The sequence below is a fragment of the Blautia sp. HA3515 genome (genome assembly GCF_059933065.1).
The window spans coordinates 1-46,881 of record NZ_JAYFUY010000073.1; the positions used below are offsets into that span (position 1 = coordinate 1).

Below are 46,881 nucleotides of genomic sequence, written 5' to 3' on the forward strand. Positions count from 1 at the left end.
TAGCATCCTCTACGTTATCGCACAGCTTATTCATGCTGGCTAAGACGATCACATGCTCCGGACCATGGGCAATACATGCTACACGGTTGCTTGCACCATCAATATTAACCAGTTCTCCGGCTTTGGTGAATGCGTTGGTACTTGTGAGGAAATAATCTGCACATACGATCTTTCCGTACAGTGCACGAGCTTCCTCAGGAGTAGCAGCGTTTTTTCTGTCGATAAAATCATAGTTTCCGTCTTCAACAGCCTGACAGACACCAGCTTCATTCATGGATTCAGTGCCGCCCCAGGTAACAGATGCACCTTCAGGGATCATGGACAGGATCTGCGCCTTTGCCTCTTCGGCGGTTCCGCAGTAATATGCATCCATTCCACGTTTGGAAAAGTTCTTCTTTAGTGTTTCTGCCACAAGTTTGTGGTGTTCGCTTACATAAGACATTGTCAGCCCTCCTGATTGTTGGATTTGTCATGAAAAATGAACAGATGTAACTATTCAGTAAAAAGTATCCTGCCAGGTGTTTTGTGGTGCTGAACAGCTACAAACAGATTATAACATGAACCGGTTTTAAGTAAAATACCTGACAATAAAACAGCACAAATAAAAATTAAAGCAAAAATAAAAGTCCAAACAAAAATTTAAAATTATGGACAATTATGGAATAATGGAAAAATAATATAAGTGAAAATAAAACAATTGCCACAGGCAGGAATGCAGGGTATAATAAAGAGTAAACTAATCAAGGTATTTTTTAATACCGATTGTGAATTGAAACAAAAAGATTTATTTTAGCAAGGAGAGGAATGTACAATGAGAAAATGGAAAATGGCACTTGCCGGTGTATTAAGTCTGTTTATGGTTGAGGCCCCAGCGGTTTGCAGTATGCCTGTTTATTCTGTTGCAGCGGCAGAGACCTCGGTACAGGATACTGATGTTTTAAAAGGTCTTGTGAAGAGAGAACGGCAAATATTACTATTATGTAGATGGGAAAGATGCAGAAGGGCTGGCAGAATGTTACCACCACTAATAGTAATGGTCAGTCTGTGACTTATCGTTATTATTTCGGAGCTAACGGAGCTGCTTATGCTGCAACTCCTCAGCAGAAAACACTGGTTAAGAAGATTCGCGGAAAATACTATGGATTTAACAGTCTCTGGCAGGGCAAGAACCAACACTTTCTGTAATGTAAAGCTGAAAAAAGGCAAAAAGACTTATACATACCGTTATTATTTCGGAGCGAATGGTGCTGCTTATGCAGGCAAGAAGTCTTATGGCACTGCTGAGATCGCCGTTAAGAAGATCAAAGGCAAGTACTATGGATTTAATTTAAATGGAAATATGGTAAAAGGTACATGGGTAAAAGGCGGCAAATTCTATGTCTTTGGTAAAAATGGCGTTTATAATGCAAGTCTTTCCAAAAAGCTTCGGGCAGCAGCAGGATATGAGAAGGAAGCATCCACATTACTTTCACTGATCGGTAATCCGAAGACGACCAGGTACTGGAAAATACCTGTTATGGTGATGGTACAGAGATGTATTATTATTATGACAATTATTTTGCAGATATTTTTTAAATTCAGCGGCACAGGAAAGACCATTGTACTTGGTGTGTCTGCAAAGTAATTTTATTGATGAATGATAGAGGAGCAAGATGAGCATGAAGAAAAGAGAACTTTGCAAAAGGCCTGATTCTGGCATTCTGTCTGCTTTTCGGCATTTTGCTTGCCGGTACCCAGACTGCACAGCCGGTTAAAGCTGCTGCAAAGAAAACTACAACAGTTGCCAAGGCAAAGAAGCCGGTAAATGGCTGGTATACATTTCCAAGCGGAAGAAAAAGATACTATAAAAATGGGAAATACCTTACCGGACTGAAAAAAATCCGCAACAAAACCTATCTTTTCAGTAAACGGGGAGTTATGCTGACAGGAACTCAGAAGATCAAGAATAAGGTGTATTATCTGAATGACAAAGGAGTTCTTCAAGTCAAGAAGCTGGGAAGCAGGTATTATTACGCCAATGGAAAGAAGATGTCAGATGTAGAAGCACAGGATTTTGCCACTCTTCAGACTGCGAAGGAGATTGTCGCACAGATCACGAATTCATCTATGACGTCTGCACAGAAACTGAAGGTTTGCTTTGACTGGGTGATCAAGAAGCCATACTGGACCTGGCGTACATTCAGCAATTTCAGTGGATGGCCGGCAGTTTATGCTATGGATCATTTCCAGAGAGGCCTGTGGCAATTGTATGTCAGATGCAGCAGCTTTTGCATACCTGGCAAAAGCTATTGGATATAATAATGTTTACGTATGTGTAGACAGTACAGGAAGAAACGGAAGCGGACATGCATGGACAGAGATCGGAGGCCTTGCATACGATCCTTTGTTCGCTGAAGCAAAAAATTACAGTGCCAATTATGGTGTGCCTTATGGCGTTTACAAGCTTTCACCGATTCTTCATATAGCGTTATAAGGAGTTAGAAAATGAAAAAAATTATGGAATTAATGGCGGAAGAGCTTTCCGCAGCATTTGAAAAAGCAGGCTATGATCCGGCATATGGAAGGGTAACAGTATCCAGCCGTCCGGATCTGTGCGAATATCAGTGTAACGGTGCAATGGCTGGTGCTAAGGCATACAAAAAAGCACCATTTATCATTGCAGATCAGGTAGCTGCCCAGTTAAAAGACAGCAGGATTTTTTCTATGGTGGAAGTAGTAAAGCCAGGATTTATTAACCTGAAGCTTGATGAAAGCTATTTGGCTTCCTGGCTGAATGAAATGGCTGCCCATGAAAAACTTTCTGTAAATACAGCTGAGCAGCCAAAGACCATCATTATTGATTATGGCGGACCAAATGTGGCAAAGCCTCTTCATGTAGGTCATCTTCGTTCTGCGATCATTGGTGAGAGCATTCAGAGGATTGCCGTTTTGTAGGGCATAAGATGATCGGAGATGTGCATCTGGGAGACTGGGGACTTCAGATGGGACTGATCATCACTGAACTGAAGCACAGACAGCCGGAGCTTGTTTATTTTGATGAGACTTATACAGGAGAATATCCATCTGAGGCACCGTTTACCATTGGCGAACTGGAGGAGATCTATCCTTGTGCAAGCGCCAAATCAAAAGAAGATGAAGAGTATCGTAAGGAGGCTCTGGAGAAGCTACCCATCTTCTTCAGCAAGGCAATCCCGGGTATGCTGCATTATGGAATCATATCCTGAATGTTTCTGTAACAGACCTGAAGAGAAATTACGCTAATCTGGATGTTTCTTTTGACCTGTGGAAAAAAGAATCAGATGCACAGCCTTACATTCCGGAGATGGTTCAGCACATGAAGGATGAAGGATATGCTTATGAGGATCAGGGTGCTCTTGTTGTGGATGTAAAAGAAGAATCCGATACTAAGGAGATTCCACCATGTATTCTTCTGAAGTCAGACGGTGCGTCCCTTTATACAACTACTGACCTGGCAACGATTGTAGAGCGTATGAAGCTGTTTAATCCGGATGAGATCCTTTATGTAGTTGACAAACGTCAGGAACTTCACTTTATACAGGTATTCCGGTGTGCCAGAAAGACCGGACTGGTAAAGGAAGATACAAAGCTTTCTTTCCTTGGATTTGGTACTATGAACGGCAAAGACGGCAAGCCTTTCAAGACAAGAGAAGGCGGAGTTATGCGTCTGGAGAACCTGATTTCTGAGATTGATGAAGAAATGTTCCACAAGATCGTGGAGAACCGCAGTGTAAAGGATAAAGATGCCCAGGAAACTGCAAAGATTGTTGGACTTTCTGCTATCAAATATGGAGATTTGTCCAATCAGGCTACCAAGGATTATATTTTTGATATTGACCGGTTTACTTCTTTTGAGGGAAATACAGGTCCATATATTTTGTATACGATTGTACGTATCAAATCCATTCTCAGCCGTTTTAAAGAAAACGGAGGAGATCTTGAGGCAGGTACCTTACTTCCGGCAGTGGGCATCAGTGAGAAGAATTTGATGCTTCAGCTTGCTGGATTTGGGGCGACTATTGAAAATGCGTTTGAAGAGAAGGCACCTCATAAGATCTGTGCTTATATTTATGAGGTATCCAATGCTTTTAACAGCTTTTACCATGAGACAAAGATCTTAAGCGAAGAAGATCCGATGCGGAAGCAGTCATATATCCGTTTGATCACACTGGCCAAAAGAGTTCTGGAGACAAGCATTGACCTTCTTGGATTTACAGCGCCGGATAAGATGTAAAGCCGTATTGGTTTTATGTTGGGGATCTGGAATTTAAAAAATCCGTAAAGAAATCTAAAGTACAGTAATGACATCTGAAATACAGTAAAAATATCTTGCTGCTCGACTTGAATCCTGCATGCGAAGGATATTTTTACTGTATTTTTTTCTATTTTTATTAGGAATTTTATACTTCTGTATTTTTCTTAAATATCTGTAAAGCTGCTTTTTCAGGCGGCAGATTTATGCTATATTTATCTCAGTGGAGAAGACTCCCGCTTCTATATATCATATCTGACAAGACTGTACATCGAAAACAATGTACTAATACATCATATCCGGTATTTCACCGCAATTTCCTTATGGGATGCTGCATACTGAATAGTTTCTTTTTATCATTGTAAAGGAAGTGACTGATATAAGACTTACAGGACTTATTTTGAAGGGAAGATATTGTATTCTTGAGCAGATCCGTGCCGGAGGGGAAGGAACCCTCTATCTGGCACGGGATCTGGAACTTGGCTGCTTGTGGGCAGTTAAGGAAATACCTGTTTCACATAAGAAAGAGGCAAAGCTTTTGCGGCTGTTGGAACATCCATATATGCCAAGGATGATCGATTATATTGAAAAAGAAGACTATTGCTATCTTGTGATGGAATTTATACAGGGAAAATCGCTGGAAGATTGGATAAAAGACGGACGTCATTTTTCAGAGGAAGAGCTTTTGTCATTTGGCATCATGATCGCACAGGTGTTGGGATATCTGCATAGTCGGAAGCCACCTGTATATTACGGGGATCTGAAGCCTGGGAACCTGATGCTGACAGAGAACGGGAAGCTGTATCTGGTGGATTTTGGAAGTGCTGTCCAGGGCTACAGCAGGCAGCAGAAAGAGTGCTGGGGAACCATGGGTTATGCTTCGCCAGAGCAGATGAAGGGACAGATCTGTGAAAAAAGCGATATTTTTACCCTGGGGAAAACATTACAGGCATTGCTTACTGCGAATCTGGCGAAATATATCATGTATGATCCGTTGTTTCTATGGTTCCTTTTTCGCTGCTGCAGAAAAAAAAGAAATCTACAGATATAAAAATATGCAGGAAGTGGAAAAAGTATTGAAGAGAATCCAAAAGAAAAAAGGAAAAGGCAGATATGCTATGGCAGTAGCTGGTATTACAGTCCTTGGACTTGCTGCTTTTGGAATTTTGCTGACTGGGGAATCGGAAATCCCAGAGTTCAGAGAACGATTAACACAGGTAACAGATGTATATTATCAGATGGATTTTCGAAAATGAAACCAGGAACAAAAGGGCGGAAACAGTGAATAAAGTTATAGATCAGCTGCAGGAAATGCTTACATTATATACAAAGAAAGATGAGCAGGAGCATGTACTGCAAATGCTCCGGGCAAATGAGGAACTGCTGGAACTTTTGGAATCAGAAAAGAGACAGGAGAGTGGAAGTAAATGAAAAGCTACAGGATATGGTTAAGCGCAGCTGCAATAATATTTCTGGTGAAAATGTTTGGTACAGCCTGGATAAAGGCAGAAGATCTGGGAGGCTTTGATGTAAGTGTTTCGGAAGGGGAAAACTGGTCATTACCAGACAACTGGCAGGAAAGCACTTCTGGATGGGAGAAAGAGACGGATGCCAGGAAGCACTGCAGAACCGGAAAATGAATCATTTTCCCAAAGCAATAAGATAGAAAATTCTGTTGGAGAAAGTGAGGATATATTTTCATCCACAGCAGAAAGTATACAGCAAAAGAATCCGCAGCAAAAGAATCTGCAGCAAGAGAATCTGCAGCAAAAGAATCCGCAACAAAGCAATCAGCAAAATAGTAATGATCAGGACAGTAACAATCAGGGTAATAACAATCAGGGCAGTAATAATCAGAGTAATAACGATCAGGGCAATAACAATCGGGACAGTAACAATCAAAACAGTATTAACCAGAGAAGTGATCATCAGGAAAATGATGGACAGGACAGTGCACAGCCAGCTCACAAGCAGCAATTATCGATACAGAGACTACCAGAAGAAAAATCAGAAGAACGAAAAATACCAGAATCAAAAGCATCAAAAGAATCAAAAGAAACTGAAAAAATCGTTGAAGAGGGAGCGGAACCAAAAGCTTATATCAGTCAGGAAGAAAGACAAAAAGCAAAAGAGCAGGATCGGGCTGTGAATTTCCAAAGAACAAAAGATATGACATTTTTTCATAAGAAACAGGCAGGCAAAAAGGACATTCTATATCTTACTGTAACCAGGCTGAACATCTATCAGATCTTGTCTGTACGGTTAAACGGAAAGGAATGCAAATGGAACAGGGAAGGGAGCCGTATAGTGCTGGAAGACAGACCGGAACAGGGAAAAAACAAAGTAGAAGTACGATTCTTTCTTGAAGATGGACAGGTCAGAGGCATGGAACCCTGGATTTTTACATGCGACTAAAGAATTAAATATCTGGGGAACATGTCTAAGCAGCTTATCTGTATCAGCTGCCTTAACTTATCTGTTGGAAATGTAGAGAAAGAATGGTATAATCATGTCTGTTAATAAATGTATGAAATACTAACGGAGGAACATATGTACAAAGCCATTTTATTTGATCTGGATGGAACATTAACAGATTCTGGGGAAGGAATCATGAAAAAGTGTGCAGTATGCACTGGAAAAGCTGGGAAAGCCGGAAGATGATCTGGAAAAATTACGGGTGTTTGTAGGCCCTCCATTGATGGAAGAATTTATGGAATATGCAGGCGTTGATGAAGAAGCTGCACGGCAGGGAGTGACTTATTACAGAGAAAGATATGCACCAATAGGTGTTTTTGAAAATAAAGTATATCCGGGGATCAAGGATATGCTGGTGCAGCTGAAAAAGAAAGGATATCTTCTGGGAGTTGCCTCTTCTAAGCCTGAATATTTCGTAAAGCAGGTACTGGAGCATTTTGAACTGGATGTATATTTTGATCAGATGGTGGGAAGCGAACTGAATGGCGGAAGGTCCAAAAAGTCTCAGGTTGTGGAAGAAGTGCTGCGGCGCTTTCATCTGGAGAATCACAGAGATCAGGTGATCCTTGTTGGAGACAGGGAATACGATGTGTTAGGAGCAAGAGAGACAGGGATTGACTGTCTTGCAGTATCTTATGGCTATGGTTCCGTGGAAGAACTGACAAAAGCAGAACCTTTGAAAATTGCAGGCTCTGCAGAAGAGATTCTGGATTTTTTCGGCTAAGCCCCCGCAGGAAACAAAAAATGCCTGCACAAATCTGGAGAGTAATTTATCCTATGGGGATTCATTTCGGGATATCACAGATCGTGGCTTATGCAGGCTTGTATTTCCTTGTATTACGAAACGGGGGAAATAAAGATGCTTATTATGGGCAGGTAATGATGCTTACCGGCCTTACTGGTCTTCTGGCTTTGATTCCTACTTTGTTTTTCTATAAAAAAGACCTGGCAGCGAGAAAGTATGGAGGAATCCTTAAGGAAAAAAGAACAAGAAAGCTTGGATTTTGGGAAGGTATTTTACTGTTCTTCATGGGAGGCGCCCTTGCTCAGTACATTAACATGATTGTAAATATTCTCCTTATGGGGTCTGATGCCAGCATGAAATATCAGAATACCGTGGAAAGGATGACTGGAGGGAAGACTTTGCTCTCAATGATCCTGTGGATCGGTATTGTGGCTCCTCTGGCAGAGGAAGCCATCTTCCGGTGGCTGATATTCCTAAGATTTCGTGATAATCTGCGTCTGATCACAGCTGCTATAATATCAGGCGTTATGTTCGGGATTTATCATGGCAATCTGGTACAGGGTATTTATGCCAGCATTCTTGGTACCGTGTTTGCACTCCTTCTGGAGTGGAGCGGCAGCTTATGGGGAAGTGTATTTCTTCATATGGGAGCCAATATCTGGAGTCTTATAAGTGGATCTGCAGCAGCCTATATTATGGAAAATGAGGAAAGAATCATGGCATGGGGCATGCTGGCTCTAGGATTGTTGCTTCTGACTGTTTTTGGAATGCGATATTTTTATAAGAAATATACAGGACGAAATAGGATAAGAGAGATATAGAGAATATCCGAACGCTGCAGGAATGTAAAACAAAAGAGAAAACAGACTTGTAAAAGAGAAGTAGATTCCCGGATCGACAGGTGATAGAATTGCTGTCAGGTATGTTTTAGAGTACATATCTGGCAGCTATTTTTACTTTGAAGATTTCTTTACAGTAAAGATCCTTTTACAGTAAATATTTGGTGACAGTGGTGTTCCTTTTGGAAATGTTTTTTTAGATTTTTTTTATGAAATTTTAATAAGGCGAAGCCTTGTATTGGGCATGACAGAATGGTATCATAAGTGTATTAAGACGATTAACACACCTGCAACAGAATCGGTATCAGTAGTGAGAGTTAATATGTAATAGAAAGGAGTTGCCTATGATCGTACTTGATTATCATGACCGGCGGCCAATCTATGAACAGGTCACAGAAAGATTCAGACAGCTCATTTTAAGCGGGGCGCTAAAGGCAGGAAGCCGTCTTCCATCTGTGCGGCAGCTTGCTATGGAACTGTCCATTAATCCTAATACGATCCAGAGGGCTTATATGCAGCTGGAGCAGGAAGGACTGGTCTATCCTGTAAAAGGAAAGGGGAATTTTATTGCAGACAGTACCAGTATCAGGCGGATCAGCAGGAAGGCTTATACCCAAGAGATGCGGGAACTGATTTATAAAGGACAGACGCTAGGCTATGACGAAGAAGAATTGACAGAATTGGTTCGGGTCTGTTACAAGGAGGGAATAAAATGATAGAAGTGAATCAATGCAGCAAGAAATTTGGCATGCTTCAGGCTGTCAATAAGGTATCCCTTCAGATCGGAAACAGAGAAGTCTTTGGTCTGGTGGGAAGCAATGGAGCCGGGAAAAGTACCTTGCTGCGTATGATGGCAGGGATCATACGTGGGGATGAAGGGAACATTCTGGTAGATGGTACAGATGTTTATGAAAATGAGAAAGCAAAAAGCAGTATTTTTTATATTGCAGATGACAGTTATTTTCCGGCTAATTTTACACCAAGAGAGATGGCTGTTTATTACAAAAATGTCTATCCTTCATTTCGGATGCAGAAGTATGAGAAGCTGATGAAGCAGTTTCATCTGGATGAAAGAGGAAAGATCAACAGGTTTTCAAAAGGAATGAAGAAACAATTGCTTGTGATCCTGGGGATTGCTGCAGGTACTAAGTACATGTTGTGTGATGAGACCTTCGACGGACTGGATCCGGTGATGCGGCAGGCGGTCAAAAGCCTATTTGCAGCAGAGATCATGAACCGGGATTTTTCACCGGTGATCGCTTCCCATAATTTGCGGGAATTAGAAGATATCTGTGATCATGTAGGGCTTCTGCACCAGGGCGGGATTCTTTTGTCACAGGATCTTGAAGAACTGAAATTCCATATACATAAAGTTCAATGTGTCCTTTCCGATTCGCAGAAAGAAAAAGAACTGGCGAAAGAACTGGACGTATTGAGTATCCAGCATCAGGGATCGCTTCTTCTGATCACAGCAAGGGGAACACGCACAGAAATTATGGAAAGGATCCAGGCAAAAAAACCGCTTTTCTGTGAGATTTTGCCTTTAACCCTGGAAGAAATTTTCATCAGTGAAACGGAGGTTGCAGGCTATGAAATTAAAAATATATTCTGGTAAACAGATTAAAATGAATATAAAAGAGCAAGTATGGATCCCTGTGATCCTGCTGATCGGTTTTTTTCTGGCTTTTCCTGTAGCCGAACTTCTGATGATGGGTAATTGGTTTGGCATGAATTACACCTACGATCAGATCCAGATCCTTTATGAAAACCTGTGGAAAGACGGGTTCCTCAGAACGGGATTTGCAATTACAGTGATTGCCGCATTGCTGAACAGCATCAGTGAATTCTGGTATCTTTATTCATCAAAGAAAGTGGATTTTTACCATTCCAGTTCCTGTGAGAAGATCCAGAATGTTCTTTTCCAGAATGTTTACAGGGATCATATTCTTTGCAGGACCATATTTGCTGATGGAATTTCTTACAGTATGTATTGGCGCAATGCGAGGGTGTTTCAGCTTGCATCTAATGAAGCTGGCATTTTATATGTTTCTGATTCATTTGATCTGTTATCTGCTGGTATATTTTGCTATTGTACTGGTAATCTGTATTACTGGTAATTTTCTTATGGGCGGACTTTGCTTTGTTGGAGTTTTTCTGTATGGATCTGTGCTTTCAAGTCTGATCACAGGATATGAAGAAACTTATTTCAGAACCTATGCCCGAATGCTATACGGAGTGTGTAAAGTTTTAAAAAGAGATGTATCTCCGCTTTTTCTGGGAAATGAACTGGTAGATAAATACAGCCAGGGTGAACTGAAAGGATTTCTGCTTCCGGTTTTGTGTGTGGTGCTGGTTTTGACAGCTGCGTCCTTTTTTGCTTACATAAAAAGACCATCTGAACGAACTGGTGAAGCTTTGATCTATCCTTTTACCCAAGTGGTGATCCGCATTCTGGTGGTGATCCCCACTGGCCTTGGAACCGGACTGTTCTTTTCACTGTTTCCGGAAAACACCTCATCCAGGGAGGCCTGGGAGATCTTTGGGTTGCTGGTAGGAGTCATATTGTCCTATAGTCTTCTTGAGATCGTTTATCAGATGGATTTTCGGAAAATATATACCCATTGGATACAATTGATCCTTTGTGGGGTTTTGGCAATGCTGATGGCAGCAGGATTTAAAACAGATATAATCAGGTATGACAGGTATTTTCCGAAAAGCGGACAAGTGGAAATGATCAGTTGGAATGGCGTTAATATGGAGTCCAGCGATTATGCTGAAGAAAAAGCGGATGGCCGTTATGTGATAGGCACTAATAACGTGGAGGCCATGATCGATCTGGGGAATTCTGAGGATCTGCTGCAGGCAGTGAAAAAAGCAGCAGATCGTACTTATAAAAATATAAAGAATAATGTTGGTAAAGCAGACTTGGAAAGAAGCCAGGAGAACTGGTAAACCTTCGGGTTTACCATGAAGTCCGGTACAACCATTTACCGGAATTATATTATAGACAGTCAGATCCTCAAGGATATTTTACAGGCAGCATACCGGGAAGGCGACTATAAAAAAGACAGGTATTCCATTCTGAACATTGATTCTAAGTATCTGTTCAGTATTACCGGTATATTCGGAGATGGTGTTTATACTACACTATGGGAAAGGGACAAAGAAAAAAGAACAGAGTTTCTGGAGGCATTGCGCCAGGACATCCTGGAGGCGGATGCAGAAGTTCTGACAGGACAGCCTTGCGGAAAACTTTATCTGAGCTTTGGACAGATTCCCCAGGAGAGAACCCCTGATAATATGGTGCCGGATGGAAGAGAATTTTTAAGCGGTGCAGGAGGCATGGTCTATATGTTCCCCCAGTTCAGCCGTAGTCTGGCGCTTCTTGAAGAAGAGGAGGATCTTTCAATATCCCTTCAGGATGTTGATGTTGAAAGTGCTGATGTGGTATTTGACCTTTCAGAAGATGCCACCGTTTTATCTGATCCGGTACAGTATACAGGAAAAGAAGAATTGACAGAATTAAAGAATATACTGATTCCACCGGAACTGGTTCCGGAATGGGAAACATTTAATTCTCCATGGGCAGACCTTACATTAAACATCCGCGGTAAAGAGGCTGTAGAGGGATGGGCTATCCGTCCGGGAGAGAAAATACCGGAATTTATCTTATTAGATCAGGAGCGTGCCCAGGAGGGTATCCTGGGGGAGAATGAAAGCGAGGACAGTACTGATCTGACAACAAATCTGGAAGATACAACAGATACTGAGGTAATGGATATTTATGAGTAAAAATAAAAAGTCTGAAAAACACAAGTACGTTTGGATCGTTTCCTTGCAGATGCAGGGGCAGGAACCCGCAGTGAAGTCAAAAAAATGATACAAAAAGGCAGGGTGCTGGTGAATGATCAGCCAGCATCCGGTCCGGAACAGAAGATCAGCCCGGATCTGGACAGAGTTTTGCTGGATGGAAAGGAGCAGACGGAAGCACCGGATTTCTTATATTACATTCTGAATAAACCGGCTGGTTATATCAGCGCTACAGAAGATTCAAAAGATAAAACCGTTATGGATCTGCTTCCGAAGATCGCAAGGAGAAATCTTTTTCCGGTAGGACGACTGGACAAGGATACAGAAGGCCTGCTTCTGATCACAGATGACGGAGCACTGGCACATGAGCTGCTTTCTCCGGCAAAACACGTGGATAAAACCTATTATGCAAAAGTGAAAGGAGTGGTCACAAAAGAGGACCAGGAGGCTGTAAAAAATGGTGTGGACATTGGGGAAGCGAAGCTTACCATGCCGGCAAAACTGGAAATCCTGAATACAGACGGGGAATACTCAGAGATTCTTCTGACTATCCGTGAAGGGAAGTTTCATCAGGTAAAGCGGATGATGGAAGCAGTAGGCAAAACAGTGGTATACCTGAAACGTCTTTCCATGGGTGGACTGGTTCTTCCAGAAGATCTTCCCATCGGCCAGTGGCGTATGCTTACTACAGAAGAACGCAAAATCATCAAAAGACTGTGAAAACAGGGTAAAAGCAGGGGGAAAATATCATAAATTCTTGAAAAAACCTCTTTACACCGGCGTTTTTCTTATGTTATAATACAACGGTTGTTAAAATAAAACACGCACGGTGATTCTCATGGATGGTGCCCTACGGTGTGTGGTTGGGTCCGGACGGAAGGCGACCTGTGCGGAAGAAAAAACCAAAAAAGGAGATTACAACAATGAGCGTTATTTCAATGAAACAGCTTTTGGAAGCAGGTGTTCATTTCGGACATCAGACAAGAAGATGGAACCCTAAAATGGCTCCGTACATCTACACAGAGAGAAACGGTATCTATATCATTGACTTACAGCAGTCTGTAGGCATGGTTGATGATGCATACAATGCAGTTGCTGATATCGTAGCTAATGGCGGAAACATTCTGTTCGTTGGTACAAAGAAACAGGCTCAGGATGCGATCAAGACTGAGGCTGAGCGTTGCGGACAGTTCTATGTAAACGAGAGATGGTTAGGTGGTATGCTTACCAACTTCAAGACTATCCAGAGCCGTATTGCAAGACTGAAAGAGATCGAGACAATGGAGTCTGATGGAACATTTGATGTTCTTCCAAAGAAAGAAGTTATCGCTTTAAGAAAAGAACTTGATAAATTACAGAAGAACCTTGGCGGTATCAAAGAGATGAAAAGAATCCCGGATGCAATCTTCGTAGTTGACCCGAAGAAAGAAAGAATCTGCATTCAGGAAGCACATACATTAGGAATCCCGCTGATCGGTATCTGCGATACAAACTGTGATCCGGAAGAACTTGACTATGTAATTCCAGGTAATGATGATGCTATCCGTGCTGTCAAATTAATCGTTTCCAAGATGGCAGACGCTGTTATCGAGGCTAATCAGGGACAGGCAGATGTTGACGGAGAGATCCAGGCAGAGTCTGAGGAGTTTGCAGCTGAGGAAGCAGCAACAGAGGAATAATTGTCAGGCCGGGGAACGGCAGAGACAGATGATCGAATAACAGGAGGAAAATACAATGGCTATTACAGCAGCACAGGTAAAAGAGTTAAGAGAAATGACCGGCGCCGGCATGATGGATTGTAAGAAGGCACTTACAGCTACAGAAGGCGATATGGATAAAGCAGTAGAGTTCCTTCGCGAGAAAGGTCTTGCTACCGCTCAGAAAAAGGCAAGCCGTGTTGCAGCAGAGGGTCTTTGCAAGGCTCTTGTTGCAGAGGATGGTAAGAAAGCAGTTGTTGTTGAGGTTAATGCCGAGACAGACTTTGTTGCAAAGAATGAGAAATTCCAGGGCTACGTTGCTGATGTTGCAGCACAGGCACTGAATACAGAAGCTGCTGATATCGATGCTTTCCTGGCAGAGCCATGGACACTTGATACCACAAAATCTGTAAAAGAAGCTCTTGCAGCTCAGATCGCTGTTATCGGTGAGAACATGAACATCCGTAGATTCGCTCAGGTAAAAGAGGACAATGGTTTCGTTGCTTCCTACATTCACATGGGTGGCAAGATCGGCGTTCTTGTTGATGTTGAGACAGATGTTGTTAACGATGCCATCAAAGAAATGGCTAAGAATGTTGCAATGCAGGTTGCAGCTCTTAAACCGCTTTACACAAGCGACAGCGAAGTAAGCGCTGACTATATCGAGCATGAGAAAGAGATTCTTCTGGCTCAGATCCAGAACGACCCGAAGGAATCCCAGAAGCCTGAGAAGGTTATCCAGGGAATGATCCAGGGACGTATCAAGAAAGAGCTGAAAGAGATCTGCCTTCTTGACCAGGTATACGTAAAAGCAGAGGATGGAAAGCAGACCGTTGGTAACTATGTAGCACAGGTTGCTAAAGAGAACGGCGCTAAGATCACAATCAAGAGCTTTGTTCGTTACGAGACCGGTGAAGGTATTGAGAAGAAAGAAGAGAACTTTGCAGAGGAAGTTGCAAAACAGATGAACGCTTAAGCGAAGTTTCGATTGTAAACTGAATCAGAATTTATAGAGGCTCTGAAACCCTCATAAACACTTTATTTTCTAGTGATTATGAGGTTTTCGGAGCCTTTTTTATGGAGTGTATCCGGAAAAAGCTATTACAGCACAAATTCAGAAGTATAGAAATACTTATATCTCTATAATAAGGGGAAAAAGGAGAGAGGTAAGTATGGATATTAAACAAATCAAAGAAAACAAAATAAGAATGATACTCCAGTTTTCCATTCCGAGTATCATTGCAATGTTATTACAGACAGTGATAACAATAACGGATGGATATTTTACTGGGAACTATGTAGGTCAAAATGCGTTGGCTGCAATCAATTTGGGATTGCCAATACTGTATTTTTACCTTGGAACAGGACTTTGCATTGGTGTAGGTGGTTCTGTTATCAGTGGTAGAATGCTTGGGGCAAATGAACAAAAAAAATCATCAGAAGTATTTTCGCAGACAGTAGTAGCTGCCCTGATCACATGTGTGGCAATCTCTGTTATGGTATTTTTGCTTTTCACACCAATCTTGAAGATTTTAAGAGCAGACGGTGATCTGTCAGTTTACTTTACTGAGTATTATAGAATCATGCTGTTTACGTATCCACTTATGGTAATTGGAACAATCCTTGGAATGTTTATCCGTGTTGATGGCAAACCGCAGATTTGTATGCTTGTCAGTATTGCAGGATGTATTTTGAATGGAGTTCTCGATTTCTTTTTTGTGGATATTATGAGATTTGGAATTCAGGGAAGTGCTGTAGCATCATTAATTGTACAGCTATTGACTGTATTGGTTCAGATGTTCTACTTTATTAGTCGAAAAACAGGAATCGGGTTTCGGAAGTTTTCATTTGACAGAGGAATAAACAAGGAAATGATTCTCAACGGATCTTCTGAATTTATTGGGGAGATGGCCAGTGCCATATCCATGTTTATGTTCAATTATGTGCTTATGAAATATGTAGGAGCAGAAGGCGTTGCAGCTTTTACAATTTTGGGATTTGTAGTTTATGGTTACAGTATGATTTGTATTGGATTTGGGCAGGGAATCAGTCCCCTTGTCAGTAGATGTTGGGGTGCGAAAGAGAAAGAGACGGCTTTTGCTTTAAGAAAAACTGCGAATAAGATGTTGTTTATGATAGGATTGATTATAGCTATAGCATTTTTTGTGGCAGGAAAGCAGTATGCAGGTTTGTTTGGATGTAATAATGAAGTGGCTGATATGGTTGCAACAGGTTTTAAAATTTATGCTGTAACATTTCTTGCTATGGGATATAATGTAGTGAATTCTATGTATTTCACAAGCTGTGGGGACGCAGAATCATCTGCAATCATTTCAACATTAAGAGGAATTGTTTTTCTTTTGGGATTTACGCTGGTTCTTCCTGCAATTTTAGGAATGACAGGTGTATGGCTTAGTGCTCCATGCTCTGAAACGCTTACAGCGATCATAGCAGTATTTTTAGTAAGGAAGCAAACAGGTAAACGAAAGTGCGGTGAACTGAATGGATAATACTGAAAATCATGCAATATGCAGTGCAGTGATAAATAAAGCAATTAACTATATATTTGACCATATTGACGAAGAAATTACAGTAGATGATGTAGCTCACTATTGTTCTTATTCCAGGTATCACCTGACACGTATGTTCAAAGAAGAAACGGATGAAGCTCTTTATCAGTTTATTAAGCGGATTCGTCTGGAGAGAAGTGCATGGTGTCTTAAAGTTGAGAAAGAAAAAAGCATTACAGAAATTGGTGAAAAATATGGATACTCCTCGTCAAATTTTGCAACAGCATTTAAAAAGCATCTGAATTTATCTCCTGGTGATTTTCGGAAAACAAGCGAACAGATTGTGGAAAAAAGTTCATTTTCTCATGGGGTAACATTAGATGCTCTTGATGATGCAGGTAAACTAATCACTGTTGAAAATCTTGACAGCTTTACAGTTATATATGAAAGAAAGAAGGGAAATTACCATCAGCTTCCCAAGGAGTGGTGCCGATTTATAGAAAAATATGAGCATTTCGCCACAGAAGAAACGTTATATATGGAATGTACAATTGATGATCCAACGATCACAGACGAAGATCATTGCATGTATGAGCTGTGTCAGACTGTTTCTCCAGAGCAACTGGTATTGAAGAAAAATGAACATATACTGCTTCAGAATTTCCAAGGGGGAAAATATGCGGCGTATCATTTTAAGGGTTTTCCTCAGTTTCTTTTTATGGTATATCAGGAGATATTTTGCAGATGGCTTTCAAAGACGGGGAATCAATTAGATGAAAGACGGCCGATTTTTGATATATATCGCCTGGTGAGAGAAGATGGATATATGGAAATAGATATCTGCTTTCCATTGAAATAAAATACAAGAAACTCTACGTTGCCACCAATATTTTTATGGAAATTTGCACTTAAAATTCAGTACGGAAAAAGCTATTGCAGCACGAATTCAGAAGTATAGAAATACTTACATCTCTATTAGATAGAGTATGGCAACAGCAAGTTGCTTTTCAGAACATAAATTTAGTCTATATGATATGGTTATGGAGGTAACGACTATGGAAATCAAAAAATATTATTTTGAAACTCCGCACGGAAAGAGGAATGTCACAGGATGAGCTGGCAGATAAAGTCATGGTAACAAGGCAGGCAGTATCACGCTGGGAAAACGGAGATACCGTTCCCAATACTGATACACTTAAAGCTCTTATCTAAAGAATTTGATGTTTCAATCAATACGCTTTTGGGAGAACCAAGAAAGTTGATCTGTCAGTGCTGTGGAATGCCAATTGATGATGATTCCATATTGGGACGTGATAAAGATGGCACATTAAATGAGGAGTATTGTAAATGGTGCTATGCAGATGGAACATACACATATAATGATATGGATGAATTGATTGATGTGTGTGTAAAGAATATGGTAAATGAAAACTTTACCGAAGAACAGGCACAATCTTATTTGAAAGAAATGCTTCCAAAATTAGATTACTGGAAAAGATATGATGAACTTAGTGACAATGGGCAGTTTGAAGAGTTTAAAAAGCAATTGATAAACGAAATAAATGATCTGCATATAGACGGACTTCCAAGGGTAGACAAGCTAAATGCACTTGTGGGGAAATATGTGAATCTGGAATATACTCTGCCTAATGGACGAAAAGTGAAATTTCTTGATGATCAGAAAACCTATCTGGGGAATCAACTGGAGTCTGAATTTGGAGGAGACAGGTGCTTCGGTATTCTGGCAGGCATGGATTTTATTCTAGTATGTACATATGAGAAAGCTGGTGAAAACCCAGAGCTGTTGATTTATAAAAAGAGATAATATAAGCAAAAAGAAAAGTCTTGACAAATAAACGACCGTTTACTATCATTAAGATGTAAACGGTTGTTTATTTATTTGCACGAGCAACGAGCCAAAGTCTGTGCTTGCACAAGACCTTGGCGACTGCCGCGATAACTTGAGAAACTCGCGGAGCGTGTTTCTCATAGTTTGGAGGAAATGTGCATGGGTAATAGGAAAGAGGAAATATTAATTGTGGCACTGCATCTGTTCGCCAGAGATGGTTATGAGGCTGTCTCCGTTAGCCAGATAGCAGGAGAACTTGATATGACAAAAGGGGCATTGTACCGTCACTACAAAAGCAAAAGAGATATTTTTGACTGTATTGTGCAGCGTATGGAGCAGCAGGATGGCGAACAGGCAGTAGAATATGATATGCCACAAGAGGATAAAGAGAAAATGCCTGAAAAGTATGAGACAGTATCACTGGATGATTTTGTGGAATACAGCAAGTCTATGTTTGAATACTGGACAGAGGATGATTTTGCATCATCGTTTCGGAAGATGCTGACAATAGAGCAGTTTCGCAGTGAAGAGATGCAGAATTTATATCAGCAATATCTGGCATCTGGACCGGCAGAATATGTGAAGGATCTGTTCAAAAATATGAAAATAAAAAATCCAGAGGAGAATGCAGTTAAATTTTATGCGAATATGTTTTTCTATTATAGTGTATATGATGGAGCAACAGATAAGACGAAAGCAAAATGTCAGTTTGAACAGATGATGGGCAAAATTGTAGAAGAAATGAAGTAGGAATTGTATTTTGAGTAAAGGAATATGAAATGGGATTAGAACAATGGGGAGCAAGTGAGCAATATTATAAAATTGCTTCGGGGTATCCGGAATATGAACTTGGAAGAGTGATATCACAGGAAAAGGATTTATTTCGTGTGGTCATGGATAAGGAAGAGTGTCATGGCAAAAGTTTCGGGAAAATTCAGATATAATGTTTCTGCAATTTCAGAATTTCCATCTGTAGGAGATTTTGTTCTTGTAGAATATTCTTTTAAAGATGATGTGGCGGTTATTCACAAAGTACTGCCGAGAAAAAGTGTTTTTGTTCGGAAAGCTGCTGGAAAAAATTGTATGGAGCAGGTAGTAGCTGCTAATGTAGATATCGTATTTTTGTGCATGGCATTAAACAGAGATTTTAATATAAGAAGATTAGAGCGTTACCTGTCCGTAGCATGGAACAGTGGAGCTGTTCCGGTCATAGTTCTGACAAAAGTAGATTTGTGTGGTGATTTGGAGGAAAAGAGATTTGAAATTGAAAACGTAGCAGTTGGTGTTCCAGTGATGGAAACTTCCGGATTAACAGGAGATGGCTTACAGCAAATAAAGGCATATCTGCAGGAAACAAAAACAGTTGCGTTCATTGGTTCTTCAGGTGTAGGAAAATCAACATTAATCAATAGATTGATGGGGGAAGAATGTTTGAAGACTAATACACTTAGAAAGGATGACAAAGGAAGACACACAACTACTCATAGAGAATTGTTCTTGCTTCCAGATAGGGGAATGGTCATTGATACACCGGGAATGCGTGAACTCGGAATGTGGAATGCAGGAGAAGGAATCGAACATACTTTTTCTGATATTGAAAAACTGGCAGAAAAATGTCGTTTTCATAATTGCACACATACATCTGAACCAGGATGTGCAGTACGAACTGCAATGGAAGCTGGAATAATTGATGAGGAACGGCTGAAATCTTATAAAAAGTTAAAGGCAGAGAATTCATATATGGAAGACGCTGGAAACTATATACTCACTAAGAAAAAGAAGTTTAAAGAAATTGCAAAGTATAACAAAAATAATTTAAAGAAGTAATACAAGAGCCAGACGCTTAAGACGCAGAGCCGTTAATTCTGATACTGAAAAATCAGGATTATCGGTTTTTATTTTTAAGAGAGGATATAAAAGAAATGGAAAAAAGTAATATTATGATTCGTTTAGAGAAAAAGGAAGAACAACAGAAAGTAGAAAATCTGGTAAGAGAAAGTTTTTGGAATGTGTATCGTCCAGGATGCCTTGAGCATTATGTATTGCATCAGCTACGAAATGATCCGGCATTTGTTCCAGAACTGGATTTTGTGATGTTTCTTGATGAAAAAAATAATGAAGAGAGTAAGTTGATCGGTCAGAATATGTTTATGAGAACAAGTATTAAAGCGGATGATGGAAGAAATATTCCAATTATGACTATGGGACCGATTTGTATTACTCCAGAATTAAAACGACAAGGGTATGGAAAAGCCTTACTGGATTATTCATTGGATAAGGCAGCGAAACTTGGCTGTGGTGCAGTCTGCTTTGAGGGAAACATTGATTTTTATGGAAAAAGTGGATTCAGACAGGCAAGTGAATTTAACATCCGTTATCATGGACTGGAAGAAGGACAGGATGCGTCTTTCTTTTTATGCAAAGAGCTGATTCCTGGTTATCTGAATGGTATTACAGGAGAGTATGCGACACCAGAGGGATATTTTGTAGACGAAAAGGAAACGGAAGAATTTGATAAGTTGTTTCCTTATAAAGAAAAGAAAAAACTACCGGGGCAATTATTTTAGTGAAGTGGATTACAAATATCCACTTCACATGCAGAGGACAGGAGGTAAAGACAAAAATGAAGTCAATGAAAAAGGATTGGTATAAGAAAGTCTGGACAATGGATATTCAAAATATGTCATGGGTAGAAGATACAAAAAAAGAGGTTGATTTTTTGATCGATCAATTAAAACTTCAAGGTAACGAAAGAATTCTTGATCTTGCGTGTGGATATGGAAGGCACTCTCTGGAATTAGCCAGACGTGGATATGATGTGACTGGTATTGACATTACATCAGAATATATTAAATATGCAACTAAACAGGCAAAGAAAGAATGTCTGAAAGCAAAATTCTTATGTATGGATATTCGTGAAGTGAATGTTAAAGAAAAATTTGATGTAGTGATCAATATGGCGGATGGAGCAATCGGATATTTGGAAAATGATATGGAAAACATGAAAATATTTGAGATTGTGTCTAATACTTTGAAAAAAGGCGGGAAACATTTTATGGACATTATGAATGGGAGTTATGCCGAAAAATATTTCCCATGTAAGTTATGGGACGAAGGTGAAAAGTGTCTTACATTATCTGCATTTGAGTGGGACAAAAAGAGTAAGATCTTGTTATATGGACAAGTAGATTATCCTTATGGAGAACCATTGAGGAAGCCAGAAATGAAAGAAGGAAATCCCATCAGACTCTACACAATATCTGAAATATCAAAGATTTTTTCAAAGTTAGACATGAGCGTTTGTAAAAGTTATGCAGATTTTACTGGAAAGCTGTCATCGGATAATGATATTCAGTTAATGGTTTATTCTGTACGAGGTTAAATGAAAGCTGTACTTGAATTATGCAGAACAGTGTGATATATTAAAACTACCGAATGGTAGTTAAAACAAAACTGATAGGTAATATATAGGAGATGGTTAAAACAAACAATGAGTGATACAAGAAAAAAAGAGATTATCATGGCTACATTGGAGCTGGCGGCGAATAAAGGACTTGGTAACGTATCCATGAATATGATTGCAGACAAAGTTGGGATAAAAAAACCGTCATTATACAATCATTTTGCATCCAAAGAGGAGCTTGTTGAAGTAATGTATCAATTCCTCCGAGAAGAGGCTAAGAAAAACGCCAATATAGGCGCAATTGATTATACGATCATTTTTGCCGGCAAAAGTGCTTTGGAAATATTGAAGATGATGGTCGGAGGATATTTTAACATGAACCAGCAGGAACATATGTTAAATTTCTACAAGGTTATTTATTCCGAAAGAAGCCTGAATCCCATGGCAGCCAAAATTGTCGCAGAAGAGACGGATAAGATGATTATAGCAACGAAGCAGCTGTTCTATGCGATGGAAGTACATAAATTACTTCATTTCACAAATCCGGATATGAGTGCGGTAAGCTTTGCTATGACGATACATGGACTGATGGATTACGAACTAGATCAGAGCAATGGTAAGTGCAGCTATGAAACAGATAAGAATCTTTTGGACGACTATCTGAAATGGTTTTGTGAGGAGAATGCTGTATGATAAAGAAAAAGAGTTTATTGAATTATTGTGGATTACTTGGAGTAGCAGCTTTTTTTGTCATATACAGCAGCGGTTGTATTTTCACCGCTTGCATATCCGGGCTATGACTGGATGGCACAGGCGGTAAGTGACCTTAGTGCATCGAATGCACCATCGCTTCGGTTATGGAACCAGCTAAGCAGTTTGTACAATGTATGTACTCTGGTGTGTGCAATGATGGTATGTATAGGCATTCAGGGTAAGAAAAACAGACTCCTGCGGGTAGGCATCTATTTGTTCACGATTATGGAGCGGGTGTCAGCAGTGGGATTTGGCATGTTTCCTTTAAGTGACAGTGGCTATGCAGGTACATTTCAGGATAAGATGCATATTTTTTCGACAGTGATTGTCGTTTTATTGTCCATAGTCTCTCTGGCTTTGATTATTATTGCCGGAGCAAAGGATAAAAGCTGTCGTTCTTATGGTATTTGTGCAGCAATTGCTCTTGGTATGATGATGGTAGGTGCAATAGGGATGAATATTGTACCGAAGGATTATTTCGGGATTGTTGAAAGATTCAGTGTGTTTGCTGCGACAGGATATAATGCAGTGCTTGGAATAGAACTGTATCGGATGAAGTTTTAGTGAGTGAAAAATAGATGCTTGTCATTGACATGGATGTAGTAAAGTGATATACTATAAACAAGTTTACAATAAACTAATTTATAGTATTGGAGATATTATATGCCAAGTAGTCCAAAAATAAAAAAAGAAGATATGCTGCAGGCTGCACTGGAGCTTGTTTCAAAAAATGGATATGCCGCTCTTAACATAAAAGCTGTAGCCGGGGAACTGGGATGCTCTACAGCACCGATTTCATGGCAGTTTGGTGGAATGGATGGATTGCGTGAGGAACTGATTCCTTTTGCGGAGCAGTATGTAGAGGATAAGTATTACAGTCGGAATGAAAACGAACTTGCAACATTCGAACAGAAAGGAAAAGGAACCATTGATTTAGCATTAGAAAATCCTAATTTGTTTCGTTTCCTTTACATGGGAGAGCGAAGCCAACTGCTAAGTACAGGCTTCGAGTTACAGACGAATAATCAGGATGCCGCTAATGGGTATCAGGAGATGGCAGAACTGCTTGGGATTACGCCAAAACAGGTAATGGATTTTGCGATGACAATGATGGTGTATACACAGGGGATAGGAACCCTTATTGCATCAGGAATTGTCAAGGATACGAAAGAAAATATGTATCATATGCTTCATAATACAGGCATGACATATTTAAAAGGCTTAGGTGTGAAGGATAGCACTTTATGTGATTTATCAGGAGGTGACAGGTCAGATGAAAGCAGTAGTAACGGATAAATGGATACTATGTCCGGTATGCAAAGCAAAGACACGGACACAGATACTGGATGATACGGAGTTAAAACATTTTCCGCTGTTTTGTCCAAAATGTAAAGAAAGTTTTATTATCAATGTAAAGGATCATATAGTGGATTATCAATCTATTGCCAGACGCTAAGACGCAGAGCAGAAACGAAATGTTTTTTGCCTGCGTCTTTTTGTTGGTTAGGAGTGTATTATGAATAAGTATTTGAATTACTGGGGATTGATTTTTGTTATTGTGATTTTGATCCCTAATATTGTGTTTGCAATAACATGTAAAGATGGATTCGAAAATCGGTATCAGAATAAATTAGTTGAATTTCTTGAGCAGATTGGGAGGTTTGGCTGTTTTTTCAGCATGTTTCTTATAATTCCTTTTACGAACAGTGGGTATTGGTTTAAACAGGGAGAAACAGTATATCTGGTTTTTGGAGTGATTCTCGTAGCATTGTATTGCCTGGGCTGGATAGTATTCTGGAAAGAGGATTCTATACGAAAGTCCTTATATTTATCAATTCTCCCATCTTTGCTATTTATTGAAAGCGGTATTATAAGCGGCAATATCTTACTATTGATTTTTGCACTTATCTTTGCTCCGTGTCATATCCTAATAAGCTATATGAATGCAGTTTTAATATGCTCATCCGATAAAAGTGATAGAAGATTAGAAAAAGATTGACAAGTTACCGTTTGGTTACTATAATATAAGTAACCGAGTGGTAACTAATGACGGATATGGGGGTAAAAATAGATGAAGTGTTCAAAATGTGGTAAAGAAATGAGAAAAGGATATTTATTCAGCAGTAAGGACGGAGCTTTCAGTTTTGCAAATGAAGTACCGGGAGTTTTTGAGAATGCAAAAAATGCAGAGGGTTTTGTAGAAATAACAAAACTCAAACCAAGTCACAGGACAAGAGTGGAAGCGAACTGCTGTGAAGAATGCAGAATGATAGTGATTAATTACTAAGAGTGACAGACGCCAGACGCTAAGACGCAGAGCAGCAATTTTATTGCCTGCGTCTTTTGTGATTATATTAGGAAAGAGAGGAACAACAGGCAGTGAGTAATATTATTGTTTTATCAGGAAGCGTACGAAAAGGTGGAAATACTGAGTTACTTGTGCAGGCATTTGTTGATGGCGCTAAGAAAAATAATAACGTTGAAGTAATTTCGGTAGCAGATTATAAAGTGAATCCTTGCATAGGGTGCAATACATGTTTTGACAGAGAAGGACATGAGTGCTTTCAAAAAGATGATATGACGAAAGTATATGAAAAACTGAAAATGGCAGATGTGCTTGTTATAGTTTCTCCTGTATATTTCTATGGTGTCAGTGCACAGTTAAAAGCACTTATTGACAGACTACATACACCTATGCGTAATGAGTTTAAGATTAAAAAGCTTGCACTGATATTAGTTGGTGCAGCAGCATTACCGGAGTTGTTTGATGCAATTAAGATGCAGTATCGGCTTGTATTAAATTATTTCAAACTTGAAGATGCAGGAACAGTATTTGTGAGAGGTGCAAAAGATAAGGGCGATGTGAAAAATACAGATGGCTTGGAAAAAGCATATCAATTAGGAACTGCTATTTAATGATGGAATATTTGTGGAGGATTGGCTTATGGCTAACAATTATAAGATTATAGATGAAAAGACATGGGAAAGAGCCATGCATTGTATGGTTTTTAGAAACAGTATAGAACCACAATTTTGTGTTACGTTTGAGGCGGATATAACAAATTTCAAAGAGAAGGTAAAAAAACAGGGATTATCATTTACTATGGCAATGGTATATGCAGTCTGCAAATGTGCCAATGAGATAGAGGAATTCCGTTATCGCTTTTTAGATGGGAAAATTGTTCTTTATGACAGAATAGATACTGCCTTTACATATCCGAATAAGTCCACAAATTTATTTAAAGTGGTTAATGTGCCATTTGTTGATGATATCAGTGAGTACTGTAAATTGGCATATACAACTGCAAATGAACAAAGGGAATACTTTACTGGTCCGTTAGGAAATGATGTATTTCAATGTTCACCTATGCCATGGGTTACATTTACGCATATTTCGCATACAAATTCGGGGAAAAAGGATAATGCAACTCCATTATTTGATTGGGGAAAATATTATGAGAAAAATGGAAGAATTATGATACCAATATCGGTACAGGCGCATCATTCGTTTGTGGATGGAATACATGTCGGACAATTTGTGAATGGATTACAGAAGTATTTTGATATAACGGATTAACATAAGTGAGGAAATGATGATGAGTAAAAGAACAAGGCAATATATAGGCATTCTATTTGCAATAGTAGCTTATTACATAGTGCATGAAGGTGCACACTTGATCGTGGCGCTTGCATTACATGCATTTAAGAAAATTAACTTTATGGGTATTGGAATACAGATCGATATATATCGTGATAGATTAACAGATACGCAGCTGGGATTATTTTGTATTGCCGGAGTGACAGCAACATTAATTACAGCTTATGCATTGGTATATTTTAAGGATAAAATTTGTGAAATAAAGAATAAGCTTGTGAAGGCTACTTTTTATTATGTAACAGTAATTATACTGGTATTGGATCCAATATATTTGTGTTTACTCAGTGGAGCATTTGGTGGTGGAGATGTAAACGGAATCCTTTATTTAATGCCACAGGCATGGATATGGACGATTTTCGCCTTCATATTACTTTTTAACATATGGATTCTATTAAAAAAGGTAAATCCAACGTATACTGCGTCATTTAAGGAAAGATGAAACAAAAGGAGAAGATATGGAATCAGATATCATTAAAATCAGTCATCTGAATAAGCTTTAGCGAAGTAAAAGCGGTAAATGATTTGAGCTTTCGTGTAAAAAAAGGAGAATTGTTTGCATTTCTTGGAGTAAACGGTGCGGGGAAAAGCACAACCATTTCTATTCTCTGCGGACTGCTGAAAAAAGACAGTGGAACGGTTCAGGTAAACGGAATAGAAACTGACAAAGCCGGCGCACAGACAAAAAGGATGCTTGGTGTTGTATTTCAGGATAGCGTACTTGATAAACCGCTTACGGTGAAAGAAAACCTAATGAACAGAGCAGCTTTGTATGGCATTACAGGAAATGCCTTTGATAAGAGATTACAGGAGCTAGTCGAGATCCTGGATTTTGACGAGTTTTTAAACAGACCTGTAGGTAAGCTGTCGGGAGGTCAGAGAAGAAGGATTGATATTGCCCGTGCATTATTGCACAGACCGGAGATTTTGATTCTTGACGAGCCTACAACCGGACTTGATCCGCAGACAAGGCAGTTAATCTGGAATGTTATCGAGAAGCTTCAGAAAACTGAAAATATGACAGTATTTCTGACTACACATTATATGGAAGAAGCTGCTAATGTCGGGTATGTTGTGATTCTTGACAAAGGAAGTATTGCAGCGGAAGGTACACCGTTTGAACTTAAAAATGATTATGTACAGGATATCGTGTCAGTTTATGGTGTTTCCGAAGATGAAATAAAAACATTGAACAGAGAATATAAAAAAATTCGTGACGAATATCAGATAAAAGTAAGAAATACGAAGGAAGCTACGAAGCTTATTGTAGAGCATCAGGATCTATTCATGGATTATGAAGTAGTAAAAGGCGGAATGGATGATGTATTTCTTGCAGTCACAGGGAAAAGGCTTGGAGGTGAACGCTGATGAGAACAGTATTGGCATTAATGAACAGGAACAGGAAACTGTTTTTTAAAGACAAAGGTATGTTGTTTACGTCAATGATTACACCTGTTATTCTGATTGTTTTGTATGCTACGTTTCTTGCAAAGGTTTTCAGAGATTCTTTTACAGCTGCAATTCCGGATATGATCACGATTTCGGATAAACTCATTAATGGAACCGTGGCAGCACAACTGACAGCATCACTTATGGCAGTGAGCTGTATCACGGTAACATTTTGTGTGAATCTGACTATGGTGCAGGACAAGGCAAATGGAACAAGGAAGGATTTTAATGTTTCACCGGTCAGCAGTGGGAAAATCTATTTGGGATATTTTCTCTCGACAGTTGTTAATTCTTTGATGGTCAATGGACTTACGTTTGTATTATGCCTGGGATATTTACTTAAAATGGGCTGGTATATGAATACAGCAGATGTATTATGGGTTTTATTTGACATGATATTGCTCGTCCTGTTTGGAAGTACGCTTTCAAGTATCATTAGCTTTCCATTGACAACACAGGGACAGCTTTCGGCTGTGGGTACAATTGTCAGTGCAGGATATGGTTTTATATGTGGTGCTTATATGCCGATTTCAAATTTTGGATCAGGTCTTCAGAAAGCGATGTCTTATCTTCCGAGTACATATGCCACTTCATTGATCAAGAATCATATGCTTCACGGAGTTTTCAGGGAGATGGAGAGAAAAAATTATCCGGCTGAAATGGTTGAAGCGATAAGAGACACTCTTGATTGCAATCCGGTATTTCATGGAAATGTGGTAAGTGTAAATCAGATGATCGGCATTATGATGGGAAGTATAGCTGTATTTGGAATTATTTACTATGTGGTTACATTGCTGCCGGAGGGTGAAGGCGGACGATAGGAAATATTCTTTTTAGCGGGTGAAAGCCTAGAGTTTTAGCTGATGACACGATAGGTGTCGCTCATGTGACAGAGCGATTCTTACCATTATTCGTAGTGTATGTTACCTTCCAATCAGCCAACAGGCAAAAAATAAAAGGAAGGTAAAACAAAATGAAGAAAAACGGAAAGAAGCTATTAATTTTAGGAACTGCGTTACTTGTAATGTTTGCAATCTGGACATGTTTAATACAATGTGTGGATGTGCAGTCGGCAGGGCAGAAGGGCACGGAGATTGGATTCGCAACATTTAACTGCTGGTTTCACAGAGTTACCGGAGTACACATGGCAATCTATAAGATTACCGACTGGTTAGGTCTTGTGCCGATATTTGTATGTATGACATTTGGTGCAGTTGGTTTCGTACAACTGATAAAAAGGAAAAGTCTTTTTAAGGTTGACAGAGATCTGATTTTACTTGGAATTTATTATGTAATAGTGATTTTGGCATATCTGATTTTTGAGATGATTCCGATTAATTACAGACCAATTCTGATTGATGGGATGCTTGAGGCATCTTATCCATCATCTACAACGCTGCTTGTACTAAGTGTCATGCCTACTTTGGTATATCAGATGAATCGCAGAAGCACAAATCTGTTGCTTAGAAGATTTGTGTGTGTAATGTCAATCATTTTTTCTGCATTTATGGTGATTGGAAGACTGGTTGCAGGAGTACATTGGGTTACGGACATCGTTGGTGCTGTGATTCTGAGTACAGGGTTGTATTGCTTGTACAAAGCAATGGTTCTGTTATTTTGTAGGGATAAGTAATTACGAGTGAGAATGAATGGAGGTTCTGCCATGGAATTTAATGAAAAACTGAAAGAGTTAAGAAGCAGCAGAGGCTTAACACAGGAAGAACTGGCAGAAGCTCTGTTTGTTTCGAGGACAGCTATTTCGAAGTGGGAATCGGGCAGAGGATATCCGAGTATAGATTCGCTAAAAGAAATTTCGTCGTTTTTCTCTGTGACAATTGATGAACTGTTGTCTCGGGGAAAAATTACTTTCCATTGCGGAGAAAGAAAATAAATCCAATATGCAGAATCTGTGCAACATTCTGATGGGGGCTATTGACTTATTTCATTTTCTGCTGATTGTGCTGCCTCTGTATCCAAAATCAATGAAAGAATATATTGCATCCGTGAACCTGTTCGGCTATACAGAAACATCAGCCTTTAACAGGATGGTTTATTGGGGATTGTTCTTTTTATTAATGTTAATTGGAGTTTCAGAGATTATAGTTACACAGTTAAAAATTGCGAAAGTATACAAGATGGTAATTGTATTTTCCATATTGCTTGGTATCGCAGCAGTACTGTTTCTGGCTTTGACAGGGGAGACATATGCAACAGCGCTGGCATTTCTGCTTTTGGTGTTGAAAGCAGGTTTATACATGAAAGGAAGATAGAGAGGTAAGATTCATGAGACAATTAGTTTTATATATTCATGGAAAAGGTGGAAATGCTATGGAAGCGGACCATTATAAAACATTATTTGCAGGATATGATGTGGTAGGACTGGATTATCATGCAGACAGTCCGTGGGATGCAATAAGTGAATTTAAAGAGTTCTTTCACAGATATAGGAAAGGGTATGATTCTATTATTCTAATAGCGAACAGCATTGGAGCCTATTTTTCAATGTGTGCTTTTAATCATGAACAGATAGACAAAGCCTTTTTCATTTCACCAATCGTTGATATGGAAAAGCTGATTCTTGATATGATGGGATGGGCAGATATAACGGAAGAAAAGTTACGTGAAAAACAGTTGATAACCACAGGATTTGGAGAAACATTGTCCTGGGAATATTTGTGTTATGTGCGTAATCATCCGGTCAATTGGTCGGTTCCGACTTATATATTATATGGAAATAAAGATAATCTGACATCACAGGAGACTATCCATAAGTTTGCCAATGATGTCAATGCAGAACTAACAATAATGCAAAACGGAGAACATTGGTTTCATACAGCAGAGCAGATGTCATTTTTAGATGACTGGATTAAAAAATACATTGGATAGATATCAGACAGGGAGAATGATGGTGTGGTTGATTGCAGTTGTATTTTTTGGAAGTATTGCGGTTTATATTTCCATAACGACAATAATTGATATTATGTTGATGGGGAAAATAACACCAAGGATATCTATGAAATGCAGACAGAGAGAATATATTGTAAAGAATCAAAATCGGATTGACATTCAGACTGGATATCAATGCTCGGCATTTTCAGTAGCCTATTTGTTGCGACACTATGGAATAGATGCTAACGGAGCAAATATTTATAATCAAATGCCATATAAAATGAAAGATGGATGTGTATATTCTAAAGGACTGTCAAAAGTATTGCAGGAATATGGCTTATGTGCAAAGTACTATTCAGGTAATCTCAAGGCATTACAGAATGAAGTATGTAAAGAAACGCCTGTTATCGTTATGATTCGTGTCAGAACCGATAAAAATTGGCTGCATTATGTTCCTGTCGTTGGATTTGATGATAGATATGTATTTGTTGCAGAATCGTTACCGGAATTAGTGAATTGTAATTGTAAGTATTATAATCGCAGAATTGAAAAGAAGGTTTTTTTGCAGCTTTGGAATACGGCAATGTTAAAACAACCACTTTTTAGGAATACGTTCTATATTGTAACAAAATATAACACAAAAAAGGGTGAATGAAATGAAAAAGGCAACCAAAAGAAAAATTATTTTATCCGGAATACTTTTTCATATGATATTAGTCTTTACTGCCTGCGGATTATGTAATAAAGCTACATTTATAGGGGATGAGATATTGGATACAGATTTTTACGATATAGCTTTTGAACAGATGAACTCGACATATTCTCATAATATAAATATGGACGCCGGTGAAAGTATTAAGGTAAAGATTATCAGCAAATCCGGAAAAATTTCCGTACAAATATATAATGAAGATGATCAGCCAGTGTATAGAGGTGATGATGTAACAGATGCAGAATTTGAAATACAGATTAATGAAAAAGGAACATACCGGTTATGCGTTAGTGGAAAGGAAGCAAAAGGGCATGTTATTTTTTCAAGATGCAAAGAGGAAAAGGACATAAAGAATGAATAAGAAAAGTGAAAAAAATCTGCCGTTATATGGTATAGGTCCGGTTATTGTATTTGGGCAGTTACTGATTGCCGGTGGCGCAATAGCCATTTCATATAAATTTAAATGGGATTGTTATGAATATGAAATGCTAAACATTCCATTGAAAATCATTGTTATTTTGTTTGTCATCTTTGGATTGTATTTAAATTATTCAGCGAAACATATATCAAACTTGTTTGAAAATGTATCAGAGAATAGATTAATTCAGGATGGAATATACGGATATGTAAGAAATCCTGTATATAGCGCAGCCTTTTTTGTAAGTATTGGAACTGTCTGCATGACAAACAGACTTATCCTTTTAGTAGCTGTTGGCATAATTTGTTGGAGCTATATGTCACTATTATTGGTTGTCACGGAAGAAAAATGGCTAAGAGATTTGTATGGAAAGCAATATGAGGATTATTGCAATAGAGTAAACAGGTGTATTCCATGGTTTAGAAACAAAGTATTGTAATATACTTGACAAGTTACCGTTAGGTAACTATAATACAAAGTAACCAAAAGGTAACTAAATGTCAGACGCTAAGACGCAGAGCAGGAATTGATTTGCTTATGCGTCTTTTTCTGTATAAAGATGGTCTGATAAAAAAGGAAGAGACTGATCGTGTTAGGTTAGTAAGGGAGACAATATGGAATGGTTTGGAATTGCAGCATTATTGCTGTTGCTTTATTATTCATCGTATTTAGGAAAAATAAAGCATTTGGAAATGAAAGTAAAACAATTGGAGAAAAAGCAGAGAGGAGCAACTTATATGTCTAAGTTGATTAATAGTCTTGTAGGAAAACAATGTATCATCAGGTCAGATTCATTCTTGGGTTTTGCAGGAAAAACAGAAGTATCCTGTAAGATTGTAGATGCAGATGATGAATGGTTAAGAATTTGCTATACAGAAAAAAAGGACAAACAGGTAGTTAAACTGTTGCGAATTGAAAATATTGACGCAATAGAAGAACAGTAAGTGTTAATTTACTTTAATTGAAAATATGGAGGTATCATTGAATGGAACTAAAAATTGAAAACCTGACAAAACAATATGGAAACAAAATGGCAATTCAGAATGTCTCATGTATTCTTAAACCGGGAGTGGTTGGACTTCTTGGGGCAAATGGAGCTGGAAAAAGTACCCTTATGAGAATGATATGTGGTGTTATGAAGCCGACTTCCGGTACAGTCAGACTGGGAAAGTATGATGCCACAGACATGGGCTATAGAAATCTGCTTGGGTATCTGCCACAGGACTTTGGCTATTATCCGGATTTTACAGGAATGGAGTTCCTGCTATATGTTGCAGCATTGAAAGGGCTTGACAAAAAGACAGCAAAAGAGCGTAGTGAAAATCTCTTAGAGCAGGTAAATCTGGAAAAAGATGCAAAAAGAAAAGTAAAAGCATATTCCGGAGGAATGAAGAGAAGGCTTGGAATAGCACAGACACTTTTAAATGATCCGAAACTGATTGTATTAGATGAACCGACAGCCGGACTGGATCCAAAGGAGAGAGTGCGTTTTCGACATATTTTTGAGCAGTTAGGCAAGGACAATATTGTTTTGCTGTCAACACATATTGTTTCGGATATTGAAAAATGTGCAGACAGGATTCTGGTAATAAAAGACGGGCAAAAAGTATTTGATGGAACAGAACAGGAAACAGGAAAAGATTTGGAGCTATTTTATCTGGATATATTCGGAGGTGAAGAATAATGGGAACTTTATACAGATATGAATTAAAGAAACTTCTATGTCAGAAAGTTTTATGGATTGCAGTGGCACTTATGACATTGATTCTGGTTGGGGTTGGGATAACGGACGTAGTAACCGGAAGAGCTGCAATCAGTAAGAATTATAAAGAATTTTCAGGGAGAGAAATAGATGATTCTCTGATTAAAGAGGTACAGGAAGCAGAAGATCAGGATCATTATATTGTATTTCGCAGTTTTATTAATTTTTGTATGGGAACAGCAGATTATGAAAATGTAAATGAACAAGAGGTATATGCGACCAGAGAAAATAATAATCAGAACCAAATGAAACAGGCAAAACTATCAGATGCAGAAATTAATTACTGGAATCAGAAGGAAGCAGAAGTTAAAAAGCCATTTACTTATCAGTACGAAGAGGGATATGCAGGGATTTATACATCAGTATATGTAGCTAATTTCATGCTTCTCCTACTTTCAGCAATAGGAATCTGTGGCATTTTTGCAGATGAAAGAATCAATGGAACGGATCAGATAGTTTTCAGCAGTGTGAGCAAGGAAAAGTTATTCATAGCAAAAATATTGGCAGGGTTAAGCATGGGAATCATATTAGCTGTTTATCTTTATGGGGCATTATCCATTTGCAGCTTTGGAATTTATGGATTTTCCGGATTTAACGCTCCGCTGCAGATCAGAATTCCGGGTTGTATGCTAAATATAACAATTGGACAGACTTATATCTATTTATGTGTACTATTTTTAATAGCAGGTATTATATATTCTGCATTTGCGATGTTTTTATCACAGGTGTTAAACAATCGTTCTGCAGCAACTGCCATTATGGTAATTGGATTATTTTTATCTATGATTAATGTACCAGAAGCATTTGGATTGCTTTCAAAAGTATGGAGCTATCTCCCTGGAGCATATATTGGTTCATGGACATTTACAGGGTACAGGCTGATTCATATATTTGGAAAATTTTTTAATAATTTGCAGATGGCACCTGTTTTTTGGATGATTGCTTCAATGATATTTATAGCAATTGCTAAAGGTTCTTATAAGCACTATCAGGTAAAGGGAAGATAGGTAGAAGAGGGAGTGATCCGGAAAAGTATATCCAGTTATATATTAATAGTCCGGGCGTTTCAGTAACTGCCGGGTTTGCTATTTACGATACATTGCAGTATGGATTAATAGATCAGGTTATTGAGAAGCGATGATCATGTTAGCGAGGTTCTTTTATATTTTCTAATCATAACTGTTGACAAGTGACCGATAGGTAACTATAATTATAGTTACCAAAAGGTAACTTGATAACGGATTTAAATTAGGAGAGATAGACATGGAAAGCAAAGAAAAGAATACTAAGGAAAAAATACTGGAAGAAGCTTTGAAGTTATTTGCACAGAGTGGATATATGGGAACATCCATGAATGATATTGCTTCAAAACTTGGAGTAACCAAAGCTGCATTGTATAAGCATTATAAAAGCAAGCAGGAGATATTGGACAGTATTATTGACAAAATGAATGAATTGGATATTGAGAGAGTAAAGCAGTATGAAATGCCGGAGGGGAATCTGGAAAAGGTTACAGCCGAGTATAAAGAAACGGCATTTGATAAGATCAAGCAGTTCACAAAGGTGCAGTTTCTTCATTGGACAGAGGAAGAGTTTTCATGCTGTTTCCGTAAGATGTTGACATTGGAACAGTACAGAGAGCCACAGATGGCACAGCTATATCAGAATTATCTTGCAAGCGGACCATTAACTTATATGGAAGCTTTGTTTTTAGGAATGCTGGGAGATGCAGGAAAAGCCAGACAGACAGCACTTGATTTTTATGGACCTATTTTTTTGCTTTACAGCATATATGATGGAGCAGAAGACAAAAGTCATGTGATAAAGTTACTGGAAGAGCATATGGATCACTTTTTACAGGAAATGCAGATAAGTTGAAAGGGTGAAGTGATTTGAACGATGAATCAGAACATCAGGAATGGACTGTAATATTACAGTTTTGCACTGCTCGACTTGAAATTATAGAGGTCAAATAAGAATGAATGCAATCATATATACATCAAATACTGGAAGCACAGCGGAGTATGCACAATTACTGGGAAAGGAATTGAATCTTCCGGTACATAGTTTACAGCAGGCAAAAAACATGGTGCCTGCCGGCAGTGAAATCATTTATCTCGGCTGGATTATGGCAGGAGGAATCAAAGGATATAAAGAGGCAGCAAAATTGTATAAAGTGTGTGCAGTCTGTGGTGTCGGCATGGGACAGACAGGCACACAGCTAAAAGAGGTCAGGGATAAAAACGCTATTCCGCAGAGGATTCCTTTATTTACGTTACAGGGGAACTTTGATGTGAAGAAGCTTCATGGAGCGTATCGTTTCATGATGAATGTCATGGTTAAAACTGCCGGAAAGGGACTGGCAAATAAAACCGACCGTACGCCCGAAGAGGATGATATGTTAGATATGATGGTAAATGGTGGAAAACGAGTATCTTTACAGAATTTGAAGGCAGTTACAGAGTGGTATAAAAGCATAAATTAGAAGCAGTTGAATTATGCGTGATGTTACAAGTATAGATGAAGTGATGCTATGGAGGTGGAAAGAGTGGAGGAATTTATGGAATTTATCAAAGTGACAAACGAGAACATAGACAAAGAGCACATATGCTGTGCCATTTCCAATAACAACGACATTCAGGTGTCATCTAAAAAAGAATGGTTAAAAGAGCAATTTAGAGAGGGACTTGTTTTTCTGAAAAGTGCAGAACGGGGGAAGTGCTTTATTGAATATCTGCCTGCTGAAAATGCATGGAATCCGATTGCTGCAGATGGCTATATGTATATTGACTGCCTGTGGGTAGCCGGTTCTTTCAAAGGACATGGTTATGGAGCAGATCTGCTGGATGCCTGTATGGAGGACAGTAAGAGTAAGGGGAAAAAAGGGCTGTGTATATTATCTTTCGGAAAGAAAAAACCATTTTTGTCAGATCCAAAATTCTTGAAGTATATGGGATTCAAGGTTTGTGATGAAGCGGACAACGGGATTCAGTTATGGTATCTGCCATTTGCAGCAGATGCGTCTTTGCCTGAATTTAAGGAATGCACCTACTCCGGTTACAACTTATGCGTTGTTTTATGATGGGGCATATTTAACCAACGAGCAGATGAATGACAGGAAATTTTTGAAACTGTTATCAAAGTAAATGAAAAATAGATGGAGGAAAAAAAGGATGAAACTCTATTTTGGAAATATGGTAACAACAGTTACTACACTTATGATTGTATCGCTGGTCGGGTTTGTTGGATGTTCAATCAGTAACAGAAGCAACATTAATTTCTGGGGCAGAAGGAGCCTGTTTGTTTTGGCATATGGTCTTGTTATATGCTGCTTTGCAGCTGCAAGAGACGGACTGGATAAAACAATTCAGTATACGATAGATGGAAGCTGTAATCCGGGAATATTTTCACTTGTGAGCCTTCCAAACATCGTTGGATGTGTCGGAGCTGCAATCATAATTATTGCAGCAATAGCAACACCAATTGCAAAATCACAGCATATGCGTGAGATATGGTTTTATGTGATGTCCGGTGGAGTGATGATAAAGATTGTAGTTATGGAGATTGCAAGAATTATACAGATGTTTTAGGAGTAATTTCATGAGAGTAGAGACTGAAAGAATGTATCTTTATCCTTTAAGTGATGAAGAAATGCGGTTGGTTATTGAAAATGAATCTGATCCTGAGATGAAACAGGCTTACACGGAGATGCTTGAAGGGTGTCTTTCTAATCCTGATAAGAGAATATGGCATGCCATCTGGAATATGGAGCTGAAAGATGATCCGGAAACTATAGCGGGTGATTTTTGCTTTAAGGGACTTGGTGATGATGGAGTGGTTGAAATAGGATATGGTCTGAAAGAAGAATACCGGCATCACGGATATATGACGGAAGCAGTAAAAGTAATCACAGAATGGGCATTGTCACAGGACGGTATAAAGCAGGTGGAGGCAGAAACCGATGCGGAAAATATAGCCTCGCAGAAAGTTCTATTCCGATCAGGATTTATAAGAAATGGAAAGATGGGAGAAGAGGGACCAAGATTTGTATATGAAGGCAGGTGATAACTAAAATGTCTTTCACTACTTGTTGTGAGGTAAATGAAAGGTGATGAAGAATACAATGTAGAAGTGGAGTAATAATTATGAGAATTGAACATGTTGCACTTTATGTAAATGATTTGGAAAATACAAAAAAATTCTTTATGAAATATTTGGGAGCAAAATCAAATGATGGATATCATAATCAGAAAACAGGCTTTTATTCTTATTTCCTCACATTTGAGGATGGTGCACGTATTGAAATAATGAATTTACCGGAAATGGCTGATTTACCGAAGAAAATAGTTCGTACTGGATATTCACATATAGCTTTTAGCGTAGGAAGTATAGAAAAAGTGGATGCATTGACGGCAGAATTGAAAGCGGATGGTTATGAGGTTATCAGTGGACCTCGGACTACAGGTGATGGATATTACGAAAGCTGTATTGTTGCAATTGAGGATAATCAAATTGAGATCACAGTATAATTTGAAATGCAGTTATAGGTAATAGTGGAAATGTTATTTATATCGACGCAAAAGACGAAATAGTTGTTGCCATTGCATCATCATTTAAGCCTGCAGTTCATGATAGGATAACATTTATTCAACACAATATTTTGCCATATATCGATGCGAGTTAAAAAAGAAAGGAAAAGAAATAAGATGAAAAAAAGAGCGTTTTTATTAATTGCAGTGTTAGCGATGGCGGGAACTTTATGTGCTTGTGAAAGACAGAATACAGGAGTAATGAAAACAACAGGCGGTAAAGAACAGACGGTAAGTGAAAAGGAAAAAGTAATTGATAACAATGTTGAACAAATAGTTGGAAATGCTAATGAAAACAGTGAGCCGGAGTCTGTAAAATCAAATAAAGAAAGCGCAGAAACAGAATTAGCAAATATATTGGACGAAATAAACACAGATATTCAGCCGGGAACAGCAGGAACATATATGAACTCAGTAAGAGTTGCCTCACATTTATTAAACTGGGGAGTAGGAACCAGCATGGGAACTGAGGAGATAAAGAGTCAGGTTTTAGCATGGTTGTCAGAAAAAGGCAATGACGAGCAGGTGGCTTTTTCACAAAAACTGTCCAGTGTATATAATGCTTATCAGGAATTGCTTGGATCAGATGCTGAAGAATTACTTGCGTCAGCAGGCGGAGATATGTCTGGATATCCATGGAGTGATTCACCGGTAGAAACTATTGAAGCGATTATTGATGTCGTGCAACTTCCGGAAAATGAAGAAAATATAGTTGAAGACCAACCAACAGAAGAGGCTGACTCGGATACAGATGATAATGAAAACCAGGGGGATTTTTCAGAAGAAATTGAAGAAGAGAATCCTGAATCCAGTTCACAAAATGAAGATCATCCTGGAGAGGATGTAGTTGAAATCATAAATCCGCAGGGAGAAACAACAACTGTTTATAAGTTAGTGGATGGCCGTTACATGGATCGCACGAATACTGTCTATATTTATGATGGAAAAGACACATGGACAGATACAAATGGTGTGGAGTGGAATCAGGAAGTGAAGTAAAAATATGTGAGTAGGAGGGGAACTGAATATAGCAGTAGGTTATTAATGAAGATCTTCCGGAGCATGGAGAAAGAAAGGATAAGGTAACTATAGGGTTCCTTATCCTTTCTTTCACTCCTGTTTTCTGAAAAGTGTCAAAAATCTTAAAAAAATGCTTATAATATAGGGCGTATTCAAAATGTGACTATTAAGATTGAGAATAAATGTGGTTATAATGACGAGGAAAAATAATTTTTAATTATTTTCATTATAGCTATTGACTATATAGCTACTATATACTGTATACTTTGGTTCATGAAGAGAGAAAAACAAATCATATGTATGAAAATCATGGCCGCTGTGGCGGTCTGCGCAGCTGGCGTTGCGCTTTTAGTTCTGGCAGACTAAATCTGGACCCCTGACGAATTTTGAATATGCCTTATCCCGGAGATTGGATATTTTGCTGGGGCAAGCCTCGATGCTGTTTGAAGGGCTGACTTTTTTCTTTTTCTTTTTTTCGAATCGGAAGCTGGTAAAATTTGGCTCTTTTGCATTTTGTTTCGGGATAGGTCCCTGTATTGATTTCTGGGGATATGTGTTTGGTTTTCTGGAAGGGCAGGGAGGATTTGCTTTTCGTATGGGTTGCCTTCTTTTAGGAAGCCTTTTGATCATCCTTAGTTTTGCTTACTACATACCGCTGAATTATGGCTTGCAGTCGCTGGATATGTATAGTGTGTCGATAGCTTCTCTCTTAAAAAAACAGTATGGAGTGGGTCTGACGATTACTTACTGCACATTGATTTTGCTGGCCGCATTGCTGGGCATCCGACCGGGAATCGTTACATTTGTGGCTACGTTTGCTTATGGAGCTGCGATTGACGGAGTCAGAAAACTGTTTAAATGGTAAATATAAATTATATATTAAAAGTATTTTTTAAGGCAAAACCGTTGGAAAGGAGGACATGAAAAAATACGGATTTACCGATTTTATCAGTCTACATATCAGACTGACACAAAAAATAATAGTGATGTTAGGGAGGAAATATGAAAATCACAGGATTAGATATCAGTAAAGTACCATTTTCAATGAGGAAGTCCTATATGGCAGTAAATTATTTGTTCGAGGATTATTATAGCGGATATACAAGCTGTACAGGCTTTTCTAGTAATCTGGATAAAATGCCATTCGTGTCTACCCCTGGATTGTATCTGCGTTCTGTCTGCACAAAGGGACAGAATAACAATATGGAAATGATTCGTTTCATTCCGCTGTACAATGGGGAAGAGGTTCCCTACGAGATACATGCAGGATATGAGAAAGTGGAACTTATCTGTCAGGAAGGGAAAATAGCATTTTGCTATGCGGATGAAAACAGACTGCTTATCAGAGGTGAAGGTGAAAAACTGGGATTGCGTCTGGATTGCGTTATCGAAGGCCGCTCCAGTTTCCTGGTTCAGATTCCGGTAAAGGGCGGAAGAAGCTATCATAAACTGACAAATCATATTTCATTTGATAATTACGGAATATTTACATCCTTGGGAACTGTAAAAGTTGACCAGGAGTGGGAAGCTGATCATCTTTTGAACACCGCGTGTCTGTATGATATCACAGCAGAAGATGGTGCATTTCAGTGTATGATCAAGGAATTACGTACATATGTCTGGGCGAATGTGGAAAAAGAAGGTTGTGTTGATTTCGAACAGACGGTGCGTAATACGAAAAATGCATTTGATGAGTTCTGCTCAAAGCTGCCGGAGGTTCCCCAGGAGTACAAAGAGGCACAGAAACTGGCTACATACCTCTGCTGGTCCGGCTCTGTTGCTGAACGTGGATATCTGAAACGAGAATCCATTTATATGACAAAAAATATTCTGTGCGCTGTATGGGCATATGAAAGCTGGCTGATAGCGGCTGGTTTGTGTGAGACAGACAGCGAACTTGCATACGATCAGTTAATGACTATGCTGGACAGCCAGGATGAGCTGGGAGGAATTCCTAATTTCAAAGGCGAAGGAATGGAAAGCTATGAGGCAAGTATGCCGCCGAATCTGGGCTGGATCGTGATGAAGATGTTGGAAAAAATCCAGTTTACAAAAAAACAGCTGGATGAAATATATGACAAGATGAGAAAATATACTTATTTCTATCTGAATCATATGGATGAACTGGGAAGTGGTGTGTTTGAGTATCATCACGGGTATGACGCGTGCGGAGACGATGACACAGTTTTCCGTAAGGAATTAAATATTTTGAGCCCTGATTTGACTACATTAATGATCTTACAGATGGATTGCCTGGCAATACTTGCTGAGAAGCTGGATAAGAAGGTTGAGGAAATACAGTGGAGAGAGCTGGCTGAGAGAAGTCTGAAAGGACTGGTCAACACATTATTTGACGAAAAGCATCTGCCATTTGCCAGAAATAACATTACAGGCGAGAGAATTTACGCTCAAAGCCCGATCCTTTTCACACCTCTGATGCTGGGAGAACGTCTTCCTTTGGAAATCAGAACCAGTATTATAAACGAGCTGAAAAATGGAAAGTACATTACAGAATATGGGCTGGCATCCGAAAGCCTTGACAGTAAATATTATCATGCAGACGGATTCTTCCGCGGGCCGATTTGGTTTACTATGACACTGACGCTGATAGAAGGACTGACGAAGTGCGGTGAGCAGGAGATGGCTGATGACCTGACCGTTAAATATTGTAATCTGATACGCAACGGAGGCTGTGCAGAGTGCTACAATGCGGAGACTGGAGCACCATTGAATAACAAGGGGTATACATCTACAGCAGGGACATTTTTGATACTTTTACATTATTATCTGAGATAGGAGGAAGACCGGATCTGTGAAAGGCTAATTCCTGGAAAGGCATAAAAGTGGTTAGAAATTATATAAAGCCAGGAGAATTTGCGAAAATGGTGGGGGTGAATAAGCAGACGCTGCTATACTATGATAAAATTCATCTGTTTTCACCGGAATATGTAGACGATATGGGATATCGTTATTATACATTCACGCAGCTGGATTGTTTTTATGCCATAATGACTTTGAAGACTATCGGAATGTCGTTGGAGGAAATAAAAGAATACTTTGATACAAGGGACGCCGAAAGAACTGCAAAGCTTCTGCAAAAAGGCATTTTGGAAACAAAGAAGAAAGTTGCGGAGCTTGTTACGTTGTCCAAAGAAATGAATAAGAGGATTGAGTTGCTTGAAAAGGCAAATCATGTGACCTGTGGGAAAATATACATAGAGCACCATGAAACTCAATACCTGTACTGTACGAAATATATTTCCATGGATGCAGAGGAAATCGAGAGACAAGAAATCTATGGAAAGATGATTGGGTATCGTGTTTTGCATCAGCTTCACTGTGGACCGGCGATCGGAGGAATGGTGGAAAATAAATTTCTCATGAATCCGGTAGGTAATACTACGTTGTATTGCAGGTATTATACCATAGTAGATGAGCCTTGTACGGAAGATACTGAGGATGGTGAGTACCTGGAAAAACCGGAGGGGAACTATCTGGTTCTGTATTATAAGGGAGCGTATGATACTACCTATAAGGCGTATTCCCAGATATTGGAATATGGGAGAAAACATCATTTTCGGCTTGGAGAGTTTTCTTATGAGGAAAGCTTTATTGATGAGGTGTCCGAGAATAATCCGGATAATTATGTGACCCAGATTACCGTTCCGTTTCAGTTTGAGTGATGTAATACTTGTTAAAGCTGCTTGTTTTAAATCAGGATCACCGGCTAAGCCGGTGGTCCTGATTTTAGGACAATAAGCGGTTCATACACTGTGAATAAAAACCAAAATACCTCTTGACTTCTGAGTATTTTGGTAGTAAAATTGCTTTAGTTCGTTAAACAACTAAAACTTCAAAGAACCAAATTCCTTGAAGGGAAAAAGTAGGAGCAGGAAGCCTGTCTACAGAGAGCTGCATTTGGTGGAAAGCAGCGTCAGGTCTGTTTTGAAGATCATCCCTGAGAAGAGAAATCGAACGTTACTGTGACAAGTAGATTTCCCCGGCTGTTCCCCGTTACCGGAATCGCGTATGTCAGTACGTTGTCTTTTCGTACTTGTTTCAAAGGAGAAACAGGGTGGTTGCGGCTTATATGTCCGTCCCTAGTTTAGGGACGGATTTTTTTTATGTAATTCAAGTCGAGCAATCGTATAAAAGGCTAAAATCCTGACAAGTAACCAAAGGAGGAAACATCATGAAAGTTTTCAAAAAAATCATGAATGCAGTAGCAGCAGTGGAAAAATTTATTCTTGTAGTATCTACTTTGCTGATACTGGTCTTGACTGTAGGAAATGTATTTTCCCGTAAAGTCATCCATCGTTCCTGGTCCTTTACCGAGGAACTTGTGGTTGCAGTCTTTGTACTTGTTACATTGATGGCTGCCGCATTAGCATGTCGGGAAGGGGAATTGGTCAACCTGTCACTGGTTACAGACCGTCTTCCTGAAAAATTGAAAAAACCGTCAGTGATCCTGAGCACTATCCTGTGTGTGATTTTTACAGCCATTTTATTTTGGTTTGGCATGGAGAAGGTTCTCACACAGCTTGCAAATGGAAAACGTACCTTTGTACTGAACTGGCCGGAGTGGATCTTCTGGTCTTTTGTTCCCATTGGATCCGGATGTATGATTTTACATTTTATAGAATTTTGCATTGATTTTTGTACTGACAAAAGTAAAAAGGAGGATAAATAAATGATAAGTGCAGTTTTATTTGTTTCATTTTTTATTTTCCTGATCATGGGCGTGCCTATTGCCATCTGTCTGGGACTGTCTTCTGTGTGTGCAATCCTGTATTCAGGAACATCCCTAGACCATTGTGGCTACCAATATGTATGCCGGAATCAGTAAATTCCTGCTTCTGGCCATTCCGTTTTTCGTACTTTCCGGAAATATTATGGCTAAGGCCGGAATTTCCAAAAGACTTGTGAAATTTGTAGATACCTGTGTAGGACATAGAAGAGGTGGTATTGCCATTGTGTGTGTTATTGTTGCCTGCTTTTTCGGAGCAATTTCCGGATCCGGTCCGGCTACAGTAGCAGCACTTGGTGCAGTTCTGATTCCTGCTATGGTGGAAAGAGGTGGCTTTAGTGCTCCCTTTTCTACTGCGTTAATGGCAACCGCAAGTTCAATCGCCATTGTTATACCGCCAAGTATTGCATTCGTTGTTTATGCTTCTATTACAGGTGTATCCATTGCGGATATGTTTATGGCAGGTATTGTTCCTGGCATCCTGATGGGTGTTGCTCTTGTGATCGTGGTTATGGTAGAAGCCAGAAGAAAGGGCATTCAGCCTGAACAGAAGAAAGCGAGTGCTAAGGAAAGATGGGCAGCCTTTAAAGATGCATTCTGGGGATTCCTGATGCCTGTGATCATCCTTGGTGGTATTTACGGTGGTATTTTTACTCCTACGGAAGCAGCGGCAGTATCCGTTGTATATGGACTTTTCGTTGGTATGGTGATCTACAGGGAAGTGAAGCTGAAGGATCTGTTTGATATTTGTGTGGATTCAGCAAAAACAACCGGCGGAATCATGTTGATCGTTGCATGTGCGTCTCTGTTTTCTTATGTATGCACCAAGTTTGGTATTGCAGATGCAGCTTCCCAGCTTCTTGGCAGTATTGCACATAATCAGTTTACCTTCCTTTTGATCGTAAACATTATTTTCTTGATTGCAGGATGCTTCATTGATGCAAACTCTGCAATGTATATTTTTATCCCGGTAATGCTTCCGGTGTGCAAAGCACTTGGTTATGACCTGGTTGCTTTTGGTGTTATGGCAACTGTCAACCTGGCAATCGGACAGGTAACACCTCCAGTTGGAGTAAACCTGTTTGTGGCGATTGGAATTAAGATCAAAAAAGGTTTGGAAGTTACCCTTCAGCAGATTTCCAAAGCAGTTATGCCGATGCTGGCAGCCTGTGTAGTCGTACTTCTGGTAGTAACTTATGTTCCGGCAGTATCTGTGGCTCTTCCAAAAGCCCTTGCAAAAAACGGTTCTTATTCAGGAGATCCTGAAACAGGAGACAGCGGTTCTTCCGCAGCATCAGCTGCAGGAGATGAGGATCATTCTTTTAACGAGATTGGAGATTACAGTGATCTTGGATGGCGAAGAAACTACCTGGAACTTTGCTTGCTCCACAACAGAAACCTCTACCTGGGCAGACGGTGGCCGTAAGTTTGGCGAACTGATGGAAAAAGCTACAGGCGGAAAGGTGAAAGTCAACGTATATGCAGCAGATCAGCTGACAAACGGCAATCAGTCTGAAGGTATCCAGGCATTGATGAACGGCGACCCGGTACAGATTTCCATGCATTCCAATCTGATCTATTCTGCATTTGATCCAAGATTTAATGTAGTATCTCTGCCGTTTATTTATGATTCTGTAGAAGATGCAGATGCGAAATTTGACGGAGAAGCCGGAAGAAAAATTAAAAGAAATCCTTAGCGAGTACGGACTTCACTGCATGGGTATTGCAGAGAATGGTTTCCGTGAGCTGACCAACAGTGTACGGGAAGTAAAATCCGTAGATGACATGAAAAACCTGAAGATCCGTGTGGCAGGTTCTAACCTTCTTATGGAATGCTATAAGAGATGGGGTGCAGATGCAACCAATATGAACTGGTCTGAGACGTATACCGCACTTCAGCAGAATACGGTAGAAGGACAGGAGAACGCGCTGCCGGCAATTGATGCAGCCAGCGTGCAGGAGGTTCAGCCATACTGCTCCATGTGGGATGCAATTTATGACTGTCTGTTTTTCTGTATCAACCAGGAAATTTATGACGGACTGACTCCACAGCAGCAGGCAGTTGTAGACGAGGCAGGCCAGAAAGCAGTAGAGTATGAGCGTTATATCAACCGTTCCGGTGATGAAGAGATCATGAACCGCTGGGCAGAGAAAAACGGTGTGACCTTTACTGCAAAAGAGGATATGGACATTGATTCCTTTAAAGAAGCTGTGGATGGTGTAGATGAGTGGTTTATTGAAGAACTGAAAAGCCAGGGCTATGATGATGCAGAAGAACTGGTAGAAGCATTTACCGGTATTGGAGATTACAGTGATCTTGGCTGGGAGGAAACCACCTGGAATTTCGCATGCTCCACAACAGAAACATCTACCTGGGCAGAAGGCGGCCGTAAGTTCGGTGAATTGATGGAAAAAGCTACAGGTGGAAAGGTAAAAGTAAACGTATATGCAGCAGATCAGCTGACAAACGGTAATCAGTCTGAAGGAATCCAGGCATTGATGAATGGAGATCCGGTACAGATTTCCATGCATTCCAATCGGATCTATTCTGCATTTGATCCAAGATTTAATGTGGTATCCTTGCCGTTCATTTATGATTCTGTAGAAGATGCAGATGCCAAATTTGATGGTAAAGCAGGAGAAAAAATGAAGGAAATCCTCAGCGAGTATGGACTTCATTGTATGGGTATTGCGGAGAATGGTTTCCGTGAGCTTACTAACAGTGTACGTGAAGTGAAATCTGTGGATGATATGAAAAATCTGAAGATCCGTGCGTGGCAGGCTCTAATCTTCTTATGGAATGCTACAAGAGATGGGGTGCAGATGCAACCAATATGAACTGGTCTGAGACATATACTGCGCTTCAGCAAAATACTGTAGAGGGACAGGAAAATCCGCTGCCGGCAATTGATGCAGCCAGCGTGCAGGAAGTTCAGCCATATTGTTCTATGTGGGATGCAATCTATGATTGCCTGTTCTTCTGTATTAACCAGGATATTTACGATGGACTGACTCCACAGCAGCAGGAAGTAGTAGATAAAGCCGGAAGAATGGCAGTAGAGTATGAGCGTTACATCAACCGTTCTGGCGATACAGAGATCATGAACCGCTGGGCAGGAAAAAAATGGCGTAACATTTACCGAAAAAGAGGACATGGATATTGATTCCTTTAAAGTAGCCGTAGATGGCGTTGACGATTGGTTTGTAGAAGAACTGAAGAACCAGGGCTATGAGGATGGCCAGGAGCTGGTGGACGCATTCAAATAAGCTTCCAGTTCAGATTAAAAGT

The 46,881-nt window shown here is 39.4% G+C and carries 63 protein-coding genes, 4 pseudogenes and 1 other annotated feature; of the genes and pseudogenes, 66 read left to right on the forward strand and 1 reads right to left on the reverse strand.

The annotated features are described in order from the left end of the window. Nucleotides 1–442 (reverse strand): lactate utilization protein (locus tag R1Y93_RS06020; protein WP_500822067.1); only part of this gene is annotated, 442 nt, incomplete at its 3' end. 369 nt (nucleotides 443–811) lie between these two features. Between R1Y93_RS06020 and R1Y93_RS06025 the strand changes: the two genes are divergently transcribed. The 66 genes and pseudogenes from R1Y93_RS06025 to dctP (R1Y93_RS06350) form a co-directional block, all read left to right on the forward strand. Next, a complete protein-coding gene (locus R1Y93_RS06025) occupies nucleotides 812–1,048 on the forward strand; it encodes a hypothetical protein (RefSeq protein WP_500822068.1) in 237 nt (78 codons plus the stop codon). 90 nt (nucleotides 1,049–1,138) lie between these two features. After that, a complete protein-coding gene (locus R1Y93_RS06030; RefSeq protein WP_500822069.1) occupies nucleotides 1,139–1,624 on the forward strand; it encodes a hypothetical protein in 486 nt (161 codons plus the stop codon). A 95-nt stretch (nucleotides 1,625–1,719) separates the two neighbouring features. Beyond that, nucleotides 1,720–2,298: a hypothetical protein gene (locus tag R1Y93_RS06035; RefSeq protein ID WP_500822070.1), complete on the forward strand. Its 579-nt coding sequence runs from the start codon at nucleotides 1,720–1,722 to the stop codon at nucleotides 2,296–2,298. Continuing rightward, the gene (locus tag R1Y93_RS06040; protein ID WP_500822071.1) at nucleotides 2,249–2,473 is read left to right on the forward strand and encodes a hypothetical protein; all 225 of its coding nucleotides are present in this window, start codon (nucleotides 2,249–2,251) and stop codon (nucleotides 2,471–2,473) included. The genes R1Y93_RS06035 and R1Y93_RS06040 overlap by 50 nt, the downstream gene beginning before the upstream one ends. A gap of 11 nt (nucleotides 2,474–2,484) precedes the next feature. Next, nucleotides 2,485–4,252 (forward strand): annotated as a pseudogene (argS, locus tag R1Y93_RS06045) (arginine--tRNA ligase). A gap of 418 nt (nucleotides 4,253–4,670) precedes the next feature. Further along, nucleotides 4,671–5,321 carry a serine/threonine protein kinase gene (locus tag R1Y93_RS06050; RefSeq protein ID WP_500822072.1) on the forward strand — a complete coding sequence of 217 codons (651 nt, stop codon included), beginning with the start codon at nucleotides 4,671–4,673 and terminating at the stop codon, nucleotides 5,319–5,321. A gap of 25 nt (nucleotides 5,322–5,346) precedes the next feature. After that, nucleotides 5,347–5,526, forward strand: coding sequence for a hypothetical protein (locus R1Y93_RS06055; protein WP_500822073.1), 180 nt, complete (start codon nucleotides 5,347–5,349; stop codon nucleotides 5,524–5,526). 25 nt (nucleotides 5,527–5,551) lie between these two features. Continuing rightward, nucleotides 5,552–5,701 (forward strand): hypothetical protein, encoded by a 150-nt coding sequence (locus R1Y93_RS06060; RefSeq protein WP_500822074.1) that lies wholly within the window; start codon nucleotides 5,552–5,554, stop codon nucleotides 5,699–5,701. After that, nucleotides 5,698–5,910, forward strand: coding sequence for a hypothetical protein (locus R1Y93_RS06065; RefSeq protein ID WP_500822075.1), 213 nt, complete (start codon nucleotides 5,698–5,700; stop codon nucleotides 5,908–5,910). Before R1Y93_RS06060 ends, R1Y93_RS06065 begins: the two co-directional genes overlap by 4 nt. Beyond that, nucleotides 5,879–6,685: a hypothetical protein gene (locus R1Y93_RS06070; protein WP_500822076.1), complete on the forward strand. Its 807-nt coding sequence runs from the start codon at nucleotides 5,879–5,881 to the stop codon at nucleotides 6,683–6,685. Before R1Y93_RS06065 ends, R1Y93_RS06070 begins: the two co-directional genes overlap by 32 nt. 205 nt (nucleotides 6,686–6,890) lie before the next feature. Further along, nucleotides 6,891–7,469, forward strand: a complete 579-nt coding sequence (locus tag R1Y93_RS06075; RefSeq protein WP_500822077.1) for an HAD hydrolase-like protein — start codon at nucleotides 6,891–6,893, stop codon at nucleotides 7,467–7,469. Nucleotides 7,470–7,489: 20 nt separating this feature from the next. Then, complete coding sequence (locus tag R1Y93_RS06080; protein ID WP_500822078.1) at nucleotides 7,490–8,311, forward strand: CPBP family intramembrane glutamic endopeptidase; 822 nt, start codon at nucleotides 7,490–7,492, stop codon at nucleotides 8,309–8,311. Nucleotides 8,312–8,673: 362 nt separating this feature from the next. Continuing rightward, nucleotides 8,674–9,045 (forward strand): GntR family transcriptional regulator, encoded by a 372-nt coding sequence (locus R1Y93_RS06085; protein WP_500822079.1) that lies wholly within the window; start codon nucleotides 8,674–8,676, stop codon nucleotides 9,043–9,045. Beyond that, complete coding sequence (locus R1Y93_RS06090; protein WP_158422234.1) at nucleotides 9,042–9,944, forward strand: ABC transporter ATP-binding protein; 903 nt, start codon at nucleotides 9,042–9,044, stop codon at nucleotides 9,942–9,944. The genes R1Y93_RS06085 and R1Y93_RS06090 overlap by 4 nt, the downstream gene beginning before the upstream one ends. Continuing rightward, nucleotides 9,919–10,446 carry a hypothetical protein gene (locus R1Y93_RS06095; protein WP_500822080.1) on the forward strand — a complete coding sequence of 176 codons (528 nt, stop codon included), beginning with the start codon at nucleotides 9,919–9,921 and terminating at the stop codon, nucleotides 10,444–10,446. Before R1Y93_RS06090 ends, R1Y93_RS06095 begins: the two co-directional genes overlap by 26 nt. Continuing rightward, nucleotides 10,373–11,281, forward strand: coding sequence for a hypothetical protein (locus tag R1Y93_RS06100; RefSeq protein ID WP_500822081.1), 909 nt, complete (start codon nucleotides 10,373–10,375; stop codon nucleotides 11,279–11,281). Before R1Y93_RS06095 ends, R1Y93_RS06100 begins: the two co-directional genes overlap by 74 nt. Nucleotides 11,282–11,296: 15 nt before the next feature. Then, nucleotides 11,297–12,121, forward strand: coding sequence for a DUF6449 domain-containing protein (locus R1Y93_RS06105; RefSeq protein WP_500822082.1), 825 nt, complete (start codon nucleotides 11,297–11,299; stop codon nucleotides 12,119–12,121). 30 nt (nucleotides 12,122–12,151) lie between these two features. Next, nucleotides 12,152–12,859, forward strand: a complete 708-nt coding sequence (locus R1Y93_RS06110) for a pseudouridine synthase (RefSeq protein ID WP_500822083.1) — start codon at nucleotides 12,152–12,154, stop codon at nucleotides 12,857–12,859. A 203-nt stretch (nucleotides 12,860–13,062) separates the two neighbouring features. After that, entirely contained in the window at nucleotides 13,063–13,818 is a 756-nt protein-coding gene (rpsB, locus tag R1Y93_RS06115) for a 30S ribosomal protein S2 (protein WP_158422230.1), read from the forward strand. 55 nt (nucleotides 13,819–13,873) lie between these two features. Then, nucleotides 13,874–14,812 (forward strand): translation elongation factor Ts, encoded by a 939-nt coding sequence (tsf, locus tag R1Y93_RS06120; protein WP_500822084.1) that lies wholly within the window; start codon nucleotides 13,874–13,876, stop codon nucleotides 14,810–14,812. A 106-nt stretch (nucleotides 14,813–14,918) separates the two neighbouring features. Further along, nucleotides 14,919–16,346: an MATE family efflux transporter gene (locus tag R1Y93_RS06125; protein WP_500822085.1), complete on the forward strand. Its 1,428-nt coding sequence runs from the start codon at nucleotides 14,919–14,921 to the stop codon at nucleotides 16,344–16,346. After that, a complete protein-coding gene (locus R1Y93_RS06130; RefSeq protein ID WP_500822086.1) occupies nucleotides 16,339–17,205 on the forward strand; it encodes an AraC family transcriptional regulator in 867 nt (288 codons plus the stop codon). The genes R1Y93_RS06125 and R1Y93_RS06130 overlap by 8 nt, the downstream gene beginning before the upstream one ends. Before the next feature lie 242 nt (nucleotides 17,206–17,447). Next, on the forward strand, nucleotides 17,448–17,558 hold the full coding sequence (locus R1Y93_RS06135) for a helix-turn-helix domain-containing protein (protein WP_500822087.1): 111 nt from the start codon (nucleotides 17,448–17,450) through the stop codon (nucleotides 17,556–17,558). Nucleotides 17,559–17,604: 46 nt separating this feature from the next. Next, the gene (locus tag R1Y93_RS06140) at nucleotides 17,605–18,171 is read left to right on the forward strand and encodes a zinc ribbon domain-containing protein (RefSeq protein ID WP_500822088.1); all 567 of its coding nucleotides are present in this window, start codon (nucleotides 17,605–17,607) and stop codon (nucleotides 18,169–18,171) included. A gap of 183 nt (nucleotides 18,172–18,354) precedes the next feature. Next, complete coding sequence (locus tag R1Y93_RS06145) at nucleotides 18,355–18,945, forward strand: TetR/AcrR family transcriptional regulator (protein WP_500822089.1); 591 nt, start codon at nucleotides 18,355–18,357, stop codon at nucleotides 18,943–18,945. A 29-nt stretch (nucleotides 18,946–18,974) separates the two neighbouring features. Further along, complete coding sequence (locus R1Y93_RS06150; RefSeq protein ID WP_500822090.1) at nucleotides 18,975–19,139, forward strand: hypothetical protein; 165 nt, start codon at nucleotides 18,975–18,977, stop codon at nucleotides 19,137–19,139. Then, a complete protein-coding gene (gene rsgA, locus R1Y93_RS06155; protein WP_500822091.1) occupies nucleotides 19,108–20,022 on the forward strand; it encodes a ribosome small subunit-dependent GTPase A in 915 nt (304 codons plus the stop codon). The genes R1Y93_RS06150 and rsgA overlap by 32 nt, the downstream gene beginning before the upstream one ends. Before the next feature lie 95 nt (nucleotides 20,023–20,117). After that, nucleotides 20,118–20,762, forward strand: coding sequence for a GNAT family N-acetyltransferase (locus tag R1Y93_RS06160; protein ID WP_500822092.1), 645 nt, complete (start codon nucleotides 20,118–20,120; stop codon nucleotides 20,760–20,762). 56 nt (nucleotides 20,763–20,818) lie between these two features. After that, complete coding sequence (locus R1Y93_RS06165; RefSeq protein ID WP_500822093.1) at nucleotides 20,819–21,577, forward strand: class I SAM-dependent methyltransferase; 759 nt, start codon at nucleotides 20,819–20,821, stop codon at nucleotides 21,575–21,577. 108 nt (nucleotides 21,578–21,685) lie between these two features. After that, nucleotides 21,686–22,291 (forward strand): TetR/AcrR family transcriptional regulator, encoded by a 606-nt coding sequence (locus R1Y93_RS06170; protein WP_279206160.1) that lies wholly within the window; start codon nucleotides 21,686–21,688, stop codon nucleotides 22,289–22,291. Between the two features lie 54 nt (nucleotides 22,292–22,345). Next, nucleotides 22,346–22,915, forward strand: a complete 570-nt coding sequence (locus R1Y93_RS06175) for a DUF998 domain-containing protein (RefSeq protein WP_500822094.1) — start codon at nucleotides 22,346–22,348, stop codon at nucleotides 22,913–22,915. 99 nt (nucleotides 22,916–23,014) lie between these two features. Further along, nucleotides 23,015–23,647 (forward strand): TetR/AcrR family transcriptional regulator, encoded by a 633-nt coding sequence (locus tag R1Y93_RS06180; protein WP_500822095.1) that lies wholly within the window; start codon nucleotides 23,015–23,017, stop codon nucleotides 23,645–23,647. After that, the gene (locus R1Y93_RS06185) at nucleotides 23,625–23,807 is read left to right on the forward strand and encodes a cysteine-rich KTR domain-containing protein (RefSeq protein ID WP_500822096.1); all 183 of its coding nucleotides are present in this window, start codon (nucleotides 23,625–23,627) and stop codon (nucleotides 23,805–23,807) included. Before R1Y93_RS06180 ends, R1Y93_RS06185 begins: the two co-directional genes overlap by 23 nt. Nucleotides 23,808–23,867: 60 nt before the next feature. After that, nucleotides 23,868–24,350 (forward strand): hypothetical protein, encoded by a 483-nt coding sequence (locus R1Y93_RS06190; protein ID WP_500822097.1) that lies wholly within the window; start codon nucleotides 23,868–23,870, stop codon nucleotides 24,348–24,350. A gap of 72 nt (nucleotides 24,351–24,422) precedes the next feature. After that, nucleotides 24,423–24,638, forward strand: coding sequence for a PF20097 family protein (locus R1Y93_RS06195; RefSeq protein WP_117913797.1), 216 nt, complete (start codon nucleotides 24,423–24,425; stop codon nucleotides 24,636–24,638). Nucleotides 24,639–24,730: 92 nt separating this feature from the next. Then, nucleotides 24,731–25,267, forward strand: coding sequence for a flavodoxin family protein (locus R1Y93_RS06200; protein ID WP_500822098.1), 537 nt, complete (start codon nucleotides 24,731–24,733; stop codon nucleotides 25,265–25,267). Between the two features lie 28 nt (nucleotides 25,268–25,295). Further along, nucleotides 25,296–25,928 (forward strand): CatA-like O-acetyltransferase, encoded by a 633-nt coding sequence (locus tag R1Y93_RS06205; protein ID WP_500822099.1) that lies wholly within the window; start codon nucleotides 25,296–25,298, stop codon nucleotides 25,926–25,928. A 19-nt stretch (nucleotides 25,929–25,947) separates the two neighbouring features. Then, nucleotides 25,948–26,448 (forward strand): hypothetical protein, encoded by a 501-nt coding sequence (locus R1Y93_RS06210; protein ID WP_500822100.1) that lies wholly within the window; start codon nucleotides 25,948–25,950, stop codon nucleotides 26,446–26,448. Nucleotides 26,449–26,531: 83 nt separating this feature from the next. Continuing rightward, nucleotides 26,532–27,374, forward strand: coding sequence for an ABC transporter ATP-binding protein (locus tag R1Y93_RS06215; RefSeq protein ID WP_500822101.1), 843 nt, complete (start codon nucleotides 26,532–26,534; stop codon nucleotides 27,372–27,374). Beyond that, nucleotides 27,374–28,276, forward strand: coding sequence for an ABC transporter permease (locus R1Y93_RS06220; RefSeq protein WP_500822102.1), 903 nt, complete (start codon nucleotides 27,374–27,376; stop codon nucleotides 28,274–28,276). The genes R1Y93_RS06215 and R1Y93_RS06220 overlap by 1 nt, the downstream gene beginning before the upstream one ends. 152 nt (nucleotides 28,277–28,428) lie before the next feature. Then, nucleotides 28,429–29,088 (forward strand): phosphatase PAP2 family protein, encoded by a 660-nt coding sequence (locus R1Y93_RS06225; protein WP_500822103.1) that lies wholly within the window; start codon nucleotides 28,429–28,431, stop codon nucleotides 29,086–29,088. A gap of 30 nt (nucleotides 29,089–29,118) precedes the next feature. Then, nucleotides 29,119–29,346, forward strand: a complete 228-nt coding sequence (locus tag R1Y93_RS06230; RefSeq protein ID WP_500822104.1) for a helix-turn-helix domain-containing protein — start codon at nucleotides 29,119–29,121, stop codon at nucleotides 29,344–29,346. 7 nt (nucleotides 29,347–29,353) lie between these two features. Then, entirely contained in the window at nucleotides 29,354–29,725 is a 372-nt protein-coding gene (locus R1Y93_RS06235) for a hypothetical protein (protein WP_500822105.1), read from the forward strand. Between the two features lie 13 nt (nucleotides 29,726–29,738). Then, the gene (locus tag R1Y93_RS06240) at nucleotides 29,739–30,341 is read left to right on the forward strand and encodes an alpha/beta hydrolase (RefSeq protein WP_500822106.1); all 603 of its coding nucleotides are present in this window, start codon (nucleotides 29,739–29,741) and stop codon (nucleotides 30,339–30,341) included. Further along, the gene (locus tag R1Y93_RS06245; protein WP_500822107.1) at nucleotides 30,313–30,999 is read left to right on the forward strand and encodes a C39 family peptidase; all 687 of its coding nucleotides are present in this window, start codon (nucleotides 30,313–30,315) and stop codon (nucleotides 30,997–30,999) included. Before R1Y93_RS06240 ends, R1Y93_RS06245 begins: the two co-directional genes overlap by 29 nt. Nucleotide 31,000: 1 nt before the next feature. Continuing rightward, nucleotides 31,001–31,417, forward strand: coding sequence for a hypothetical protein (locus tag R1Y93_RS06250; protein ID WP_500822108.1), 417 nt, complete (start codon nucleotides 31,001–31,003; stop codon nucleotides 31,415–31,417). Next, complete coding sequence (locus tag R1Y93_RS06255; protein ID WP_500822109.1) at nucleotides 31,410–31,913, forward strand: methyltransferase family protein; 504 nt, start codon at nucleotides 31,410–31,412, stop codon at nucleotides 31,911–31,913. The genes R1Y93_RS06250 and R1Y93_RS06255 overlap by 8 nt, the downstream gene beginning before the upstream one ends. A gap of 175 nt (nucleotides 31,914–32,088) precedes the next feature. Next, nucleotides 32,089–32,418 (forward strand): hypothetical protein, encoded by a 330-nt coding sequence (locus R1Y93_RS06260; protein WP_500822110.1) that lies wholly within the window; start codon nucleotides 32,089–32,091, stop codon nucleotides 32,416–32,418. A 41-nt stretch (nucleotides 32,419–32,459) separates the two neighbouring features. After that, the gene (locus tag R1Y93_RS06265) at nucleotides 32,460–33,158 is read left to right on the forward strand and encodes an ABC transporter ATP-binding protein (protein WP_500822111.1); all 699 of its coding nucleotides are present in this window, start codon (nucleotides 32,460–32,462) and stop codon (nucleotides 33,156–33,158) included. Next, complete coding sequence (locus R1Y93_RS06270; protein ID WP_500822112.1) at nucleotides 33,158–34,243, forward strand: ABC transporter permease; 1,086 nt, start codon at nucleotides 33,158–33,160, stop codon at nucleotides 34,241–34,243. Before R1Y93_RS06265 ends, R1Y93_RS06270 begins: the two co-directional genes overlap by 1 nt. 14 nt (nucleotides 34,244–34,257) lie before the next feature. Further along, nucleotides 34,258–34,344 (forward strand): annotated as a pseudogene (locus R1Y93_RS06275) (ATP-dependent Clp protease proteolytic subunit); the annotation flags it as partial. 155 nt (nucleotides 34,345–34,499) lie between these two features. Beyond that, a complete protein-coding gene (locus tag R1Y93_RS06280) occupies nucleotides 34,500–35,114 on the forward strand; it encodes a TetR/AcrR family transcriptional regulator (RefSeq protein WP_500822113.1) in 615 nt (204 codons plus the stop codon). 100 nt (nucleotides 35,115–35,214) lie between these two features. Beyond that, nucleotides 35,215–35,721, forward strand: a complete 507-nt coding sequence (locus R1Y93_RS06285; protein WP_500822114.1) for a hypothetical protein — start codon at nucleotides 35,215–35,217, stop codon at nucleotides 35,719–35,721. A gap of 75 nt (nucleotides 35,722–35,796) precedes the next feature. Then, a pseudogene (locus R1Y93_RS06290) lies at nucleotides 35,797–36,382 on the forward strand (GNAT family N-acetyltransferase). A gap of 27 nt (nucleotides 36,383–36,409) precedes the next feature. Then, nucleotides 36,410–36,826, forward strand: a complete 417-nt coding sequence (locus R1Y93_RS06295) for a hypothetical protein (protein ID WP_500822115.1) — start codon at nucleotides 36,410–36,412, stop codon at nucleotides 36,824–36,826. Between the two features lie 10 nt (nucleotides 36,827–36,836). Further along, on the forward strand, nucleotides 36,837–37,301 hold the full coding sequence (locus R1Y93_RS06300; RefSeq protein ID WP_500822116.1) for a GNAT family N-acetyltransferase: 465 nt from the start codon (nucleotides 36,837–36,839) through the stop codon (nucleotides 37,299–37,301). A gap of 80 nt (nucleotides 37,302–37,381) precedes the next feature. Then, nucleotides 37,382–37,765 carry a VOC family protein gene (locus tag R1Y93_RS06305; protein WP_500822117.1) on the forward strand — a complete coding sequence of 128 codons (384 nt, stop codon included), beginning with the start codon at nucleotides 37,382–37,384 and terminating at the stop codon, nucleotides 37,763–37,765. Nucleotides 37,766–37,942: 177 nt separating this feature from the next. Beyond that, the gene (locus R1Y93_RS06310) at nucleotides 37,943–38,824 is read left to right on the forward strand and encodes a hypothetical protein (protein WP_500822118.1); all 882 of its coding nucleotides are present in this window, start codon (nucleotides 37,943–37,945) and stop codon (nucleotides 38,822–38,824) included. A 397-nt stretch (nucleotides 38,825–39,221) separates the two neighbouring features. After that, nucleotides 39,222–39,710 (forward strand): DUF6198 family protein, encoded by a 489-nt coding sequence (locus R1Y93_RS06315; RefSeq protein ID WP_500822125.1) that lies wholly within the window; start codon nucleotides 39,222–39,224, stop codon nucleotides 39,708–39,710. A 137-nt stretch (nucleotides 39,711–39,847) separates the two neighbouring features. Beyond that, nucleotides 39,848–41,641, forward strand: a complete 1,794-nt coding sequence (locus tag R1Y93_RS06320) for an MGH1-like glycoside hydrolase domain-containing protein (protein WP_500822119.1) — start codon at nucleotides 39,848–39,850, stop codon at nucleotides 41,639–41,641. Between the two features lie 47 nt (nucleotides 41,642–41,688). Next, nucleotides 41,689–42,528 carry a MerR family transcriptional regulator gene (locus R1Y93_RS06325; protein WP_500822120.1) on the forward strand — a complete coding sequence of 280 codons (840 nt, stop codon included), beginning with the start codon at nucleotides 41,689–41,691 and terminating at the stop codon, nucleotides 42,526–42,528. A gap of 178 nt (nucleotides 42,529–42,706) precedes the next feature. Then, nucleotides 42,707–42,950 (forward strand) — a binding site (T-box leader). An 87-nt stretch (nucleotides 42,951–43,037) separates the two neighbouring features. Next, nucleotides 43,038–43,535, forward strand: a complete 498-nt coding sequence (locus R1Y93_RS06330) for a TRAP transporter small permease (protein WP_500822121.1) — start codon at nucleotides 43,038–43,040, stop codon at nucleotides 43,533–43,535. Continuing rightward, nucleotides 43,536–43,691 (forward strand): hypothetical protein, encoded by a 156-nt coding sequence (locus R1Y93_RS06335; protein ID WP_500822122.1) that lies wholly within the window; start codon nucleotides 43,536–43,538, stop codon nucleotides 43,689–43,691. Beyond that, the gene (locus R1Y93_RS06340; RefSeq protein WP_500822123.1) at nucleotides 43,660–45,018 is read left to right on the forward strand and encodes a TRAP transporter large permease; all 1,359 of its coding nucleotides are present in this window, start codon (nucleotides 43,660–43,662) and stop codon (nucleotides 45,016–45,018) included. Before R1Y93_RS06335 ends, R1Y93_RS06340 begins: the two co-directional genes overlap by 32 nt. Further along, nucleotides 44,942–45,289 carry a TRAP transporter substrate-binding protein DctP gene (gene dctP, locus R1Y93_RS06345; protein WP_500822124.1) on the forward strand — a complete coding sequence of 116 codons (348 nt, stop codon included), beginning with the start codon at nucleotides 44,942–44,944 and terminating at the stop codon, nucleotides 45,287–45,289. Before R1Y93_RS06340 ends, dctP (R1Y93_RS06345) begins: the two co-directional genes overlap by 77 nt. Continuing rightward, nucleotides 45,240–46,642: pseudogene (gene dctP, locus R1Y93_RS06350) on the forward strand (TRAP transporter substrate-binding protein DctP); the annotation flags it as partial. The gene dctP (R1Y93_RS06345) and the pseudogene dctP (R1Y93_RS06350), both read left to right, overlap by 50 nt. Nucleotides 46,643–46,881 lie beyond the last annotated feature (239 nt).

Bases quoted from the DNA above. Each gene is read 5' to 3' on its own strand.
- R1Y93_RS06305 (WP_500822117.1), top strand. From the start codon at position 37,382: ATGAGAATTGAACATGTTGCACTTTATGTAAATGATTTGGAAAATACA.
- R1Y93_RS06095 (WP_500822080.1), top strand. From the start codon at position 9,919: ATGAAATTAAAAATATATTCTGGTAAACAGATTAAAATGAATATAAAA.
- R1Y93_RS06280 (WP_500822113.1), top strand. From the start codon at position 34,500: ATGGAAAGCAAAGAAAAGAATACTAAGGAAAAAATACTGGAAGAAGCT.
- R1Y93_RS06265 (WP_500822111.1), top strand. From the start codon at position 32,460: ATGGAACTAAAAATTGAAAACCTGACAAAACAATATGGAAACAAAATG.
- R1Y93_RS06210 (WP_500822100.1), top strand. From the start codon at position 25,948: ATGAGTAAAAGAACAAGGCAATATATAGGCATTCTATTTGCAATAGTA.
- R1Y93_RS06080 (WP_500822078.1), top strand. From the start codon at position 7,490: ATGCCTGCACAAATCTGGAGAGTAATTTATCCTATGGGGATTCATTTC.
- R1Y93_RS06220 (WP_500822102.1), top strand. From the start codon at position 27,374: ATGAGAACAGTATTGGCATTAATGAACAGGAACAGGAAACTGTTTTTT.
- R1Y93_RS06160 (WP_500822092.1), top strand. From the start codon at position 20,118: ATGGAAAAAAGTAATATTATGATTCGTTTAGAGAAAAAGGAAGAACAA.
- R1Y93_RS06130 (WP_500822086.1), top strand. From the start codon at position 16,339: ATGGATAATACTGAAAATCATGCAATATGCAGTGCAGTGATAAATAAA.
- R1Y93_RS06235 (WP_500822105.1), top strand. From the start codon at position 29,354: ATGCAGAATCTGTGCAACATTCTGATGGGGGCTATTGACTTATTTCAT.
- R1Y93_RS06150 (WP_500822090.1), top strand. From the start codon at position 18,975: ATGGGATTAGAACAATGGGGAGCAAGTGAGCAATATTATAAAATTGCT.
- R1Y93_RS06085 (WP_500822079.1), top strand. From the start codon at position 8,674: ATGATCGTACTTGATTATCATGACCGGCGGCCAATCTATGAACAGGTC.
- R1Y93_RS06135 (WP_500822087.1), top strand. From the start codon at position 17,448: ATGTCACAGGATGAGCTGGCAGATAAAGTCATGGTAACAAGGCAGGCA.
- R1Y93_RS06105 (WP_500822082.1), top strand. From the start codon at position 11,297: ATGAAGTCCGGTACAACCATTTACCGGAATTATATTATAGACAGTCAG.
- R1Y93_RS06330 (WP_500822121.1), top strand. From the start codon at position 43,038: ATGAAAGTTTTCAAAAAAATCATGAATGCAGTAGCAGCAGTGGAAAAA.
- R1Y93_RS06300 (WP_500822116.1), top strand. From the start codon at position 36,837: ATGAGAGTAGAGACTGAAAGAATGTATCTTTATCCTTTAAGTGATGAA.
- tsf (WP_500822084.1), top strand. From the start codon at position 13,874: ATGGCTATTACAGCAGCACAGGTAAAAGAGTTAAGAGAAATGACCGGC.
- R1Y93_RS06065 (WP_500822075.1), top strand. From the start codon at position 5,698: ATGAAAAGCTACAGGATATGGTTAAGCGCAGCTGCAATAATATTTCTG.
- R1Y93_RS06070 (WP_500822076.1), top strand. From the start codon at position 5,879: ATGCCAGGAAGCACTGCAGAACCGGAAAATGAATCATTTTCCCAAAGC.
- R1Y93_RS06230 (WP_500822104.1), top strand. From the start codon at position 29,119: ATGGAATTTAATGAAAAACTGAAAGAGTTAAGAAGCAGCAGAGGCTTA.
- R1Y93_RS06295 (WP_500822115.1), top strand. From the start codon at position 36,410: ATGAAACTCTATTTTGGAAATATGGTAACAACAGTTACTACACTTATG.
- R1Y93_RS06255 (WP_500822109.1), top strand. From the start codon at position 31,410: ATGAATAAGAAAAGTGAAAAAAATCTGCCGTTATATGGTATAGGTCCG.
- R1Y93_RS06285 (WP_500822114.1), top strand. From the start codon at position 35,215: ATGAATGCAATCATATATACATCAAATACTGGAAGCACAGCGGAGTAT.
- R1Y93_RS06145 (WP_500822089.1), top strand. From the start codon at position 18,355: ATGGGTAATAGGAAAGAGGAAATATTAATTGTGGCACTGCATCTGTTC.
- R1Y93_RS06250 (WP_500822108.1), top strand. From the start codon at position 31,001: ATGAAAAAGGCAACCAAAAGAAAAATTATTTTATCCGGAATACTTTTT.
- R1Y93_RS06025 (WP_500822068.1), top strand. From the start codon at position 812: ATGAGAAAATGGAAAATGGCACTTGCCGGTGTATTAAGTCTGTTTATG.
- R1Y93_RS06090 (WP_158422234.1), top strand. From the start codon at position 9,042: ATGATAGAAGTGAATCAATGCAGCAAGAAATTTGGCATGCTTCAGGCT.
- R1Y93_RS06040 (WP_500822071.1), top strand. From the start codon at position 2,249: ATGTCAGATGCAGCAGCTTTTGCATACCTGGCAAAAGCTATTGGATAT.
- R1Y93_RS06245 (WP_500822107.1), top strand. From the start codon at position 30,313: ATGACTGGATTAAAAAATACATTGGATAGATATCAGACAGGGAGAATG.
- rpsB (WP_158422230.1), top strand. From the start codon at position 13,063: ATGAGCGTTATTTCAATGAAACAGCTTTTGGAAGCAGGTGTTCATTTC.
- R1Y93_RS06180 (WP_500822095.1), top strand. From the start codon at position 23,015: ATGCCAAGTAGTCCAAAAATAAAAAAAGAAGATATGCTGCAGGCTGCA.
- R1Y93_RS06165 (WP_500822093.1), top strand. From the start codon at position 20,819: ATGAAGTCAATGAAAAAGGATTGGTATAAGAAAGTCTGGACAATGGAT.
- R1Y93_RS06270 (WP_500822112.1), top strand. From the start codon at position 33,158: ATGGGAACTTTATACAGATATGAATTAAAGAAACTTCTATGTCAGAAA.
- R1Y93_RS06260 (WP_500822110.1), top strand. From the start codon at position 32,089: ATGGAATGGTTTGGAATTGCAGCATTATTGCTGTTGCTTTATTATTCA.
- rsgA (WP_500822091.1), top strand. From the start codon at position 19,108: ATGGCAAAAGTTTCGGGAAAATTCAGATATAATGTTTCTGCAATTTCA.
- R1Y93_RS06240 (WP_500822106.1), top strand. From the start codon at position 29,739: ATGAGACAATTAGTTTTATATATTCATGGAAAAGGTGGAAATGCTATG.
- R1Y93_RS06205 (WP_500822099.1), top strand. From the start codon at position 25,296: ATGGCTAACAATTATAAGATTATAGATGAAAAGACATGGGAAAGAGCC.
- R1Y93_RS06335 (WP_500822122.1), top strand. From the start codon at position 43,536: ATGATAAGTGCAGTTTTATTTGTTTCATTTTTTATTTTCCTGATCATG.
- R1Y93_RS06195 (WP_117913797.1), top strand. From the start codon at position 24,423: ATGAAGTGTTCAAAATGTGGTAAAGAAATGAGAAAAGGATATTTATTC.
- R1Y93_RS06030 (WP_500822069.1), top strand. From the start codon at position 1,139: ATGGATTTAACAGTCTCTGGCAGGGCAAGAACCAACACTTTCTGTAAT.
- R1Y93_RS06100 (WP_500822081.1), top strand. From the start codon at position 10,373: ATGTTTCTGATTCATTTGATCTGTTATCTGCTGGTATATTTTGCTATT.
- R1Y93_RS06225 (WP_500822103.1), top strand. From the start codon at position 28,429: ATGAAGAAAAACGGAAAGAAGCTATTAATTTTAGGAACTGCGTTACTT.
- R1Y93_RS06190 (WP_500822097.1), top strand. From the start codon at position 23,868: ATGAATAAGTATTTGAATTACTGGGGATTGATTTTTGTTATTGTGATT.
- R1Y93_RS06170 (WP_279206160.1), top strand. From the start codon at position 21,686: ATGAGTGATACAAGAAAAAAAGAGATTATCATGGCTACATTGGAGCTG.
- R1Y93_RS06185 (WP_500822096.1), top strand. From the start codon at position 23,625: ATGAAAGCAGTAGTAACGGATAAATGGATACTATGTCCGGTATGCAAA.
- R1Y93_RS06310 (WP_500822118.1), top strand. From the start codon at position 37,943: ATGAAAAAAAGAGCGTTTTTATTAATTGCAGTGTTAGCGATGGCGGGA.
- R1Y93_RS06320 (WP_500822119.1), top strand. From the start codon at position 39,848: ATGAAAATCACAGGATTAGATATCAGTAAAGTACCATTTTCAATGAGG.